The sequence below is a fragment of the Shewanella waksmanii ATCC BAA-643 genome (assembly GCF_000518805.1).
Taxonomy (GTDB): Bacteria; Pseudomonadota; Gammaproteobacteria; order Enterobacterales; family Shewanellaceae; genus Shewanella; species Shewanella waksmanii.
Genome location: NZ_JAEH01000023.1, coordinates 1 through 57671, shown reverse-complemented (window position 1 = coordinate 57671; position 57671 = coordinate 1). Strand labels below are relative to the sequence as shown.

The following is a 57671-nucleotide window of genomic DNA, read 5'->3' as shown; positions in this document are numbered from 1 at the left end:
TTTTAGATACACTAAGCCATCGACTTCAAGCTGAGTATTATCCTTCGAAATACAGCTTTGTGGCGGGACATCTAACACCTCTTCACGGGTGTCATGCCGGTAAGCAACCCGGTCAATAAACGGTACAAGAAAATGAAATCCGGGCTGCAACACCACCCGAAACTTGCCTAAACGCTCAATGACGTTCACTTCGCGCATCGGCACAATTAACAGTAATTTGTACAGGATAAACAATACAAACAGTACAACTAAGGTAAACACAAACATAGATATCCTCCCTTTCTATGATTCAGCCTCAGGCTCTAAAATCGGTTCAACCACCAAGGCAATATTTTCGCGGCAGATCACTTTAACGGGTGTCCCCGCGACAATCTCACTACCATCACCCAGCGCGGTCCACTCTGTTCCTTGAAACTCGACTCGCCCTTGCTGTTGCCCTGGGCCAATAGTCACTTTAACGACCGCCTGCTGGTTATACAGGTCAAGCTCTTCATCGGTATTGTCTACGTGTGCATCGCCGCCAATCATCCGTTGGGTGACTTGGCGAAACACCAGCATTAACACCATTGATGCGATAAACCACAAGGTCATCGATTGTACAAAGCCATCAACAATGCCAAACGTCAGGGCTGCAGCGACAATTAAACACGCAGCCCCCACTAAAATCACAATACCCCCGGGTACAATGATCTCTGCAAGCATCAAGACCACACCAATCACGGCCCAAATCAAAATGGGATTTGCTAGCTCCATGTTCCCCCCTTATGAAGTGATAAGTACGCTTCACTGTATCAGTTCAACCATCACTTTGCGACATAATATGTCAAAAAACCTGACTATTGATTATCCACCAGCCAACAAAAAAGGTGCACTAGGCACCTTTTATAACACAATAAAATTTACTTATTATGCGTCAATTCAAAATCTTACAAATTATACCAATCAGCATAAGAAAGTGATCTATACAGAGCTATTTGGGGTGAACGAGTTCGAGCCAGGTAACGGACGCAATCATGGTTCTCATAGCAAGTTATCCAGCGAAGAAATAGCCAGTCCCCAAAGCTCCCAAAGGGCGATTGCTAGCGCTTCTGATACTGGACGAACTTGAGCATAGCGCCACTATGCCCTTCATTCGTTGCCTTGTTTCAAAAGCGCTAAAGCCTCATAGAGCGATCAAATCTTTATACTGATTGATATTAATCCAGCATCTTCTTAGCCGCGGCAACAACAATTGACACTGCACTGGTTTCAGTCTTTTTCATAGTGGCTTCATCTGGGATCTCTTGCTGGGTACGATTAACGATCACCCCTGCTACGCAGCCAGCGCGCCACCCTTGTGAAGCACACATAGTGAATAGGGTTGCCGACTCCATTTCATAGTTGAGCACCCCCATATCTTGCCATTCTTGCATTGAACCTTTAAACCGGCTGGTTACCCGTCCAGAGACGGTGTCATACCGCTCCTGTCCCGGATAAAAGGTATCTGATGAGGCTGTGATACCAATATGGGGTTCAAGGCCTGCTTCGCGACTCGCAGTCACCATTGCTGTGGTGCAATCAAAGTCTGCTACTGCAGGAAATTCCATTGGCGCAAAATGTTGACTCGCGCCATCTAAGCGCACTGATGCCTGCGTGACAATGACATCGCCCACATTCACTTGTGGCTGAATGGCACCGGTTGTACCCACACGCAAGAAAGTCCGCACACCGAGTTGTGCTAACTCCTCAACTGCAATCGATGTTGATGGGCCGCCAATGCCCGTTGAACACACTACTACCGGTTTACCATCGATATAGGCAAGGTAACTGGTGTATTCACGATGACTTGCCAAAAATGTTGGCTTGTCCATGAGTTCGGCAATGCGCTTCACACGCTCTGGATCGCCAGGAACAATTGCTACTGTTGCGCCATCGAGCATTTGCTTGGTCAAACCTAAGTGAAATACATCGGACATTATGAAAACCCCTTTCAATTTTGAATTTAAAATTCTTCTAATTTCGACTTTAACGTACTATCGAGGCCGATAAGGTTAACCTGATCACAATTTTACTGCCAGTAGTGCAATATTTGGTTGTAATAGAGTTACCAAACCGTTTCCACTGCAGTCACCTTGTTGTGCAATCAACTATAGCAAAGGCTGGCCAATTTAGGCTGAATTTACAATGGACGTGATCTACATCAATAAAACGGTGATTAATCAAACAGCCAAAAACAAAAAAACAATTAAAAACAGCCGCTTGAGAGCAGTCAAAATAGGCGGACTTACCGATATCAAATTGAGTGACCTCTGTCACAAATTTTGTCAGCAAAGCGCGCTAGTTTGAAGTCATCAGCAATGAAAATAGCCACTGTAAACAGCAATAAGAGAGGGACTATCACTATGTTTCCAGAGTACCGAGATTTGATTCGCCGCCTTAAAACTGAGGATGCGCATTTCCTAAAGACATTTAATAAGCACAACGAACTGGATGACGAAATTAAAGAGTTAGAACTGCACCCATCAAGCGAGTTCACCAACGAAGTTCATGAATTAAAGAAACGTAAGTTGCTCCTCAAAGAAGAAATTTACACTATGTTGAAAAAAGCGCCTCAGCGGCCAAACTAGCCATTGCTTCAAGCGATCAAAAAAGGCACCAGAAGGTGCCTTTTTAGTCTTGCCAGTGCGACAAATTAACGCAGAGCTTGAGCTAACTCATCAGCATCTTCAAAGATTTTAATATCGACAATCTTTAAGTTATCTAAAGTGATAAGGCTGGCTTTATCTTTTTCACCCGGTAAAAATTGCGTCACTTCGCCTTCACGATCCAGTGCCATTTTAAAAGGCAGATCTTTCATTCTTGGTACCGCAACAAACTTCGCAATAAGCGATGGCATGCCGCTAATATCAGCAACATAAACTGTGGTTGCCGGCGTATTGTCGCCATTGGCTTCTAATGCCGCCTGAATGATCTCGCCGCCTTTCATATTACGGCTAAAAAGTAGCTGTTGAGTTTGGCCATCAACACCAATTTGTTGGTCAAATTGATCCTGGAACTCCATCGATTCTATGGTCGCACCTTGCTCTAAAATAGCGGCATTAGCCATGCTAAACCATAAGCTACACACAACAACAATAAGCGCTCTCATCCAAACTCCTAACATTCAGTAAATAGTGGTTCAGATTAACGGATAAGTCGATGAAGCTCACGGTAAACATGGTTTAACCATGATCTATCTCACGGCAATTTTCAGCGCATGGCTTAAATAGGCGAAATAGCTAAAAACTATTATCAAGCGCATTAATTTTAAGTAAGCTTAACGTTAATAGATTGCTAAATTGGAATCATTTAAAATGGATGAATTAGGACTGGATAACGAACTGCAACAACTTAAAGGCACCTACCAATTTGTGGCCGACCTATTAGTGCAGTACAGCTTTAAAATTGCTGGTGCCTTGGTCATTTTACTGATTGGCTTATGGCTAGCAAACAAAGTCTCGCAATTAGTCGCCCGCCAGTTTGAAAAACACCAAATTGATATCACCTTAAGTAATTTTGTCAGCAATTTTGTGCGTATCTTAGTGATTGTGATGGTCGCTATTGTGGCGCTTGGCCAACTGGGTATTAGTGTTACACCTATGGTGGCCGCAATTGGTGCTGCATCGCTTGGTGCCGGTTTGGCTATCCAGGGCATGCTGTCAAACTACGCCGCGGGGATCACCATTATAGTAACGCGACCGTTTGTAGTGGGTAACACGATAACAGTTAAGCATGTTACTGGCGTGGTACAAGATATTTTTCTCGGACAAACGCTACTGACTAATGAAGAGGGTGAGCAGATCAGCATCCCTAATAAACACATTGTTGGCGAGATCTTACATAACTCATTTGCCAATAAATTAGTCGAAACCCAATTCACTATTAGCTACGACACCGACCCGCAGCAAGTGATACAAAGTATCCAAGCCATTTTGCAAGCAAGCTCTCAGGTTTATCAGGAAAAGGCCTGCCATGTAGGAATCAATGATTTTGCCAGCATGGGCTTTGAGTTAGGTATTCGTTACTGGGTGCCAACCCAAAGCTATTACCAAGATAAGTATCAAACCAACTTAGCTATCTATACTGCACTTAAACAGCAAGGCATTAGCATTTCTTGTCCAGTGAAAGAGATTCATTTAAGTCACTGAACCAGTAAACCCTATGCCGTGAAAGCCCTAAGCCTTTGCGCCAAAGTGTCGCTACAGACCGCGCTGCCACTCTTGGCGCAGCGACACCGTATTAGGCTGCAATAACGCTTGTTCAATTTCAGCAAGCAGCCTTGATTTATCGCGTCCCAGGGTTCCTTTTAACACCAAATAGTTTGACGCATGGTCGGAGCGAAAAATGGTGCGCTCTAACTCAAGGTTAGCCATCAATAAACGCATTTCGCTAAATAAGCCATGCTGATCAGGCAATTGGAATTGGCCATCAAAGCCTTGGTCCATTCGCTGCTGGCCTAATGGTAACGACACAACTAAGGTCAACAGGTATTCCGGCTGTGCCTGATTCATGAGCTTGGCCGAGTTTATCGCATGTTGCTCAGACAGTTGCCTCCCGCCTAAGCCGTTAAGTATCATCACCGATGCTTTGATGCCCGCAGCCTTAATCTTCTGTAATGCCAACAAAGAGGAAGCAAAGGTTTCCCCCTTTTCAATGCGCGTCAGCACTTCATCATCGCCACTCTCGCAGCCCACGTAAAGCAGGCTTAGCCCTAACTCACGCAGCCTTGCTAATTGCTCAGGAGTTTTATTTGTGAGGTTACGAGGTAAACAATAACTGCTAATACGGGTCACGCTTGGCAACTTTTGCTTAATCATTATGCACAGTTGCTCTAAGCGATTGAACGGTAAACTCATGGCATCGCCATCGGCCAAAAACACCCGTTTGACTGGTAAACCCACCGCAATAGCTTTATCAATTTCTGCTGCAACTATCTCTAGCTTTTGTGCACGAAAACGTTTTTGTGGCTGAGTATACATGTCGCAAAAGCGGCATTTGTTCCAACTACAACCATTGGTTACTTGCAGGATCAGCGATTTCCACTCAGATGGCGGTCTAAAAACCGGTTCAATGTAACTCAGCACTTGCGCTCCCTTGATTTAAGTCGCAGTTGGTCTGTGAACAAGATCATACAATACAAATACAATCACCATAAACAAGTCAATTAATAGTTTATTCATCTCCAGTTCAGGCTTCAAACCGTAAAATAAACGGGTCAATGACGTCTACTGTCACTGACATACGCTATGATTGATAGCAACGACATTCAAGCTGCATCAGCTTGCATACGCAAAATAATAACCAGCTTCTTTTCTGTCACCGCAAGATAGATATGCCTTGGTATTAGCAATTGAGTAGACCAAAGCTAGACCAACTAGTGCTGACATCTACATCGATTACATCGACTGTGACCGATATTGTTGCTGGCAGGAGATGTTTGCTCACTGGCAACCAAATCCAATTCGGGTCTAACCTGCGTAAGTAGGCTATCGACCCAAATACAGGAGCACAAATCTGTGCTCCTTTATTTTACGTTGCGCTGCAACAACATATCAATATGAGGAATGCCGTCCTCTAAATATCCATCCGAGCACGCTTGAAAGCCTTGTTGCTGATAAAATGCTTGTAGATGTTGCTGAGCACCAATTTGGATATTGTGGGTGGGCCAGTGCTCGGTGGCAATGGCAATCGCTTTTTGCATCAACTCATGGGCCACCCCCTGCCCTCTTACTGACTGTGCAACGATCACCCTGCCAATGCTGGCATCGGCGTAACTGACTCCCGGTTCTAATACCCGAGCGTAAGCAACCATCTCTCCTTGGGCACTGTAGGCAAACAGGTGCCGAGTAGAAGGGATGCGATCTTTGTCATCGAGCTCCGGATAGGGGCAGTTCTGCTCAACAACAAACACGTCCACCCTTAGTTTCATCATGTCGTACAACTGATCTAAGTTAAGCGCGTGAAAACTATGCTGGTGCCAAATCATCTTTAAACCTACGGCTGGGTGATCTCTGCAGCCACTATAAATGGCATCAGTTAAGGGGCGCAATACAAGCGGCTAAAATTCCCATCAAGCCGCGAATTCACTATTCTATCGGCCAGATTTAAACATAAACCTGCGCTAGCCCTGCAAAAGTGCAACTAAAGCTGCTAACATTGCTGGCAATTTTTTAAAAAGCCAAAGAGATTTAGCAAAGATGGGAAGAGCATACCAAAACCGCAAAGAATCCATGGCGAAAACCGCTGGCCAAAAAACACGTCTCTATTCTCGCTACGGGAAAGAGCTTTATGTTTGTGCCAAAAATGGTGGCTTCGATCCAGATGGTAACCTTGCACTGCGTCAAATGATCAGTAAAGCCAAGAAAGACCAAGTCCCGGCCCACGTTATCGAACGTGCGATAGAAAAAGCCAGAGGCGGCGGTGGTGAGGATTATGAAACTGCACGTTATGAAGGTTTTGGCCCAGGCGGCTGCATGGTGATTGTTGACTGCTTAACCGATAATGGTAAACGTACTTTCACTGAAGTGCGTCAAGCATTCGTAAAGAACGATGCCAAGCTAGGTGGCCCAGGTACTGTCGGTCATATGTTTGACCACCAAGCCGTATTTGCCTTTAAAGGTGATGATGAGGAAGCGGTACTTGAAACACTCATGATGGCAGATGTAGATGTGACCGACTTGGAAGTTGAAAATGGTATGGTGAGCGTATTTGCACCCCATACTGAGTTCTTCAAAGTCAAAACAGCACTGACAGAAGAAGATGCTGAGCTTGAGTTTGAAGTAGAAGAGATCTCTTTTGTACCACAAACCATGACCGACATTACTGACCCTGAAGTGATTGAGCAGCTAGAGAAGTTTTTAGCAGCGCTAGAAGATTGTGATGATGTGCAAAACGTCTACCATAACGCTGAGTTACCCGCATCGTAACCCTATGACTTTTGTTGCATCTAAAAAGGGCCTTTTGGCCCTTTTTTTGTAACTATAGTTTTTGCCACTATCAGAACATTGGCATAAAAAAAGGCCCCGAAGGGCCTTTTATATTAACGTGGGTAGGTAATCTATTTGCCAGCTAAACTAGAGTGACAGCCTGCAGGGTAGCCAAACTCTATCGCTGTAAATCGATCATTTCACCTCGTTAATTAACGCTCGAATACGTGGAACTTCTCGATGCCGTAAGACTTACCTTCGGCGTGACAAGTTGCACAAGACTCTGAAGTTGGTTGGGTATACCAATCTGCAACCACTTCTTCGTCAATCGAACCACCTTGCTGAACCATGTGGTTTAGCGCTGAGTCATCATTGTGACATGCAAAACAGTTAGCGGTGATTGGGCTAGCCATCTTAGTGCTGTCGCCACCGTGGAAAGCTTTTGCACGCATAAACTGGTTTGGAATCGCGTATAAGTCGATACCATCAGCGTGACAAGCTACGCAGTTCTCTGCATTTAGCTTAGTTGCTGAGTTTGGCTCACCAGTCACTGCAGATGCACCTACACCCCAATGCATGCTGTGTACCATTGGACCAAAGCCAGGTGCAGAACCCGCTGAGTTGCGATCCTGACCATTGTTGTGACACGCTACGCAGTCTAAGCCACCTTCGGTGTAGCTACCGTTTTTGTGGTAGTTAGTCTCGTTGTTGTGACAAGTCGTACAGCTATCAGTTGTCACTGCATGACGACGATCGTACTCAGTCTCATTAGCTAAGTTATCAAGCTCAGTCACTGGCGAGTAGCTAGTGAATGAAACGCCTTCATAAGATGGGTCTGCTCCCCATGCAAAAGTAATGCGTGAGCTGGCCATGATTTGCGGCGTGTGTAGATCTAACTTAGCAAAACATAGTGAAGCGCTACCGTCACCTTTGTATGAAGTCTCATAAGTGCGAGATTCACGACCTACAATCGAGGCGTTGTTATAACCATGCAGGTATGCACTTGCATAGCTCAAAGTGCCATCAGCGTATAGTGCTTCAATATCTAGCATCTCTTCGCCTTTGAACAGTTTAAGGTCGGTACAATACTCACCGATTTCATTCATGTAGATAGCAGAAGTTGTAGTGCTGTGCTCTGCACGAATGGTTTGACGCTCTTCTAGACCAATCAGTGCAGATTTTGCGTGGAATTCACGCGCATCAAAATCACTGTTTGCGGCAATTGCTTGAATTGCAGCGCTGTCAGAAGTATGACAATCGTTACAACCATTACCCGCAATACTTGTGTTAATCACAGGCTCTGCGTGACAGGTATAACAGTTAGTTGGGGTGAAATCTGTTTCAAACTTCTGGTGGTTGATGTGACCAATTTTTTGCATGGTGTTACGAGCGTAACCACCATCATCACGGGCAACGTTACCATGACAAGTCATACAACCTGCAACTAGGTCAACTTCACCATCAGTGTTGATTGCGGTATAGCTTGGGTGCTTAAGGTGAGACGCAGCGTAATCAACGTGACAGCTTTGGCAAGTTTCAGTTGTTGAGGTGTGCACATTCTCAGGCTTGCTCACAACAATGTAACGAGATTTGGCAATCAAATCACCGCCGCCCACTGCTAGACGAACAATACCGTCAGTACCAGCAGTTACATTAGGCATTGGAGCAATAAACTCATAGTTGCCGTTTTCTAGTACCGTTAAGCTAGCACCTTCAGTAGCTTCGCTCGCGCTGCCACCAACTTTTACGCCTTCAAAATCATCACGACTGCGGGCAATACCATTTTCGGTCATTGCAGCTAGTTCAGCATTAACCTTTTCCAAGCCCACAATTAACGCGTCATCTTCGTTAGTGATTTGGAATTCAAAAGTCACTTGACCTTCTTCAATCACATGGTGAATAACTTCAACGTTAGTAATTTCTGAAGATTCTACTACCGGTGGATTTGGACCAGGACCTGGTTCGCCTGGTGCACCATCTTCACCGTCTTTGCCATCACTTCCACAGCCCGCTAGGCCCATAGCCCCTGCAACTATCAAAGCTAGATATCGCTTATTAAAGCCTTTCATCGCCACTCCTAAATTCATCATTTTTATATATCGATCCCTTGCTCCCCCACTAATTACCTTAAAATAAATAAGGGTTATCTGGGTTAACAATTGATGAATAGTTGAACTAAGTCATAGGAATTACGACGTAAATTACAAACAAGAAACATAGTCAGAGTACAGTGCAAAATTAAAGCAACCGCAGGCAACCATAATTACCACCAACTAGGTACAAACACACCAAACAGATAACACTCGCTACCATTAATGTACGCTTAAAACAAACTTAACGAGACCAAGACGGGATAAGGTAAGATATTGTTTTAAATATTAATAAGGGTTAACTAAAGTCAAATTAAATGACGAGATTCACGAAATTAGAAAAGTTCCCAATTTTTGATAAAAAAGTCAGCGTTCGTTAAACATGTAAATAAAAACCACAATTAGGGACGGTTATCGACAGCGCTTACAGCATCGAAAATATCCCTAATGAGGTATAAAACGACAAGTTAAGAGCAACAATCGCGGCGCCACCAGCCCTTAGGTAGTTTTTCGAACAATACTTTTAACATCAATATTGCCAGCACGATACCAGAGCTATAAACCAACATATCGGGCAATAAACTGTGCTCTTCGCCAACCTGCGGCATCACCACAAAGCCAAAGGTATCCACTAGATAATTGACCAAAATACCCGATACCAGTGCCACCCCAAGTACCCCACCTAAATAGCCGTACAATGCGCGCTTGCCGAGCTCTTTAGTGACCACGCCCAAGGTGGCAATGTTGGTCGCAGGACCCGCCAACATAAATACCAATACCGCCCCCGGAGACACCCCAGCTAATAGCAAGCTTGCAGCAATAGGCGTTGAGGCGGTTGCGCAAATATACATAGGTACAGAGATGAGTACCATGACCAGCATTGCCAAGATGCCATCGCCCCACTTTGCCATAAAGTCACCTGGTACATAGGTCTGTACCAGAGCGGCAAAAAACAAGCCGATTAATAGCCAAATAGTCGTGTCACGCACTAAATCTGTGGCTGCATAATGCAACCCTTTGCCAATCCGGCTCAATATTGAGGTGCCCTTCAGCTCACTGGCGATATCTTTAGTCGATTCACAGCAGCTTTCGGCAGTATTTGACGACTCTTTGCTGCAACAGCTACCGCTAGGTGCAGCCGATTGCAAATTAGCGTTTTGCGCAGTCGTTGTAGCACTTAGGTTTATCGGCGAAGTTGCTGGCGTGCTTGTACCCCCCACAGGCATCGACATCAGCGATGCCTCTGGCGCCGGTTTAAAACCTGTAGTGGTCTCTTTGCTCGAACAACAGCTTTTTTTCACCTCAGGCTGAGGAGCTGTTTTTTTACTGCAGCAAGATGCGCTAGGCTCTTTAGTTTTGTCCGTTGTTACGGTTTGCGCTTCATAGTCATCTTTACCTACCAATAGGCCGGCAACAATCGCACTGGTCACCGCAGCAATGGGACGAATAATGGCCATAAAAGGCCCCAACAACACATAAGAGACACTGACTGAATCTATACCGGTTTCTGGCGTAGAAACTAAGAATGAAGTCGTTGCCGCTTTTGAAGCACCAGAGCGGCGTAGTCCAACCGCAGCCGGAATCACGCCGCAACTGCACAGTGGCAGTGGAGCGCCCAAAACAGCCGCCTTTACCGTGGTTTTAATGCCGTGCCCACCTAATTGCTTTTGCATCCAGGCCATGGGCACAAACATTTTTAACAGTCCGGCCAGCACTAAACCTAATAACAACCAAGGAGCTGACTCTAAAAATAGATCAATAAAATTATGTAACAACATTACCATACCTTCGCTTTACTACTGCTTATGCGTTTGTTTTGCATCATGGCGGTGATTTTCACACCTAATCTGGTCACAGTTTGTTTCTAATGCTTCTAAAATTGAACAATGCTCGGCACTTTCCGGTCCGCCACAACAGGCTTGCGACAAGCTACTCAGTGAACGGCGAAAACGCTCAAGTTCAGCAATTTTCTGCTCAACATGAGACAACTTGTCATCCACTAACCCTTTCACATCGGCGCACGCCCAATTGGCTTTATCGAGCTCGATAGATAATAGCTCTGAGATTTCGGCTAGCGTAAACCCCACCGCCTTCGCTCGCAGAATAAAACGCAATCTATCGGCATCGGTTTGGGTATAGATTCGATAGCCTGACTCGGTTCGTGATGACGGCGCAAGCAAGCCGTGTTTCTCATAAAACCTGAGTGTGTCAGTTTTAACCTCACACACTTTAGCCAGCTCTCCAATACGATACATAAACCACCTCATTAACTCGTGCGACTCGACACTATTGGTCAAGTTAGTCGTCAGTATAAACCTTAGAGTTAAATCTAAGGTCAAGGGTTATTATTAATAAAAAATGTCGAATTTGCCTGTTCGCATATACGTATTGTGAAATCACGCAGAAAAAAAAAGCGTCAAAGCGCTTTTTACGGTAAAATACGCGCGCCTCGATGGACGGGAATAAAAATTGAGGGACTTTTGGAAAGCAGAATGCACAGATAGGCATCAGTAACTGTTCTGTTTTCCGAAAGATCCTTAAATATAACTACTGGACCCTGTACCCAAAATGAATAATGCCAGACCCATTCGTCGCGCGCTATTAAGCGTTTCAGATAAAACCGGAATTCTTGAGTTTGCTAAAGCTTTGCATGCCCAAGGAGTAGAACTACTCTCTACTGGTGGCACCGCCCGTTTGTTGGCAGATAATGGTGTGCCGGTCATTGAAGTGTCAGATTATACTGGTCACCCAGAAATCATGGACGGCCGTGTAAAAACTTTGCACCCTAAAGTGCATGGTGGCATTCTCGCGCGTCGCGGTGTTGATGAAGCGGTAATGGAACAGAACAACATCAACCCTATCGATCTGGTTGCCGTTAACCTTTACCCATTTGCAGATACCGTAGCCAAAGAAGGCTGCACCTTAGCTGATGCGGTAGAAAATATCGATATTGGCGGCCCCACAATGGTGCGTTCTACCGCTAAAAATCACAAAGATACCACGATTGTTGTCAATGCAAGCGACTACGACCGCGTGATAGCTGAGATGCAGGCTAATAATGGCAGCACTACGCTAGAAACTCGTTTCGATCTCGCCATTGCCGCATTTGAGCATACTGCTGCCTATGACGGCATGATTGCTAACTATTTTGGTACTAAAGTGCCTGCGCACAGTAAAGATGAGTGCCATGCGGACTCACCATTCCCACGCACTTACAACACCCAGTTAGTGAAAAAGCAGGATCTACGCTATGGCGAAAACAGCCACCAAGCGGCCGCTTTCTATGTTGACACAAACCTAGATGAAGCCTCTGTCGCTACTGCGGTGCAACTACAAGGTAAAGCGCTGTCTTATAACAACATCGCCGATACTGACGCTGCGCTTGAGTGTGTCAAAGAGTTTGATGAGCCAGCATGTGTGATTGTTAAACACGCTAACCCATGTGGTGTCGCTATTGGTAAAGACTTACTTGAAGCCTACAACTGCGCATTCCAAACCGATCCAACCTCAGCCTTTGGCGGTATTATCGCTTTCAACGGCGAGCTAGATGCAGCAACTGCAACAGCCATTGTTGAACGTCAATTTGTTGAAGTGATTATTGCGCCAACGGTAAGCCAAGCTGCCCGTGATGTTGTCGCGGCAAAAGCCAACGTACGCTTACTTGAGTGTGGCCAGTGGACAAGCAAAACCACAAGCTTAGATTACAAGCGCGTTAATGGCGGTTTGCTACTACAAGACCGTGACCAAGGTATGGTCGGCTTAGACGACGTCAAAGTGGTTTCTAAACGCCAGCCTACAGCAGCTGAAATGAAAGATCTGATGTTCTGCTGGAAAGTCGCTAAGTTTGTTAAATCAAACGCGATTGTTTATGCCAAAAACAGCATGACTATCGGTGTCGGCGCAGGGCAAATGAGCCGTGTTTATAGCGCTAAAGTTGCTGGTATTAAAGCCGCTGACGAAGGCTTAGAAGTACAAAACTCGGTAATGGCATCTGATGCCTTCTTCCCATTCCGTGACGGTATTGATGCTGCAGCCGAAGCAGGCATTAGCTGCATTATTCAGCCTGGCGGTTCAATCCGTGATGAAGAGATCATTGCTGCCGCGGATGAGCACGGTATGGCCATGGTATTTACCGGTATGCGTCACTTCCGTCATTAATTTGGTTGGCGCGAATGAAGCTATAAACGCTTCATTCGCGTACTAGCAAGGTTAATTTTTAACGTTTACAGCAAGCCATTTTTTCTAGCTCTAACGCATGCACAAACGCTTACTGGTAAAAATACCAATACATGAGCAAGCGAGATACAGAAAAAGGCACAGCTATAAAAGGTAAAGATATGAAAGTATTAGTTATTGGCGGCGGCGGTCGCGAACATGCACTCGCATGGAAAGCGGCACAATCTGCACAAGTTGAAACGGTATTTGTTGCGCCGGGTAATGCAGGTACATCTCTTGAGCCAAAGCTTGAAAATGTCGCTATCCAAGTAGAAGACATCAAGGGTTTAGTGGCTTTTGCTAAAACTCAAGATGTCGCACTGACTATTGTCGGCCCCGAAGTCCCCCTCGCACTGGGTGTCGTTGATGCTTTCAACGATGCAAAACTAGCCATCTTTGGCCCAACCCAAGGGGCTGCGCAGCTTGAATCTTCTAAAGCATTTACCAAGGATTTCTTAGCTCGTCATGATATCCCGACAGCTGCTTATTCAAACTTTACTGACATTGAGCCAGCAAAAGCTTATGTTGCTCAAGTTACTGCTACCACCGGTTTTCCTATCGTGATCAAAGCTGACGGTCTCGCGGCGGGTAAAGGTGTCATTATCGCCCAAGATCAAGCCCAGGCCGATGCTGCAATTGAAGATATGTTAGCCGGTAACAAGTTCGGTGAAGCGGGCTCTCGTGTGGTCATTGAAGAGTTCCTTAAGGGTGAAGAAGCGAGCTTTATCGTGATGGTCGACGGCAAAAATATTTTAGCCATGGCCACCAGCCAAGACCACAAAGCGCGCGATAACGGCGACCACGGCCCTAACACAGGTGGAATGGGTGCGTATTCTCCTGCTCCTGTTGTGACGCAAGCAGTACACGATTGGACCATCGAAAATGTCATCCGCCCAACCGTTGATGGTATGGCTGCTGAAGGCAATGTATACACAGGCTTTTTATATGCTGGTCTAATGATTGCGCCGGATGGCAGCGCTAAAGTACTTGAGTACAACTGCCGCTTTGGTGACCCAGAGACCCAGCCAATTATGATGCGTTTGCAATCAGATTTGGTTGAGCTTTGCTTAGCTTCAACCCGCGGTGAACTCGATAAAGTGACTGCCGAGTTTGATTCTCGTGCAGCCGTTGGTGTAGTCATGGCCGCAGGCGGTTATCCAGATGCGTACCGTAAGAGCGATGTGATTGAAGGCTTAAGCCTTGGCAACAACGATGCTAAAGTGTTCCATGCAGGCACAGCAATGCAAGATGGCCACGTAGTAACCAGTGGCGGCCGCGTATTATGCGCAACCGCATTAGGGAATACGGTCACTCAAGCGCAGCAATCTGCCTACTCGCTTGTTGATGCTATCCATTGGGATGATGTGTACTTCCGCACCGATATCGCCTACCGCGCGATTGCCCGCGAAAGCTAATTCCACTTTAACTAAGTGCAGCATTGAATTAAAGCCCAGCTAATCGCTGGGTTTTTTATTGCCTACAGGGACATGGTTTCGGTACATTAAGGGCTATATCGACGATACGCTTGGTAAAGATTAGTAGCACAAGGACAACTGATGAACAGTCAAAAAGTGGTGTTAATCACCGGCGCAGGTAGAGGCATTGGTGCGGCGACAGCAAGGCTTTTTGCAGCTAAAAACTATGCCGTTTGTATTAATTATAAAACCAATGTCGATGCTGCCAGCGCACTTGCCAAAGAAATTACCGCCAAGGGTGGTAGATGCATTACAGTGCAAGCTGACGTCGCCTGCGAATCTGATGTAATACGCTTATTCGAAACCACAGATAAGCAGTTAGGTCCGTTATCAGTATTAGTCAATAATGCCGGAATTTTACGCCCCCAATCACGCTTAGAAGATATGACCGCTGAGAGAGTGAACTCGATGCTCGTCAACAATGTCACCAGCTACTTTATTTGCAGCCGAGAAGCAGTTAAACGCATGTCGACACGTCATGGTGGTCGTGGTGGCGCAATTGTCAATGTCTCATCGGGCGCAGCCCGCTCCGGTTCGCCTAATGAATATATTGACTACGCAGCATCGAAAGGCGCAATAGACACGCTTACCAAAGGTCTAGCGCTAAAGGTTGCAGCAGAGGGAATCAGAGTCAACTGTGCGCGCCCAGGGTTTATTTATACTGACATGCATGCCGATGGTGGCGACGCTAAGCGGGTTGAAAGGCTTGAACCCATTATACCGCTGCAACGCGGGGGCACCGCCAATGAGGTGGCCGAAGCCATCTATTGGCTAGCGTCTGACAAGTCCTCTTTTTCTACCGGAAACTATCTAGATGTGACCGGCGGAATTTGAGTTGGCTGTTTATAGCGTTAGCATCAATGCCCTGATGCAATTGCCTTACGGGCGATATTATCAATAAATTTTGGTGCAATTAACCTTACCCAACGCCCCATGCGTCCGCGCAAAGAGGTGATCATCGTGCGTTGTCGCTTGGCAATGCTAGGTAGCATCATCTGGGCGCACTGTTCAGCGGTGATGATTTTCGCTTCTTGCATCGGGGTGCGACCCAGTGGCTGTCCTTTACCATCAAGCGCACGTTTGTGGATCTCTGAAACCACAAAGTCAGGGCAGATTGTGGTCACAGCCACATTATCCGCGTCAAGCTCAATCCGCAGTGAGTCGAAGAAACCCATCACAGCATGTTTTGATGCTGCATATCCCGACCGAGTTGGCACACCGGTTAATCCAGCAACGGATGCCACGACGACCACCTGCCCCTCTGTGGCTTTTAAACTAGGTAGTGCACAGTGAGTCAGCCTTGCCGGCGCAAGGTAATTGACCTGCATGAGTCTATCTAAAATGGACAAGTCATCCAATTCATCAAACCGAGACCACATCGTCATGCCAGCGTTATTAATCAGAATATCGAGGCGGCCATAATCTGCGATGCACGCATCGACTAACTGTTGGCATTTGGCATTGTCAGTCACATCAGCGGCAAACACCTTAGGCTGTTGGTAGCCCGCTTGGGCTATTTCTTGCGCGAGAGAATCTAAACGCTGCTGATTACGAGCGCTGAGCATTAATTGACAGCCAAGCGGCGCCATCGCTTTAGCTAAGGCTCGGCCAATGCCTTCAGATGCGCCGGTGATGATGACAACCTTGTTGTGCAACTCTTGCATGCTAGCAACCTACTTTGATGATGAATTAGACTATTAACTTTAACTCGCTAACTTCACATAGAGGTTGGCAAACTGCAAGTGTTTGCTAAGTGCTAAATCACACCTATCACAGAGAATTAAGCAATGGCTTTGGTGTTAGGGGCAATATCTTTCTGGTATAAATCTAAACTTTGCGGCCTGCCAATCGCATAACCTTGGGCATAGTTGATGCCTATATCACTCAGCTTATCGATAATTTCTTGGTTCTCGACAAACTCAGCGACAGTTTCTATCCCCATCACACAACAAACATCATGAATAGACTTTACGATCGCGTAATCTTTGGCATTGCTGGCAATCGTTTTGACAAAACATCCATCAATTTTGACATAGTCGACCGGCAATTCACGTAAGTAGCCATACGATGCGAAGCCACTACCAAAGTCGTCGAGTGCGAATGAGAACCCTAATTTGCGCAGGCGGTTGAGCATATCCATGGCGCGATTACGATTTTGGATTGCACTGGTTTCGGTAATTTCAAAGCAGATGCAACTACTGGGGATATCAAACCGGTTAAGCTGCTCGGCAATGTACTCCACCATACCCTCAGCACCTAAACTGTTACCCGACAAGTTGATCGACAAGCAATGGTCTGCCCACAAATGTTCATTGAGTGATAACCATAAAAACGTTTTGCGAATCACTTCTTTATCGACATCTGTCATTAGCTTGAATCGCTCTGCAGCCGCAATAAACTGTGCTGGCGACAAAATGCGGCCACAGGGTTCTTGAATACGTAGCAGAATTTCCATCCGCTGCCGAGAAGGGAGTCTTGCCATACTCTTTATTGGCTGGTAATACAGTAGGAGTTCATTGTGCTCAATGGCTTGGGCAATGCGCACCGCCCACTTTGGCGCATTGCGCTGATAATTGAGTTCTTTATCTTTATCATCATAAAAGTGGATCTGATTGCAGCCTTTTTGCTTAGCTGCAATACAGGCAATGTCAGCATCTTTTAATAGTTCTTTGGCGTTGATAAAGGGTGCGCGGGCAAGTGCAACGCCGGTACTGACCCCAATACGATAGTGACAACCTTGGTGCTCTAGTACTTGTAAGGTAATGGCATGGATAATCTGCTTCGCCAACTGGGCAATCGCTAACGCACTGTGATCGCGTAAAGCCAAGCCAAATTCATCGCCGCCTAAACGCGCCACAAGCGCATCCTCATCGACACTGGATTGAATCGCCTTGGCGACCATTTTCAAGATTCGATCACCGGCATTGTGGCCGCATGAATCATTGATTAACTTAAATTGCTCTAAGTCAAAATAGCACAAGGCAACTGTCTGAGCGCCAACACTAAAGCCTTCTAGTTTTTCTTCAAAAGCACAGCGGTTTAACAGCGAAGTTACCGGATCATAGCTCACCCGGCGTCGTAGCTGCCGCGTAAGCAACTCTTCTTGGGTAATATCTCTGAGCACCACCACAGTACCAATAATAGCTTGTTGATGATCCCTTAAATGACTGATGCTGCGCTCCATCACTTTAGGACCATTAGCGCGCACCTTAATCTTCTTTACCATGGGTTTAGAAGGCTGCTGGCTCATGACATTGAATACCGCTTGCTCAACATCTTTATCATCACTGATGAGCTGCGCTAAAGGCATGCCACAGGCTGTATTGTTACTGGTTGCTAATAGCTGCTCCGCTTGGCGATTTAAATATACCACCTTGGCTTGGGTGTTAGTTAATATCACCGCTTCGGCAATGGACTCTAAGGTCGTCTTAGCACGTTCTTTTTGCAGAAAAATTTTCTCTAGAAGGCGATTGACACTGGTGGCCATAACCACCAACTCAGCACAACCTTGGCCACGCAACTGGCTATAATGTGTGGCATTAGGATCAATCTGGTCCAACTGCAACATCAGATGTTTAAAGGGCCTGATAATGCTAACTCGCAGCCACATATAGCCCAGTACCAGCAGTAACAGGCCAAATGCAATAATCAGGTAGGTCACTAAATCGTATTTAAGCTCAACTTGTTCAAAGGCGCGCTCAGTAAAGTTAACTTGTAAGTGCAACACGTTTGACGGCAACAGCAACGGTACTGCAAGGTCGGCACTGTAGTTATGCTGTTTAGCTGTAATATCATCAGCCGCAGGCCCTGGCTGCAAAGTAATATCGGTCACTAATCCTGCTAGGCCGTAATTCATCAACTGCTGCGACTCTAGCTTACGAACCATCATCACCGCGCCAATATCTGCCACAGGCACCACACTGACAATAAAATATGCGTCGTTAGTCAGATACAAACCAGATTTGGGAGAAGACAGCTCAAGTAGCGCACGGGGAATAGGATCAAGCTGGAAAAAATTCAAGTCGCTGTGGGTATCTGACAGAGGCACCAATTTGCCTTGCTCTACGATATATAAACTCAAATACTGACCCAACTGACTCTGGGTCCACGCCCCTTCGAGCAAGTAACGTTGCTCTGGTGGCAACGATGCAACCGGTGCTGCATAGATCTGGGTAAATAATTCTAGCTGTTCAATATCACGACGTAACTGCTCGTCAATATTCACCAACTCGACATTAAAGGCATTGTAACGCAGCTCTTTAACACGATGCTCAAACCATAAGCTCAACGCGGATGAGACAATCATCACTGCTGTCAGACAAAAGCAAACTACAAAAATACCTAATTTCTTGCCAATGTGCATGTTCAGTTGTGAAATCCCGAAAGTGAAAGTGATGCAGCACTCTAAAATTGAGGTACCGCAAGCAAAATACAGCAAATAGGTAAGGGTTAAAACAGTTACCGTACTACTCGTTGCATAAATAGGCAGTAGGGTATGTTATTTGCCACTTTCTGCTTTGATATAGCGCATTACTTGTCACGATAGTCTGGTTAACTTGGCGATTTCTGGCGCTATTTCGCATAAATATCAACCACAAGGCAAATGTGAGACTTTTGTTATAAATCGGACACAAATCGGTGAGATTGCTAGCGCACACTTAATCCTGTTACCGAATAAAACTTCAAACAGGAGCTCTACAATGAACCTTAAGCCTTTATATAGCGCAGTCGCCCTAAGCACGTTATTCGCCGCTTCCGCGAGTGCCGCAGAATTAGAAATTAGCTTAGTGAACTTAACCCATGGTAATCACTTCACTCCGGTACTAGTGGCTGCACATGACACTGACACTCAACTGTTTAATGCTGGCGACATGGCAAGCCCTGCGCTGCAGAAAATGGCCGAAGGTGGTGATATTGCAGACTTAGATATGGCAGTTGCCGATGCTGGCGGCGTGTCGATTGCCAACCTTGCAGGCGGGCTCATGGCACCCGGGCAGAAAACCACCATGATGGAATTTGATACTCAAACTATGACTCATCTTTCTGTCGTCGCTATGGTGCTACCAACCAATGACGCCTTCATTGGTCTCAATAGCTGGATGATCCCAACCACGCCTGGCACATATACCGTCAATATTAATGCGTATGATGCAGGTACAGAAGCCAATGATGAAATCATTAATGGTGGCGGTATGCCTGGCGTTCCGGGGATTCCTGCAGCTCCTGGTGGCGACGGTGGTAGCAATGCAACCGGTGTAATGGATGCCAGCGGCAATGACAAAGTACACGTTCACCCAGGCGTACTCGGTGATACTGACGCGGCAGGTGGCATGAGCGATCTAGACAGTCGTATTCACCGCTGGTTAAACCCTGTTGCACGTCTAACAGTGACCGTGAAGTAGGAGAATCACTATGATGATTTCAAACCTCAATAGAGGCCCGTTAAAATTACTCTTATGTGCCGGCATACTGGCTGCAGTCTCTGGATGTTCAGACAACGATAATCCTGCGCCTACTCCAGATCCAGCACCTGCGCCGACGCCAGCCCCTGTAGTTGAACATACTTATGCGGTTACCGTTACTAACCTAACCGCCAACCAGCCATTGTCACCAGTAGCCGTGCTAGCAACTGGCAGTGACTACTTCGCGTGGCAAACCGGTGAGATGGCCAGCCTTGCCTTGGAGACCCTAGCGGAATCGGGTGACAGCTCAGCCTATGCTGATATGGAAGCAGTCACTATGTTAGCCACAGGCACTGGCGTTATCATGCCCGGCATGAGTGAAACCATTAACATTACGCTAGCTGAAGCTGATGTCGACTCACTATCGGTATTAAGTATGTTGGTTAACACTAATGATGCGTTTACCGGACTGAATCGATACTCAATCGCTGGGTTAGCGCTGGATGAATCGGTGAGCATGACGGCGAATGCTTACGATGCAGGTACCGAAGCGAACAGTGAATTTAAAGGAACTATTCCAGGGCCAGCTGACAGCGGTGAAGGCTTTAATGCCGAGCGTGATGATGTCGATTATGTCTATATTCACCCAGGGGTGATCAGTGCTGATGATGGCTTAGCCGACTCGGTATTGGATGCTTCCCATCGCTTTGATAACCCAGTTGTCAGTATCAGTATTAGTCGCACTGAATAGAAAAATGCCGCTAATGCGAAATAAAAACGTCCTAAGGTTGGTCTACTTCAACGTGATCAACTTTAGGAGTTCGATATGCAAACAGGAAATGTGGCATCGGCTACGCAATCTACTCAGAAAATCTTGCTGGTAGAAGATGAGTTGGATCTGGCTAACCTCATACAATTGAACCTGACCTCACTCAATTACCAGGTTAGCCATGCAACCACGTTGAGCCAAGCCAATCAGATGCTGGCTGAGCAGCAATTTGATTTACTGCTGCTAGACAGAATGTTACCCGATGGCGATGGCTTGACCCTGTGTCAGCAACTCTACCAACAGCATGTATTACCGCCTTGTATGGTCATTACAGCAAGAGACACAGAGGCAGACATCGTGCTTGGACTTGAGTCTGGTGCCGATGACTACTTGGTCAAACCCTTTAGTGTGCTTGAGCTTCGAGCCCGGGTTAAAGCCAGGTTACGACGCCAAGTGGAACCGCAAGCCGACCGACACCAAGAGCAACTGACTTTTGAAAAGCTCACCATTGACTGTATCACCCGTGAAGTACTGGCTGACGATACTGCATTAGAGCTAACGGCGAGAGAATTTGATCTACTGTTGTTCTTAGCACGCCATCCCAAACAAGTTTTCAGCCGTATGCAACTACTTGAAGCCGTTTGGGGCTATTCCTACTCAGGCTACGAGCACACGGTCAACAGTCATATCAATCGATTGCGCTCAAAGCTGTCGCAAGATCCCTGGACTAAAGAGTTGGTAAAAACGGTTTGGGGCGTAGGCTACAAATTCTCTCCACCCACACATTGAGAGTGAACAATGAATAGTTTATTTGGACGGATACTTATCTCGGCAACTTTAGCGGTGTTCGTGTTGTGTATGGCACTGTGGCAATGGTTTAGCCATAGCCAAACCCATAACGCCCAACTTGTTCAGCAATCCTTACATAATGAGCTTGCTGCACACATGGCCGATATCAACCCCTTGCTTAGCCAAGGAGTCACATCAAGTGCTGCACTAAAAGAAGCATTTCACGACTTTATGCTACTAGGGCCAAGCTTTGAGATTTACACCTTAGATTTAGCTGGCAATGTGATTGCCTACGATGCCAAACAAGAAAAAATCAAACGACCACAAGTCGATACCTTACCGCTAAACCAGTTCCTTAGCGGAGCCAGTTTACCGATTTTAGGCCAAGATCCACGCTCAAATAACAAAGATAAGATCTTTTCAGCCACTGAATTGCAAACACCCAGTGGCGAGAAAACCGGCTACCTGTACGTCATCATTGGTGGCGAGCTATTCGATAATTGGCAAAGCCTGACAAACGAGCAGCAACAATTAACCCACTGGGCCTCCGGGGCGCTAGTGAGCTTTATCTTTGCCATCTTACTTTTTGTGCTATTGGTACGCCACTTCACCAAGCCAATAGCTAAGCTAGAACATAGTTTGCGCAGTTTGAATAAAGATGGTGAGCAAGCACTGGCATTACCATTAAATAAACGCGCACCACGGGAAATTACCCAGCTAACAGAAGATATCAATCACCTGCTTAGTCGCATTCATCGCCAGCACCACGATCTTGTTAACCAGCAACAGGCCCGCCAAGAGTTTATGCTGCACTTGTCCCATGACTTGAAAACCCCCCTAACCTCGCTACAGGGCTATATTGATACTTGGTTGTTGTTGCCTGCGGATAAACAAAACCGCGAACTGATAGAGGTCGCTGCTCGCGCTGGTGAACAACTGCAACAGTTATTAAGCCAGATCCTGCAATTGACAGCACTAGAAAATGGCCAGATTAATGTGCATAAGCAAGCGGTCAATCTGCAGCAATTACTCCACGATTTACAGCAGCAATTTGCTCCCCGAGCCCAATCGCAAAAAGTCGAACTCAACTTCCACGCCGAGCCTGATCTGGTGATCCATAGCGACCCGCAATTATTAACCCGGGTGCTAAATAATTTGGTCGATAACGCGATTCGTTATACCCCAAAGGGCGGTTACATCAATATCAACTTACAACAGCATGATAACCAACTGTGGTTGGAGGTCACCGATAATGGCTCTGGCATGCATAAACACGAACTTAGCGCCCTAAAACAGCTATCTAGCAACCAAGCCCGACTAGAAAGTCAGCACAGCTTGCCACAGCTTGGGGTTGGGTTGGCGATAGTTCGGCAACTTGTCGCACTGTTAGAATATGATATCGAGATTGAGAGTACCCCAGGAGTGGGCAGCACCTTCAAGCTGGCAGTAGAGCCTCTGAGCTGAAAAATGGCCACAAAAAAAGCCCGCAATAGCGGGCTTTTTTAGCTAAGTAAAGTATTACTTATGATACTTAGGCGATAACTCGTGCACAGAGTTAATGAATGCACCGGCATGCTCTGGATTAACATGCTGATGGATACCATGACCTAAGTTAAATACATGGCCTGTACCTTCACCGTAAGATGATAGGATTTGATCCACTTCTTGATGAATACGCTCAGGCGTACCATAAAGGACTGAAGGATCCATATTACCTTGAAGGGCAACTTTCTCACCCACACGGCGACGTGCATCACCAATGTCTACTGTCCAGTCTAGACCCAATGCATCACAACCTGTTTCAGCCATCGCTTCTAGCCATAAACCGCCACCTTTGGTGAACAAGGTAACAGGCACTTGGCGACCGTCAGCATGACGAGTTAAGCCATCAACAATTTTTTGCATGTAACGCAATGAGAATTCACGGTATGCGTGGTGAGATAATGCCCCCCCCCATGAATCAAAGATCATGAGAGACTGCGCACCGTTAGCAACTTGTGCATTAAGGTATGATGTCACTGAATCAGCAAGCTTATCTAGCAGCATGTGCAATGTTGCTGGCTCTTCGTAAGCCATCTTTTTGATCTTTTCAAAAGTCTTGCTTGAACCACCTTCAACCATATAGGTTGCTAGTGTCCATGGCGAACCAGAGAAACCAATCAGTGGCACGTCACCTTTAAGCTCACGGCGAATGGTGCTTACAGCATCCATGACATATTTTAGTTCGATTTCTGGATCGGGTACGCATAGCTTTTTGATCGAATCGATAGTGTCAGTTGGACGCTCAAAACGTGGACCTTCACCGGTTTCGAAGTAAAGACCTAGGCCCATCGCATCAGGAATAGTCAGAATATCTGAGAATAGGATAGCCGCATCAAGATCATAGCGACGTAGAGGCTGCAAGGTCACTTCACAAGCTAGCTCTTTGTTTTTACACAGAGACATAAAGTCGCCAGCTTCAGCACGCGTCGCTTTATATTCTGGAAGATAACGGCCGGCTTGGCGCATCATCCAAATAGGAGTTCTATCGACAGGCTGTTTTAATAACGCACGTAAATAACGATCATTCTTTAATTCTGCCATTTGGCTTTATTCCTAACTTGTTGTGATATCCGCATGGGTCGGTAGTTTAGCATTTGCGAGAATAAAGTAACCAGTGTCTATACATTTATGTGACAAAAGCCGCTGCATATTTGTTTGAAGTCGATATAAGACACGTTTTTTACAAAATAGTGAGATTTATTGGCAAATAGCACTAATTATTTTGTGGGTATTTGTGCGCAGATTGAAAGAAAAAAGTTGCACGGCTATGCAGCCTTTGGTATAAAAAGTCTGCGCTAGCAAGAACAATCAAGAAGCTCGTCGCATCGAGCCCGTAAAAACTTTCCTCGCCCAGCGATAGATTTCTATCGCTGGGCATTTTATTTTTAAGCCTTTAAAACAGTCAATTACTTAACAAAACTCATCCAAATCAACCACCACAATAGCCCTTGTGTTAGCAGATATAGATGGCGTATCTCGCAGTTGAACATCAGCTTTTATTGCTGGTGTATCTTAAATTGAGCCATCAACTAATACCAATCAGTATAAACATTTAGTCACTCAGCGAGAGGTTAGCGGTTCTGAGGTAAGGCAACGAGTGAAGAGCATAGTTATTCTACGGTTAAGCTCGTTAACACAGTATCAGAATCGCTAATACTCGCCATTCTGGCGCGTTTTTGGCTGCCTACTTCTGCGTTGAATAATTTCACAAGGGAACAACCATTGTTTCAATCATTCGCCTTGAATTAGTTTGCCCAAAGCGCGCTGAGTAGATCAAATTCTTATACTGATTGGTATAACTGGCAGAAATATCTTTGTATACTGCAAACTGCAGATAACACGCCGCTGCCGCTTATGATAACGGCAGCACTACGACTAAAATATCAGCGAATATTGGTCGAAAGTGGTTGATCAAACCAGTCATTCTCACCTACATTAGATCTTAAGGACGAATACTTAATGGGGAAAGTCATGCTCAGACAGTTAGAAAAAGTCGAACAGAAATGGGGCGGCGCTAACACGCTGATCGATCAGTGGCTCAACCATCGTCGTAAACTGCTGATTAAATACTGTCAAATCGCAGGCATTCCACCCTATGAGTCTACCGAAAACTCCTTACCAGCAGTCACCACAGTAAAAGCGTTTTGTGACGTGTTAATGGATTACGTTTCCGAAGGTCACTTTGAAGTCTATGATCGCGTCGTTACCGCTTGTGAAAAAAATGGTGAGTCGAGTCAATCTTTGGCACAAAATTTAGTACCAAAAATCAGCGAAACCACAGATATGGCACTGGATTTCAACGATAAATATACTGCAGCTGAAGACGATAAAATTCTCTATCAACTGGATAAAGACCTATCTTCATTAGGCCATGCAATGGAAACCCGTTTTGAGTTAGAAGACAAACTGCTAGAAGTACTGCACGCTAACCATTCATAGCGCATTATTTGCTGTTCATTGCCGTTCAACAGCGAAGTTATTCCACCGATTAATATCAATAAAAAAGGCCAGCTAGTTAGCTGGCCTTTTTCGATATGATATTAACTTAAACCGCTGATTGGAAAATCACATTATCCGCTTTATCGGTATAAGACTTAATCTCATCAAAGTTCAAGTAACGGTAAGTGTCAGCTGCCGTAGCATCTAACTCTTTAGCGTATGTTTGATACTCATCAGGTGAAGGCAAACGGCCCAGTAGTGCAGCAACGGCGGCAAGCTCAGCAGATGCCAAGTAGACATTGGCGCCAGTACCCAGACGGTTCGGGAAGTTACGTGTTGATGTCGACACCACGGTTGAGTTTTCTGCAACACGGGCTTGGTTACCCATACACAGTGAACAACCAGGGATTTCAATACGCGCACCAACTCGTCCAAAGATAGCGTAGTAGCCTTCTTCAGTAAGCTGGTCTTTATCCATCTTAGTGGGTGGTGCGATCCATAGACGAGTTGGCAATGTCTTAGCAAACTTGTCTAGCATCTTACCTGTGGCACGGAAGTGACCGATGTTAGTCATACAAGAACCAACGAACACTTCGTCAATCTTAGTATCAACCACTGAAGATAGCAGTACCGCATCATCTGGATCGTTTGGTGCACAAAGAATGGGTTCTTTGATATCGTTCAAATCGATCTCGATAACTTCTGCGTACTCTGCATCGCTATCAGCTTCCATTAGCTCTGGATTAGCAATCCACTCTTGCATCGATTGAATACGACGCTCGATTGTACGACGGTCACCATAGCCTTCGCTGATCATCCACTTCAACATCACAATGTTAGAGTTCAAGTATTCGATGATAGGTGCTTTATCTAGCTTAATAGTACAACCTGCGGCGCTACGCTCTGCTGATGCATCAGATAGCTCAAATGCTTGTTCTACTTTCAGGTGCTCTAGACCTTCAATTTCTAGAACACGACCAGAGAAGGCGTTGATTTTGCCTTTCTTCTCAACGGTCAGTAGACCCATTTCAATCGCTTTATGTGGAATAGCATGTACAAGGTCACGTAACGTGATACCTGGCTGCATTTCACCTTTAAAGCGAACCAAAATTGATTCAGGCATATCTAATGGCATAACACCGGTCGCAGCAGCAAATGCGACTAGACCAGAGCCTGCAGGGAAAGAGATACCAATTGGGAAACGCGTATGAGAATCACCACCAGTACCCACAGTATCAGGCAGTAGCATACGGTTTAACCAAGAGTGAATAACACCATCACCTGGGCGTAGCGAAACACCACCACGGTTCATGATGAAATCAGGCAGTGTTTGATGCGTATTAACATCAACAGGCTTTGGATAAGCTGCAGTGTGACAGAATGACTGCATGGTCAAATCAGCACTGAAACCAAGACAAGCGAGATCTTTTAGCTCATCACGGGTCATCGGGCCTGTGGTATCTTGCGAACCAACCGAAGTCATCTTAGGCTCACAGTATTGGCCAGGACGGATACCCGTAACGCCACATGCTTTACCTACCATTTTCTGTGCAAGGGTATAACCTTTACCTGTGTCTGCAACGTCACCTGGACGCACAAATACATCAGAAATATCTAGGCCTAAAGTTTCACGAGCACGGTCAGTTAGACCACGACCGATGATAAGTGGAATACGGCCACCAGCACGGACTTCATCTAGCAGGACTTCCGTTTTCAGTGAAAACTCAGAAATCACTTCGCCAGTGCTGTTTGACTTAACCACACCTTCGTATGGGTAGATATCAATCACATCACCCATGTTCATTTTGCTTACATCTAGCTCAATCGGCAGTGCGCCCGCATCTTCCATCGTATTGAAGAAGATAGGTGCAATCTTACCACCTAGGCAGAAACCACCAGCACGCTTGTTAGGCACATTAGGGATATCATCACCCATGAACCACAGCACAGAGTTAGTCGCTGATTTACGTGAAGAACCCGTACCGACAACATCACCAACATAAACCAGTGGGTGACCTTTGCCCTTTAATGCTTCGATTTCTTTGATTGGACCAACTACGCCCGCTTCGTCAGGCACAATACCGTCACGAGCATTCTTTAGCATGGCTAATGCGTGCAGTGGGATATCTGGGCGTGACCATGCATCAGGTGCAGGAGAGAGATCATCGGTATTAGTTTCACCGGTGACTTTGAACACAGTCAAAGTGATTTTTTCAGCCAGTTTTGGACGGTTTAGGAACCAGTCTGCATTGGCCCATGACTCAACAACCTGCTTAGCAGCGGCATTGCCAGCCTGCATCTTCTCTACCACGTCATGGTAAGCGTCAAACATCAATAGCGTGTTTGATAGCGCCTTAACAGCTAATGGGGCTTTAGCGTTGTCATCTAACTGGGCAATAAGTGGCTCAATGTTATAACCACCTTGCATAGTACCAAGCAGCTCAACAGCGCGCTCAGCAGAAAGAATTGGAGAAGTGACATCACCTTTAGCTACCGCGTCGAGAAAACCTGCTTTTACGTAAGCGGCTTCATCAACACCTGGTGGAATGCGGTTTTCAAGCAGATCGATAATGACCGCTTCTTCACCCGCTGGTGGGTTTTTAACTAATTCAACTAGCTCGGCCACTTGATGGGCATCGAGTGGTTTAGGGACTACGCCCTCTGCAGCACGTTCTTCGACGTGTTTACGATATGCTTCTAGCACGGCAACATTCCTCTTTGTTTGGCGTTCTAACAGCGAAACTGCACGTCTTCACATTTGAAGCTGACAGTCCGGCAGGCTCTACCCTTTTTACTGGCTGGCATTATACACCAGCTTTGAAAAAGTATGAATCAGATCACACTCTTGCTGAGTAAAATATCCTCATGGCTCACAGGGATACCGCCCTAGCCTACTCCCCTAATGAAAAAAAGCTATTAGACATTCAGCGAAAACAGCATAAATTATTGATTAAATTTAATTTATCATAATAGCCACTTTGATTTTTTATCATTAAAATCGCTGAAATACTCTATAATTAGCTAGTAAAATAAACAATAAATGATACAAATAGCGACTACTATTCACCGTAGTTATAACGAAGATAGGAAATGACTATGACTTCAAACAAGATCAAAGCCGTTATTTTTGACATGGATGGGGTATTGATCGATTCTGAATCCAGCTGGCAGCAAGCCGAGTTTGAAACAATGCAAGCATTGGGTTTGCCGATTACTTACCAAGATACTTTGCAAACCACAGGCTTAAGAATCGATCAGGTCGTTCACTATTGGTATCAGCGATATCCATGGGCTAATTATGACAATGCAGCCACAGCTAAAGCGATTGTTGATAGTGTTGTCGCAGACATTAATCTTCGCGGCCAAGCAATGAAAGGCGTTGTTGACGCCCTCAATTATTGTCGTGAACAGGGCTATAAGATCGGTCTGGCCACCTCATCTTCCTCTGCAATTATCAGTGCTGTTTTAAACAAACTATCGATTGCTAAGTATTTTGACGCAATGCAATCTGCTGAAAGCTTAGCATTCGGCAAACCCCACCCAGAAGTTTATATCCTCTGCGCCCAACAGCTAGATACTCCCTTTCATCAATGCATCGCGATTGAGGACTCATTCAATGGCCTGATAGCTGCGAAAGCCGCCAATATGCAGACCTGTATCATTCCAGCCGCAGAGCAAGGCAGCCTAAGCCGTTGGCAAATTGCTGACAGTCAGCTAAACAACTTAGACCAGCTTATCCCCTTATTGCAGCAAAATACCAAACCGTCTTAGGCAGTAACCGCTAGGCGGCACTGCATTTACTGCGACCAATATTTGTGTGGTGAATATAAAAAGCCCACTCATATGAGTGGGCTTGTCACTGTTATTGACCATAACCTATTGTACTTACCAAATCTTAACCCGCTGCTCTGGTGCTAAGTACATTTTATCGCCCTGCTGTACACCAAATGCCTCGTAAAATGCGGGGATATTTCTCGGTGTTCCCATCGCTCGGAAATGACTGGGAGAGTGCGAGTCAGTAAGCAATCGGCGACCCAGCTCTTCATCTCGATAATTGCGGCGCCACACCTGTGACCATCCAATAAATACTCGCTGTTCACCGGTAAAGCCATCAATAACTGGCGCAGGTTGACCATTTAAGCTCAATTTATAGGAGCGAGCAGCTACAGTCAGCCCACCTAAATCACCAATGTTTTCGCCAAGGGTTAAATCACCATTGACGAACTTACCAGGCAAGGCTTCATACTTGGCATATTGCGCCGACAGTTGTGCACCACGTTTTTGGAACTCTTGACGATCTTTATCTGACCACCAGTTACGTAAGTTGCCATCGCCATCATACTTAGCACCTTGATCATCAAAACCATGACTGATCTCATGCCCAATCACGGCACCAATACCACCGTAGTTAATGGCATCATCGGCGTCCATATTAAAAAATGGCGGTTGTAAAATTGCAGCAGGGAATACAATTTCATTCATGACCGGGTTGTAGTACGCATTCACGGTTTGCGGTGTCATATACCATTCAGTGCGATCAATGGGTTTGCCTAATTTATCAAGCATCGATTGATACTCAAATAACGCATAACGCTGGTAGTTACCCACTAGATCATCAGCTTTGATCTGCAGATTAGTGTAATCTTTCCATTTATCTGGGTAGCCAATCTTATAGGTAAACTTAGATAGCTTTTCCTGGGCGGCAATTTTGGTCTCAGGCGTCATCCATTCCAGTTCATTGATGCTGACTTCAAAACCTTTAATCAAATTCTGAATCAGCTGCTCCATGCGTGCTTTGGCTTCTGGTTTGAAATGTTGCTTCACATACTCTTTACCCACCAGTTCGCCAATAACCTGATCGGCTGCATCGACCGCTTTTTTCCAACGCGGTTTTTGCTCTTCAATCCCCATTAGGGTTTTACTGTGAAAGGCAAAATGTAAATCAACCATCTCTTTGTTCAACAGCTCGGCATAGCTATCAACAAGATGAAACGCTAAATAATCCTGCCACTGTGCCACTGAATAGTCGGTAAACTTCTCACCAAACTTGGCTAAGTATGAGGGCTGACGCACAATCACATCTTCAACTTTTTCAACATCGGCACCGACAGCAAATTGCACAAAGTCAAAATTAACCACCATCTCTTGCAACGCTTGCTTGGTCATTTTGTTATAACTTTTGTTGGCATCACGTGACTCGACACGGCTCCACTGGCTTTGGGCAATAAAAGTCTCTATTTGCTCGACACTATTTGCTGCTCGCTGTGGATCGGCATAATCGGTTTTAGCCAGTAGCTGGGTGACATAGTTTTTTAGTGCCGCCCGATTAGCAACGAACTTTTCATCATCTTTAAGGTAATAATCGCGGTCGGGTAAAGTGAGGCCTGACTGATATATATACACTGCGTATTCACTGGAGTTTTTAGCATCATTATTAACATAAAACCCAAATGGCATACTGGTCCCGCTAATCAGCATACTGCCCATTAGCGTAGCAATATCGTTATGATCTTTCGCCAATGCAATTTCACTCAATGCGTCATTAAGCGGGGTAACACCGAGCTTTTCAACTAGTGCTTCATCCATATAACTGGCATAGAAGTCACCCACTTTCTGCTCGCTTGACCCTGGCGCTTTGTTCGGTGTGGCTGCCGCTGCTTCGATAATAGTCTTTAGCACATTTTGGCTTCGCTCATACAGAACAGAAAAAGCACCGTAATTTGATTTGTCTGCCGGTATGGGGGTATTTGCTAGCCAATGGCCATTAACACTGTAGTAAAAGTCATCTTGATGACGTACCTCGGTATCGAAATTTTGTTGTTCAACACCTGAGACTTTTACCGATGTGGATGCAACGGTCTCATTCGGCTCGTTACTGCTACAGGCCAGTAGCCCTAAACTTAATGCTACCCCAATCGCTAACTTACTTGCTCGATTCATTGTCACTCCCCAATCTCCTTGTGATGAACTAGTCCCATTTAGCAAGCTTGCAAACCACATTCAGCATTACGATAAATAGGCCAATTTGTACAATAAGTTATTACCAGTTTTTACCTACAAACAAAAAGATAGTGTACTCGCCATCATCCGTCCAACCGTAGCCTAAAGCAACCGGCCCCGCGCTGGTGTCTGTGCCTAAATAAAGACTCCCACCAAATATCAAATCATCAATATCGACACTGTCGCGATAATCCCAAATATTACCCGCCTCTAAGCTGGTACCGAGATACAGCGGATAATCTGTCATCCCTAACGCATCACGGCCTAAATCATATTGATATACCACAGCGCCAAATACCTTGTGCGGGCCCACTAGTGCATCTTTTCGGTACCCAGATAGATTTAAGAAACCACCTAGTTCAGATACATGTACTGAGGCGCCGCTGTCCTTATCTACCGTGGCAAATGATGCTTTACCAACAATGGCATGGTTGCCTAGATTCAATGCGCCCCGCCAATCGGCTTCTATTTGCAATGAATCTGTTGACGGCTCAATCAAACCAAGTTGTGGCGAGTTTTCATGGCGATAATAGATGTTAAGGCTAAAGCGGTTACCGCTAGTTGGAAAACTAATGCTGTCTAAATTATCGAAACCAAATTTGAGGTAGCCACCGACAGAGTCATAATCAGGAGACTCAACAAACAGCTCATTTTCAAGCTTGCCTTGCTCGCCAGTGATCCCCAGCTCAATGATGCCCTCTTTAATAAAGTTATAGCCTAGGCCTATATCGCCACGGAAATTAGTTTGCTCGAGGAATAACACCCGGCTGTTATCATCGTAAATATTCCAATCTTTTTTCTCATAGCTCAGTTGAATTCGAGAATAAAAGCGCTGTTCAATATCTAAAGGTTGATAAAATTCCGACGACAAAAACTTTTCATAACCTAAGCGCAATTCATTACGCCACTCACCACCAAGCTGAGTGAGGTTGGTCATGGTGTAGGCTACATCTAATGACACGTAGGAGTCTAAGCTAAAGTCATCTTCCCAACTAAAGCCCAATTGGAAATAGTTAGGTCCCCACGATTTTGCTTTGGTTTCCACAGTGAGGACTCGCCCTTCGGCCGTGTCGATAAATTCCGCATTCACTCGTTCAAACTTGTCGAGTGAATACAGTTCAGCAAGCGCAGCCTCTAACTGGGCACTATTAACGACATCGCCCTCGACAATACCCAGAGTTTCCCGCAATAGCGTTTCGCTAACATTGGCATCGTTATTAAACTTAATAGCCACAATAGGACTATTGATCTCATCGACCCATTGTTCACTGGCTTTGTTACGGTGGGCAATATAGCTATCATAAGAAGGCTGACTTGCAGAGAGTGTCTTGAGCTTATCGATTTGTGCTAATGCGGCTGCTTTACCTTCGGCGTAGGCTGCCGGCATGACGGAAAAGTCGGTGGTGCTCATTGCGCCCACATCAGGGCGAATAAGTATATCGGCATCAGTTAGTAGCGCTTTTTGTCTCACCGTGCTGGCGTTAGTCAACATGGTAGATAACTGATTGAGTACCGCTATCGTACTGCCTAACTCATCGCGCTTAACCAATGAAGAGCCTATGTCCACCGCAATAACAATATCGGCGCCCATATTCTTCACCACATCAACAGGCATGTTGTTGGCGATACCACCATCCACCACAATTTTGCCTTCGTATTCCGCAGCCTGCAATGCACCAGGCACCGAGGCTGATGCCTGCATCGCTTTAACAATGCTGCCTTTATTCATCACCACAGGTAAGCTTGTTTCTAAATCCGTTGCCACGGCACGATAGGGAATAGCTAGCTCATCAAAATGGCCAAACTGTTTGACTAAGTCGGTGGATCTTTGCAGCAAGGTCGACATCGTTTGCCCACGTAATAAACCATTGGGCATCTTCACTTCGCCATCACCGTAGCCCATATTTATAGGAATATTAAAACGGTCGCGGTGCTGCTTTTCTCGGTAGCTTAGTGCCTGTCTTGGAATGGTATCTGAGTAACCATCATTCCAATTCTCACCCAGCATAATCTCTTCGATCTCTTTGGCGCTATAGCCTAACGCGTACATGCCGCCGACATAGGCACCGATACTCGTACCAGCAATGTAATCAACCGGAATTCGATGCTCTTCCAACACTTTCAGTACAGCGACATGGGCCGAGCCTTTCGCCCCCCCACCGCTGAGCGCTAGGCCAATTTTTGGCCTCACTTCTTCAGCCATAACGGGTGTTAGACACAGAAAACTAGTGAGAAAAGCACAAATGATACGCTGCATAAGGAATCTTTTAATCATTGTTATACAAAACTCCAACATTCTAGCAAATATCTATTGCTACCGTTAGTTTTGCAGAATAAATACAGTTACTTGCTTTGCTGGTTGATGTAGTCTTCGAAAGCTTTGGCCGGCAAGGGTTTAGAGAAATAATACCCTTGAATGATGTAACAGCCACGGCTAAATACTTGCTCTAGTTGCTCCTGAGTTTCCACGCCCTCAGCAACAACAGTCAACTTTAGGTTTCGCGCAAGCTCAATAATACTGCTGGCAATGGCCTGATCAGCCTCATTGGTGGCAATATCAATCAAGAATGAACGGTCGATTTTCAACGTATTAACGTCAAAGTGACGCAAATAGGCTAAAGAAGAATAGCCAGTACCAAAATCATCAATAGCGACTTCAATGCCAATTTCACGGAGATCTTTTAGGTGTGATTGAGCAATTTACAGCTCTTTCATCAACACTCCCTCGGTGATCTCAAAACTCAGTAGCTTAGGCGACAGACCCGTATCAGCAAGGACTCGCTTCACCCCTTGGATAAAATCAGGTTGTCTAAACTGCACTGCAGAAATATTGATAGAGATACAAAAATCCGTCATCAACCCCGACTGCCATTTAGCCGCTTGCTGACATGCTTCTTGTAACACCCAGCGATCAATATCGATAATCAGCCCACAAGACTCGGCGACTTTAATAAAGATATCTGGTCGAATATACCCTTCTTGTGGATGCCTCCAGCGCAGCAATGCTTCCATGCCGATGACTTTGTCATCTTTGATGATGTCTATTTGTGGCTGGTAATGCAGTTCAAATTCATTGCGCTCAATGGCTTTGCGTAAATCCGCTTCCAGCTTGAGATGGTATAGTGCTTCGCTGTTTCGCTCTGATGAGAAATACTGAAAATTACCGCGACCTTCTTCTTTAGCGTGGTACATCGCCTGATCGGCATTTTTAATCAGGGTCTCAGGCTGACGTGCATCATCCGGCCATAAACTCACGCCAATACTGGTAGAGATATAGAATTCTCGACCGTACAGCTCGAAGGGCTTTTCAATCTGCTGCAGCAGTTGCTCACATAAATGGTTTATCTCATCAACACTGTCGACATCATGCAGTAAGATGACGAACTCATCACCACCAAAACGGCATAACGTATGACCATCATCAACACAGGACTGCAATCGATTCGCCGCTTCCACCAGCAGGGCATCGCCCATACTATGGCCATATGAATCATTGACGTTTTTGAATCTGTCTAAATCTAAAAATAGCAGAGCGAGCTTTTCGCCATTACGCTCGGCGCGATGAATAGCTTGTGTCAGCCGACTGGAAAACAAAGACCGATTCGTTAAGCCAGTAAGCACGTCATAATTGGCCAATCTGCGTAAATCGGCCTCGGTACGTTTACGTTCGGTGATATCAGAGAAAACCGCAACGTAATGAGTAATATTGCCTTTCTGATCCAGCATAGTAGAGAGGTTTAACCACACTGGGCAAGCGTGTTTATCGGCACAAATAAACTCGCGCTCACCGGTCCACGAGACCCCTTGATTAAGCAAAGTCGCCACTTCATCACTCTGACCTTCTCCATCATTAACTAACTGAGAAAAGCTCAGCTCAAGTAACGCACTTTCTGTAAAGCCTAAAATCAGCTGCGCGGCCTGATTGGACACTTTAACTTGTTCATTGGCGTCTAAAATCAATACCCCTTCAGACGTGTTACCAAATGCTTGCGCCAGTAACTTTGCATCGTCCTCAAGCTTTCTCTTTGCGGTGATATCCGCGTAGATACCCGCAACTTTGAGTACCTCACCGCTAGATGAGTCGACCACAATCGGTCGCCCTCTAACACGTGTCCAGCCCCAGGTTTTGTCCGGTTTTCGGTAGCGATATTCGACATCAAATTTGGCATCAACTTTAGTTAGCAATCGCTGCCAAGCGGCATAGACATGTGCCTTATCTTCAGGGTGGATGGGCAGGTTTTCTACATCCAACTTGATATTGCCCGGCGTCGAGGTGAAATGTTCAGTTTGATTTTCTAAAGTAAAGAGTTGACTGTCACTGCGCCACTCCCACAGCTCAGAATCACTGCCTTTAAGTGACTGCCTAAGTCGCACTTCACTTTCTACTAAGGCGCGATTGACCTTAATAAACGCACTTAGCTGACGTTGACGCGCGATAATGATACCGATACAGATCAGCAAAGAACCGAAAACCAACAACGCCTTAAACCAGGTAGTCTTCCACCATATTTGCTCTACCTTAAAAGGGAAGACATAGGGTTCTTGTGCCCAAATACCATTTTGCTGACTAAGCGCTTCTAAGACATAACCACCGGCATTCAGCTCGGAAATGTTTATCTGCGATTGACCCGAGAGCATCACATACTCTTTATCAAACTCACCATTTTGTTCTCGCAGGCGGTATTTGATGACTAAAGGCTGATCATCGAGGTAGTCCATACTGGTTAGCTGAAAACTGATCATGCTAGCATTGGGTTTAACCACTAAATTGGGCTGTGGCACCAAGTGCATTTCATTATTGTCGGGATACAATACCGACACAGCCTCTAAAAACACCCCATCGTGCGAAAGTCGATTATTCAATTTATCAGGCGCAATTAACATCACGCCGTCCGGCGTACCTACATATAACCCTTGGCTTGGCTCATAAAAGTAAGCACCGTCATTGAGCTCATCGCCAAATAGACCATCTTCTTCCTCTAGCACTAAAATATCATCAGTGGCGATCTGTTGACGAATAATCGAGTTAAGACAACCTATCAATCTATAATCCGTTGTCGGTTGAATAAAGTACACGCTGCCGCAATCCACCTGCCAACTATCGGTCAGCCACAGAGATTCACCACTGGCGATGTCATACTCCATTAATCCGGTGGATGCCCCAACCCAGAGCTTATTCTCGCCAATAGATTCAATATAATTTACATCGACCAAACGATCGGGTTCAGAGAAAATTTCAAATCGTGACTGGAGTTTACCGTCATCACCTATAAAACCAAATATTGCCGCCCCAGCAAGCCACAGCTTTCCATCTGCACTACGATGGACGTTGCGTATATCGGGGCGCTCAAACTGCTGTTGTTCACTCGCTAGCGGAAATGCTTGCACGTTCTTCGTGCCCCTATCCCAATAGAATAGTCCACCAGCCGTAGCAAACCACCAACGCTCAGGCATGGTGGGATCACGATAACTGGTATAAACCACTTTATGCTCAAGCGAGGTATTGCCATCTGTCCAGCTTGCAAAGCGCTGTGACTCAAATGTGTTGATATTAACCGTGAACAAACCATTGGTGGTTGAGAGTAATAAATGTGCTTCATCAAGTTGAGCAATTCTATAAATGCTATCGTTGAGCGCTATCCCCTCGGGAATAATCGTCAAGCTACCCGGCACACCTTGTTCAACCCGTATTAGGCCATTGTCGGTACCGAACCAAAGGTGGTTATCAGTGGCGAAGATTGACCAAATCATTTCGTCACTAAGCTGATAAGGTTTTGAATTAGAAAAACGCTCCAGCAAAAATTCTGGCCGATCGGTGATGACTGCAAGGGATTCGCCTGAGCCACCAACCCAAATCACATTATTGCCATCAATAGCAATGTCATAGATGTAATCAATGTCAGCAATATTTTTAAGCTCATCACTAAAAATTGTCACGGCATTGGTGCTCGGTTGCCATTTAATCAACCCTTTACGACTTGCCAACCAGTAGTTACCCTGACTATCTTCGGTCATACGTGAAATGTAATAAGGTAACGACTTTACCGGTGAAAAACCTAATTCAGTGAGGCTTAATTGATACAGCCCATCACTAGAGGTAAACCATATTTTTCCTTGCTTATCTTGATAAATAGAGCGAATTACCCCCATGGAATCTTGCCACGGTAATACCGCTTCTAGTTCACCTTTTGCACCACGCAATTGCACTTGATGTCCATTGGAGACCAAGATTTTTCCTTGAGGCAAACTTTGTAACTGGTTCCACGGTTGATCTGGTAAGACGGGTAAATAATTGATGCTGGTCAGGCTAAGTTTGGCGTAGGAAAACTCAGCCAGCTCGCCATCTTCAAACAGCAATAGCCAGTTATCACCTTGCCGATGCGAGATGCCAGCTAGACTACGGGGTTTATGTTCAGGAAGCAGTGATTGACTGCCAAATTGCAGGAATTGATCGTTAACGATGTCATACAGATAAACATGGGCAAAATTAGCTAACAACAAATGCTCAGCACTTAAGCGCCGGATGGTATATACATGGCCATCACTGATGCGACTGTCCATACCAATCATATCAATACGCCGCACTCGGCTGTTACTAACGCGGTACAAACCTTCTTCTGTAGCTACCCAAGTGTAACCATAGTCATCAAATTCAATATCATTGACGGTGGCATTTACCAGCCCATCGCGCTCGCCAAAAACTCGCTGCACGAGATCAGAGGCTTGCAATGCAGAAAGTGGCATAACCAGCAGTAATAGCAGAATTAATAATTTATGAACTATTGTTATTATCATTTGGCTCTTAACTCATAAACTTATGATTAATGTAGCAGCTCGATACGTTTAATTCACCTGCAATGTTGCGCTATTTTTATACATTGTTAATTGCTACGGGTTTGAACCTAGTTGTCTCAACTTCACCCAAACGTTGAAAAATGGGGAAACAGGATATTATAGGTATAAAAAAAGCGCTCTATGAGCGCTTTTTCAACAACGAATAAGAGAAATTATTTTTTCTTCTTTTTCGCTTTTGGATTGGGTAAATCTGTAATTGAGCCTTCATAAATCTCGGCCGCTAAACCAACAGATTCGTGTAGCGTAGGATGTGCGTGAACTGTTAATGCTAAATCTTCAGCATCACAACCCATCTCAATAGCTAGGCCGATTTCGCCCAGTAGCTCACCACCATTAACGCCAACAATCGCTCCACCAATAACACGGTGAGTCTCTTTATCGAAGATTAACTTAGTCATACCATCTGAGCAATCAGAGGCAATTGCACGGCCACTTGCTGCCCATGGGAAAGTCGCTGTTTCGTAGGCAACACCTTGCTCTTTCGCTTCTTTCTCAGTTAGACCAACCCACGCCACCTCTGGGTCAGTGTAGGCAATTGATGGAATCACTTTAGGATCGAAGAAGTGCTTCATGCCTGAGATAACTTCAGCAGCAACGTGACCTTCATGCACACCTTTGTGCGCCAACATTGGCTGGCCAACAATATCACCAATCGCATAGATGTTAGGAACATTGGTACGCATCTGCTTATCAACGTTGATGAAACCACGCTCATCAATATTCACACCGGCTTTGTCTGCATCAATTAGCTTACCGTTAGGCGTACGACCAATAGCCACTAAAACAGCATCATAGCGTACAGGTTCAGCTGGTGCCTTCTTGCCTTCCATTGAAACGTAGATACCGTCATCTTTTGCTTCAACAGCAGTGACTTTAGTTTCTAAGATTAGGTTGAATTTCTTCTTAATCTTCTTGGTATAAACGCGAACGATATCTTTGTCGGCTGCAGGAATAACCTGATCAAACATCTCAACAACATCAATCTCGCTACCTAGCGATGAGTATACTGTACCCATTTCTAGACCAATGATACCGCCACCCATAACAAGCAGCTTACCTGGCACTTCTTTAAGCTCAAGCGCATCAGTTGAATCCCAAATACGTGGGTCTTCATGAGGAATAAATGGCAATTGGATTGGACGAGAACCCGCAGCAATAATCGCGTGTTCAAAGTGAATCACTTTAACCCCATCTTCGCCGGCAACTTCAAGCGTATTAGGGCCAGTGAACTTACCTAAGCCGTTAACCACGTCAACTTTACGCATTTTAGACATACCGCCTAAACCGCCAGTTAGCTGACCAATAACGCTAGTTTTAAATTCACGCAGTTTGTCTAAATCAATTTGTGGCTCGCCAAATACCACGCCGTGACTTGCAACAGCTTTGGCTTCTTCAATGACTTTAGACACATGCAACAATGCTTTTGATGGGATGCAGCCTACGTTTAGACATACACCGCCAAGCGTGCTAAAACGCTCAACAATAACGGTATCTAGACCTAAGTCAGCAGCACGAAAAGCGGCTGAATAGCCCGCAGGACCTGCACCTAAAACTACTACCTGAGTTTTAATTTCGTTACTCATGTTTTCCTCTATTCTTTCTCATTCCGTCGGGAATAGTGTCTGCCCAACGTGTTATGACGCCAGCTTTTTGTAAGGTGGCCGCATTTTAACCTGTCAGTCTTGTAAACAAAAGGCCACTCAACATGAGTAGCCTTCATCATTACAAAATAAGTGTACGTATGTCGGACAGCATACTTGACAGTGTCACGCTAAAGCGTGCTGCCATCGCACCGTCAATCACACGATGATCATAAGATAATGATAGTGGCAACATTAGCTTAGGTTCAAAGTCTTTACCATTCCACTTAGGTTTAATCTCGGATTTAGATACACCAAGAATCGCCACATCTGGATAATTAACAATTGGCGTAAACGCTGTACCACCAATGCCACCTAGGCTCGAAATAGTAAAGCAGCTGCCTTGCATATCGGCCGCTTTCAACTTGCCATCACGGGCCTTAACCGAAATTTCCATCAGTTCAGCAGAAAGCTCATGAATGCCTTTCTTGTCGACATCGCGAACAACTGGCACCACTAGGCCGTTAGGCGTATCAACCGCGACACCAATGTGATAGTACTTTTTCTTAATCAGTGATTCACCGTCAGCACTTAAACTCGCGTTAAACACTGGGAACTGCTGCAGTGCTTTCGCTACCGCCTTCATCATAAACACCAACGGCGTGATCTTAATACCCAGCTTTTGCTTGGCAGCCACTTCGTTTTGCTGTTTACGGAATGCTTCCATTTCGGTGATATCAGCTTCATCAAACTGAGTTACATGTGGAATCGTCACCCAGTTGCGATGCAAGTTAGGACCAGAAATTTTCTGGATACGCGTCAAAGGTACTTCTTCAACTTCACCAAACTTAGCAAAATCGACTTTCGGTGCTGCAATCACTTGCAAACCACCTTCACCACCACTCACACTCGTTGCTGCTGAGGCTTTAGGACGCGATAACTCATACTTGATGAACGCTTGTACGTCTTCTTTCAAAATACGCCCTTTACGGCCTGTACCTTGAACACGACTCAAATCAGCACCAAATTCACGCGCTAAACGACGTACAGCTGGTGAAGCATGTACTGCACCCGTCTTAGGGGCACTGCCAGCATGTGGATGATGCGGCACTGGTGGTTTTGACGCTGGGGCAGGCGCTGCCGGTGTGCTCGCTTGGGGCGCTGGAGCCGGAGCAGCTGGCGCCGCCGCAACAGGCGCTGAAGATTGCGTTTCAATCGTCGCAATAATGCTGCCTTGCGATACTTTATCGCCTACATTAACTGTTACCGAGACCAGCTTACCCGCGAAAGGTGCAGGTACTTCCATGGTCGCTTTATCGGTTTCAAGAGTGATGAGGCCGGTATCGACATCGATGTCGTCACCCGCAGCCACCAGCACTTCAATAACATCGACATTCTCTGCATCACCAATGTCAGGTACTGCAATCTCTTTCACTTCTGCTACAGCAGCAGTTGGTGCGGGTGATGCTGTCGCGGCGACTTCAGTTGGGGCTGGCGCGGCAGCGGCTGCACCAGTTTCTAACATGAGTACCAATGAACCCTGTGATACTTTGTCACCAACAACCACTTTAAGCTCTTTAACCACACCTGCTGCAGGCGCCGGTACTTCCATGGTTGCTTTGTCAGTTTCTAAAGTAATCAAGCCGGTATCAACATCAATGCTGTCACCAACAGCAACAAGCACTTCAATGATATCGACATTTTCAGCGTCACCAATATCGGGCACCGTCACTTCAACAACTTGGGTGCCACTCGCAGCTGGTGCTGCCGGTGCAGGTGCTGCAGCGACAGGAGCTTGAGCGGGTGTTTCGACCGGTGCTGGCGCTTCGGCCGGTGCCGGAGCAGCGGCTTCCGTACTCATCATGGCAATCAAGCAGCCTTCAGACACCGTATCACCAACAGCGACTTTTAGCTCAGCGAGTTTACCGGCAAACGGCGCAGGAATATCCATTGTCGCCTTGTCACTCTCAACCGTAATAATTGATTCTTCGGCATCAAGGTTATCGCCTACAGCAGCACAAATTTCAATAACTTGTACTTCATCCCCACCAATATCGGGGACTAAAATTTCTTTTAATTCAGCCATTTTAATTTCCCTTATGCGTATTGTGGGTTGATTTTGTCAACATCAATACCATACTCAGCGATGGCTTTGCTAAGCACATCAACAGGTAGCTCACCACGGTCTACAAGCGACTTAAGCGAAGCGATAACAATGAACTTGGCGTCAACTTCAAAGTGGTGACGTAAGTTCTCACGGCTATCACTGCGGCCGAAACCATCGGTGCCCAGCACTTTGTAATCTGTTGGCACGTAAGCACGTAATTGCTCGCCATATATCTTCATGTAATCGGTGGCAACAATCGCTGGTGCATCTTTTGACAGCACCTCTGCAATATATGGCACTTTAGGCGTCGCAGTCGGGTGCAGCATATTGTAACGCTCGGTTGCTTGACCATCGCGTGTTAGCTCGTTAAAGCTGGTAACACTGAACACGTCTGTTGTGATGCCAAAGTCTTTCGATAGTGCTACAGCCGCTTTACGCACTTGCTCTAAAATGGTACCGCTACCCATTAACTGCACAGCACCTTTGCCGCTACCTTTAAGGGTTTCTAGCTTGTAGATACCTTTCACAATGCCTTCTTCACTACCTTCTGGCATGGCAAGCTGTTCGTAGTTCTCGTTCATGGTGGTGAGATAGTAGAAAACATCTTCCTGCTCGCCGTACATGCGACGGATACCATCTTGAACAATCACTGCAATCTCATAACCATAAGTCGGGTCATAAGAAATACAATTCGGAATGGTGTTCGCTAGCACATGGCTGTGACCATCTTGGTGCTGCAGACCTTCTCCGTTCAAGGTTGTACGACCTGATGTTCCACCGACCATGAAACCACGTGCTCGCATATCACCCGCAGCCCAAGCCATGTCACCGATACGTTGGAAACCAAACATTGAGTAATAGATGTAGAATGGAATCATTGGGGTATCGTTAACAGAATAACTGGTTGCTGCAGCAACCCACGATGACATTGCACCGAGTTCGTTAATCCCTTCTTGTAATACCTGGCCAGACTTATCTTCGCGATAGTAAGCCACCTGATCTGAATCTTGCGGTTCGTACTTTTGGCCTTCATGGGCGTAAATACCCACCTGACGGAAAAGACCTTCCATACCGAAAGTACGCGCTTCATCAGGAATGATAGGCACGATATTCTTACCGATCTTCTTATCTTTAAGTAGCGCAGTCAGAATACGAACAAATGACATGGTGCTAGAGATTTGACGACCATTAGAGCCTTTAAGCACTGAGTCAAAAATCTTCAATGAAGGAACTTCTAGCTCTTCGCTAAACTTCTCAAGACGCTTAGGCATTGCCCCGTGCAGCGACTCACGGCGCGCTTTTAGGTATTTAACCTCTTCAGAATCCGCACCTGGGTGGTAATACGGAATATCTTCTAGCTGATCATCACTGATTGGGATGTTAAAACGGTCGCGGAAGTACTTAAGCGAATCAACGCCCATTTTCTTCACGTTATGTGCAATGTTCTTACCTTCACCAGCATCACCCATACCGTAACCTTTTACGGTTTTAGCTAAGATAACCGTTGGGCGACCTTTGGTGTTTTTAGCATGCTGTAGCGCTGCGTAAATTTTCACTGGGTCGTGACCACCACGGTTTAAACGCCAAATGTCATCATCAGACATATTAGCAACCATTTCAGCAGTTTCTGGGTACTTACCAAAGAAGTGTTCACGGGTATACGCACCACCTTTGGCTTTACAGTTTTGGTATTCACCGTCAACCGTTTCTTCCATTAGCTGCAGTAGTTTACCGCTAGTGTCGCGCGCTAATAGTGGGTCCCAATAACGACCCCAAATCACTTTCACAGCTTCCCAGCCGGCACCACGGAATTCACCTTCAAGCTCTTGGATAATCTTACCGTTACCACGAACAGGACCATCAAGGCGCTGCAGGTTACAGTTAACAATAAAGACTAAGTTATCCAACTCTTCACGTGCCGCTAGACCAATTGCACCTAAGGTTTCTGGCTCGTCACACTCACCATCACCTAAGAAGCAATATACGGTTTGCTCAGAACAATCTTTTAAGCCACGGTCAGTTAAGTATTTCAGGAATCGGGCCTGATAGATGGCTTGAATAGGGCCAAGGCCCATAGATACCGTTGGGAACTGCCAGTAATCAGGCATAAGTTTAGGATGTGGGTACGAAGATAAACCTTTTCCATCAACTTCTTGACGGAAACCATTCATTTGATCTTCGCTGATACGTCCTTCTAGGAAAGAGCGTGAATAAATACCCGGTGCGATGTGACCTTGATAGTAAACTAAATCACCACCATCTTTCTCATTTGGTGCACGGAAGAAGTGGTTAAAACACACATCGTAGATAGTGGCACTAGAAGCAAAACTAGAAATGTGGCCGCCAAGCTCAAGATCTTTTTTCGAGCCGCGTAATACCATCGCCAAAGCATTCCAACGCACGATAGCACGAATGCGACGCTCCATTTCTTGGTCGCCAGGCATATGCGGCTCTTGGCCCGCAGGAATGGTATTAAGATAAGCTGTGGTCGCTTTATATGGAAGATGAGTTCCGTTTCGGCGCGCTTTATCAATTAGCTTCTCAAGTAAGTAATGAGCCCGTTCTGGCCCTTCTTGCTCAAGTACAGCTTGTAAAGAATCAACCCACTCTTGGGTTTCCAACGGATCTAAATCTTGTAGCATATGTTCAGACATTTCGCAGTCCTTCCCTATATACAATAGTAATGTTATGAATTAATTATTAAAAACACTGTTCAGCTTAATGGCTTAAACACCGCTTTTTAATCGGCGCAGACTACGCTGCAACCTACTGTCTTCTTCCCGAACCGCCAGCATCACTTCTTCAATGTAACTTAAGTGTTCATTGGAGGCTTCGCGTGCAGCGTCTGGATCACGGCGTACAATCGCTGCCAATAAAGCTCGGCGATGGTCATTGGCCATGGTGGAGGCATCATCTCGACGACTTAGCAACTCCAAGTTCTGCGCCACGTTTTTATGCAGCACAGGTGATAAACTCAATACAAGGTGAAGCATGGCAACATTGTGTGAGGCCTCGGCAACTGCACGATAAAAACGTACAATCGCGGCAGCCTGTTCTTCAATCTCGGTTGCAGCTTCAACTTCTAAGATTTTTTGTTTGATATTTTGCATATCTGCGTCAGTACCGCGCAGCGCAGCAAAATAAGCCATCATTCCCTCAGTGGCATGACGGAATTCCAATAAGTCATATTGGCTTTCAGAATCGCTATGCATTAACTCAACAATGGGATCGGCTAAGCTTTGCCATAGCTGCTCTTTAACATAGGTACCACCGCCTTGACGACGCAGGAGTAAACCTTTTGCTTCGAGCTTTTGGATCGCTTCACGTAATGAAGGACGAGAGACTTCAAACTGGAGTGCCAGTTCACGCTCTGGAGGTAACTTCTGACCAGGCTGCAAACTACCTTCTAATATCATCTGCTCCAGTTGGTTCATAATGACATCAGAAATCTTTGGCTGGTTAATTTTGCTATAAGCCATATGGCCCTCAGCTCCTATTGTAAATTGGTCTTACCAATTTAATTGACTGAGCGCACTTTATCAAATCACATTTCGCTTGTCTAGTTTGTGATCTGCTTCATGTAAACTCACAATCTGTGAGGATAGCTGAATTTATTTCCAAAGGGGTCTGACCATTGCACCTAAAAATGGTTTTAAGCCAATTTAAGTGCAATATCCTGCTGGCAAGCTTAAAGCAAGCATGTTGATATGATTCGGACCGGCATTTATTGTTATGCCACTACACCGAATATTGTCAATAACGACAATACCGTCACTAACAGAATAAAGTTGCGTTTACTGAGCAGTAATAAGCTAAGCGTCGACTGCACACAAACCGGTGCATTTGAAGTTTCTGAAGTCGGTTCAGCCGCTGATGCTACTTGGGTAATAATCGTTTTAGCACTCGTACGCCAATTGAGTGCATGTCGGCGCCACACACCATTAGCACTTGAGAATTGCCCACTTAACACATAACCAAATGCAAATAATCGACTTGGCAACCAATCTAATATGGTTAATAGTTTGGCTACCATAGGTAGAGGCTCATCTTTTAGCTTGGCAGTATCAGCAAAGTAGCGCACAGTACAATAAAATACGGCACCCGCTGGACCTAAGAAGATTAGAAACAATGCCACCACACCGTAAAATCGATAATTAATCCACGCCACAGTTTGACCGACTTTTGCCCCTAAATCTTTTTCGGAAACCGCTTCAAGAGATTCGTAAGGATCAAGAGAGTCAGCAAAATGATAACAGGCTTGGCGATCACCACGACAAGCAGCCTGCATATACTGCTTAAACACTTTGCGTTGACTTAAGTGGCTAAAGCACAATATCGCGACTACAACCCAAATAAGCAGGCTGACAAAGCCAAACATCATTCCCATAACAGCCCAACTAAGTACTTGCACCGCTAACGCAGGAAAAATCAGTGCCAGTGCCATCATCACATCTGACTTAAGCTGTTTATGGCCAAAAAGCTGTTTAGTATAAAGCGCGAGAATCGACTCAAACTGCCACGCAGCTGGCAGCAGTTTTAATCGCTCAACCATAATGGCAATCAATAACGAAAATAACGCCATACCGCCTAATCCTTATTTTAGGTCAATCAACATTGACAGTTTACGGCTAATCTAGCAGATCAACAAAACTATTTTATGACAACCACTTGCCTTAACTGGCATCAAGTGCCGCAATCGGTGCACTTACACCAAAAACACCTCGAAATCGATGCTATGTCACTTTTCATTGCCATAAGCATAGTTAACAACACGGCGATATCATAGGCAGAGGGATCGCTAAACTAACAATTAGTCAATCACACTTGCCTGATATCATAAACAGCTAAGTCCTGGGTGTTTATAAGCTGCTAATGTCAGCCAGGTAACGCGGCCAATCAAAACTTTCACCAGGGTCTGTCTTTCGCCCCGGGGCAATATCACAGTGTCCAACCACCTTAGAAGCATCAAGCTCAGGATAATATTCGAATAAGGCGAAGCTTAACTTCGCTAGCTGCTGGTATTGCACCTCTTCATAAGCTTGTGTGTCAGTCCCCTCAAGCTCAATACCAATGGCAAAATCATTACAACCTGTACGACCTTTATACTCTGAAACACCGGCGTGCCAAGCACGATCATCACAACTGACATACTGCACAATTTCGCCATCACGACGAATAAGAAAATGAGCGGACACTTGCAGCCCAGCTAGGTCGGTAAAACTGGTGTCAGCTTCGACATCCAAACAGCCTTGAAATAGCTGATCAATGTGCGGTAACCCAAAACATCCTGCCGGCAAACTAATATTATGGATAACCAACAAGCTAACTTCTTTATTGGGGCGGTGATTAAAATGAGGCGAGATACAACGCCGACTTGATTGCATCCAACCTTGATTAATTAACATCTTTGCCGACATAACTTCCGTTCCATACTCTAATTAATAGGTTGCGAAGTAATCACTAACCCGCTTATACGTTCATCTCAAAAGAGCGCTGTAGCTGTAACCCAAGGCCTATTTGTTCAGCGCTTTAAATCAACCATTTTCGCTTAAGTCACGATCAACCATCTAAGCAAACACTGATGCAACTATTCTGCGTGATATATAGCAAAGAAGCACCTGCTTTTTTGCCATCGAATTTGCTACCATAAATAAAAGAACTAGCACTCCTGGTCAGCCATTTTCACCAAATAGACCACCATGGAGTATATGCATTTTGCAGAGGATAACTGAGATGCTAGAAAATGATATTCGACTCGCTGTTAAAACCGCTTTAGAAGAAGACTTAGGTTACAGTGCTGATGCCAACTTAAGTAGTAGCGACAAATTAAAGGCCGATATAACCGCACAGCTTATTCCTGCTGATAAATATGCAAGTGCAAGCTTGATCACCCGTGAAGATGGGGTTTTTTGTGGCAAAGCATGGGCTGAGCAAGTCTTTAATCAATTAGGTGGCGATGTGGCTTTGCACTGGCATGTCGATGACGGCGACTTATTAGTCGCTAATCAAGTGCTCTGTGAGCTATCAGGTCCCGCACAAGCCATCTTAACGGGCGAGCGCACAGCAATGAACTTTATTCAAACGCTGTCGGGAGTCGCTACGCTAACTAAGCACTATGTTGACCATATCGCTGATACCCACACTAAGCTACTCGATACCCGCAAAACTATTCCGGGATTACGCACTGCACAAAAGTACGCTGTCACCTGCGGCGGCGGTAAAAACCATCGTATTGGTTTGTTTGATGCCTTTTTAATTAAAGAAAATCACATTATGGCTGCAGGCTCTATTGCCAATGCCGTTAATGCTGCACGGCAATTAGATAACACTAAACCCGTTGAAGTAGAAGTGGAGAGCATCGCCGAGCTTAAGCAAGCCATTGAAGCAGGCAGTGATATCGTCATGCTCGACAACTTTGATGTCACTATGATGCTCGACGCTGTTGAACTCAACCAAAGCTTCGAGGCCGCACAACAGGTCAAACTAGAAGTGTCTGGTAATGTCACTATAGATACCATTAATGACTTTGCCAAAACTGGGGTCGACTATATCTCTGTAGGCGCGTTAACTAAACACGTAAAAGCCCTCGACTTGTCGCTACGTTTAAAGTCTGAGTAATCACGGCGATGCCGATACAACTTAGTTGACACGTTTTGTTGTAAATTAATAAGGCTGCGATTCAGCATGAAATGCAGCCTTGATATTTTTGGCCGTTTAAAAGAACAAACCATTAACCGCAAGTAAGCGTTACATCAAGCGCTCTCAAACTGTAGCAATCCTCCCACCCAATCATACGTCACAAACCGTTAACACATTATTTAGCATAGTCATCTACAGGCGATATTTTAAACAGCAAATTATCGCCTGAATATTGACACATAGAGCATATTTGCCAGTAAAACGATCACTGCCATTAAAATGTTAGAACTTTTTTAACATTTTAAAGCAAGTTTTAGACAAATTTACTAATAAATTAATACTTTGTTGCTTTTCGGTGTTCCATTTACATTAACTTTGTACTAACTTTGAACCTAGGCGAGATGGCCATTTCGGCCAACTCACCATGAAGGTAGACAGTTGTACTTTCATCAATAAGGAATGCTGATAGGGCTGATTACATTACTTTAACAATAATAATCGTAATGACATCATCAGTTCTGTTACAGGTAAAAGCAATTAAGCCGCTTTTAGCAAAAGGCAGTCCAATGTGCCCTGGCAGATAAGGAAGCTTCAATAGCCCTATAACAGCCAACACTAGATGAATTAACCCATTGGTGCAGTTTGCCGAAAAGAACAAGGTCATCGATGTAGCAAGCCAATATAAATGGGGCGCTACAAACTGTATTGCAGGCTCGAGCAACTTTGTTGAACCATGGCTTTAAGAAGCAAAAGTTTTTAAAGCCACAAATTATTTACTATAGTTATTTGATAGCGATAGCGACACAGCCCAAGGACAATCAGGCAGGAGCCACCTAGTCATACCATACAACAATGGTAGCTAGACTAGCGAAAACTTGGATTTACAAGTGATACAGCATCTATCATTTGCATAACCAGGTGAAAAGTTGAGTCAACATACTGTCATACGGAGAGAGATAGCATGAAAGGTATTCAATTAAACAAGCAAATGAACAACGCTAAGGGTTTCACCCTTATTGAATTGATGATCGTAGTAGCGATTATCGGTATTTTGGCAGCGGTAGCTTTGCCTGCTTACCGTGATTATGTAACCTCAGCAAGTGGTGGCTCGGCTATGAAAGCCGTGAGTGCAGTTACCGCTACTGCATCAGCCTGTGTCTCATCTGGGATTGCATGTGATACTGTGAATTCCAATGTGGCTATTGTTACTGGAACAGCCGGAGCATTTGCTATCGGTACAGGTGGTGACATTGCAGTGACTAATGATCAATGTACAGTAACCGGAACAGTGGCGGATGATGGCGAGGTCAGCTATGCTGCTGTTGGTGTAGACTCTACTGATGATGCTCTTTGTGCTGAAGGCGCTGGCACCTAATTGAGCAAAAAAGAATAATGAAATTTGTCAACCTTGCCGAGGTAATAGTTATGGCTTGGTTGGCAAATGAAGTTTAATCTCGCGAAGAGAACTGTCGATGCCCACTAGCGGTTTACATTTAGGTTTATCAACATTATTCATTCGTAAGAAATTACTTAGCGAAGAACAGATTGCAACTGCTATCGCTAAATCTCGCCACTCTAAACTCTCTTTAGTGTCTACCATTGTCAATGAAAAACTGATATCTGCTCGTGCTATTGCTGAACTGTGTTATGAAGAATACGGCACCCCGCTGCTCGATCTCGATGAGTTTGATGTGCACAGTATTCCGGAAGATTTCCTCAATAAGAAGCTCATAGAGAAACATAAGTGTTTACCGCTGTTCAAACGCGGCAATCGTTTATACATCGGTACCTCCGATCCCACCAATATTGCAGCGCTAGAGGATTTTCAGTTTAGTGCAGGTCTACATGCTGAAGCCATATTAGTTGAAGATGACAAGCTAAGTTCCGCGCTGGAAAAAGTACTTGAAGAAGATATCAGTGCGCTGGATTTAGACGGCATTGATGATGCTTCTCTTGCCGATATTGAAGTCACCGATACCGATAAACGAGAGGACGATCAAAAAGCCGATAGTGACGATGCTCCCATCGTTATTTATATCAATAAAATCCTTACCGATGCCATTCGTAAGGGTGCATCTGATCTGCATTTTGAGCCCTACGAAAAACGTTATCGTATCCGTTTCCGCATTGATGGTATTTTACATGAGGTTTCAGAACCCCCTGTTAATTTAAGTGGCCGAATTTCAGCCCGCTTAAAGGTAATGTCAAAACTCGATATTGCTGAACGCCGGGTGCCGCAAGATGGCCGCATTAAAATGAAACTATCGCGCACTAAGTCTATCGATTTTCGTGTCAGCACCTTGCCCACAATCTGGGGCGAGAAAATTGTAATGCGTATTTTGGACTCCTCTTCTGCGCAGCTTGGTATTGAAAAACTAGGCTATGAGGACGACCAACGCACATTGTATGAAGAGATGCTAGCCAAGCCACAAGGGATGATATTAGTTACTGGGCCAACAGGTTCAGGTAAAACAGTTTCACTCTATACTGGACTAAATATCCTCAATACCGAAGCACGTAATATCTCTACCGCCGAAGATCCGGTCGAAATTAACTTAGAAGGTGTCAATCAGGTCCATATTAATTTGAAAGCGGGTCTTACCTTCGCATCTGCGTTGCGCTCTTTTTTACGTCAAGATCCAGATGTAGTGATGGTCGGTGAAATCCGTGATTTAGAAACTGCTGAAATAGCCATTAAGGCCGCACAAACTGGTCATTTAGTGCTCTCCACGCTGCACACTAATTCAGCTTCAGAAACGTTAACTCGTTTGGTTAATATGGGCGTGCCGGGATATAACATTGCCAGCTCAGTTAACTTAATTATTGCTCAGCGTCTGGCTCGTAGACTTTGCCCTGAATGTAAACAAGCCGAAGATGTGCCAGAGCATGAGCTTAAAGCGCTAGGGTTTAATGATGCGCAAATCAGTGAAGGCTTTACTATATTTAAGCCTAAAGGTTGCGATCATTGCTCGGGTGGCTACAAAGGGCGAGTCGGTATATACGAAGTAATGAGAATGTCAGATGAAATTGCCCGTACCATTATGGAGGGCGGTAACTCTCTGCAAATAGCCAATCAAGCGAAAGATCAAGGTATGCGTGACCTACGTGATTCTGGCCTGCTAAAAGTCATTCACGGCGTCACCAGTATTGCAGAAATCAACCGAGTCACCAGCTTCTAATAAACAATTGTATTAAAAGACTTAGCATATTTAGCACTAGATAAATAATTTCAAGGACTTATCATGGCGACTGCAACCGCAATAAAAAAATCAAAAAAAGCCGCCAAAAACCAACCTAAAGTAGTCACCTATGAGTGGAAAGGTACCAACCGCGACGGCAAGAAAACCTCGGGTGAGCTACGTGGAACAACTGTTGCAGAAATAAAAAGTCAGCTCAAATCCCAAGGGGTCAACCCTAAACTAGTTCGCAAGAAAGCCAGTCCGCTATTTAAACTAGGCGATCCTAAGATCTCTGCAATGGATATCGCAATGATTACCCGTCAAATTGCGACTATGCTAGCTGCGGGTGTACCACTGGTGACCACTATTGAGATGCTCGGTCGTGGCCATGAAAAAGTTAAAATGCGTGAACTATTAGCAACTATTCTTAACGAAGTGCAAGCGGGTATTCCATTATCGGATGCACTTCGCCCTCACAGGCAATATTTTGATGACCTTTATGTTGATTTGGTGGCAGCGGGCGAACACTCTGGTTCGCTCGATGCAGTATTTGATCGTATTGCTACTTATCGAGAAAAAGCTGAAGCACTAAAATCAAAAATTAAAAAGGCGATGTTTTACCCAGCTGCCGTGGTGATGGTAGCAGTTGGTGTAACTACATTATTGCTGCTGTTCGTAGTACCACAGTTTGAGGAAATTTTTGCAGGATTTGGCGCTGAGCTACCAGCCTTCACTCAATTAGTTATTAAAATTTCCGAATGGCTTCAAGCCTCTTGGTATATCTTTTTAGCCGCTATTATTGTTGGGGTGTTTTTGTTTGTCCGCACACACCGCAACTCGCAGAAATTTCGCGACCAAATTGATACCTTGGTATTAAAAATACCCGCTGTAGGTCCCATACTACATAAAGCTGCCATGGCCCGATTTGCTCGCACATTGGCTACAACTTTTGCAGCAGGTGTACCTTTAATTGAGGGGTTAGAGTCTGCAGCGGGTGCATCAGGCAACTATATTTATCGCAGTGCTTTACTCAAAGTTCGTGAAGAGGTAATGGCTGGAATGCAGATGAATGTCGCCATGCGAACCACTGGGATATTTCCGGACATGCTAATTCAAATGGTAATGATTGGTGAAGAGTCAGGCGGTCTCGATGAAATGCTCAACAAAGTCGCTAATATTTACGAAATGCAAGTCGATGATGCCGTAGATGGCCTCTCTAGCCTGATTGAGCCGATAATGATGGTTGTTATTGGTACGCTGGTTGGCGGCTTGATTGTTGCTATGTATTTACCTATCTTCCAAATGGGTAAGATTGTGTAGCAAGGCAAATATCGAACTATCGGCTTAAAGTGGATATTTGTCGGATTAACATCCGCTGAATAATGATATATTAGCTTTGCTCGCTTCGTTTATAGACAAATAGAATAACTAAATATGACTGCGCTACTTTCCGAATTCCAATCAACCATGCTTGAACTGCCATGGCTGTTCGTCTCACTTGTCTTCATCTTTGCCGCCACTATCGGCAGCTTTCTTAATGTAGTCATACATCGCTTACCAGTGATGATGAAACGTGAATGGCAGCAAGAGTGTAATCAGTACCTTAATGAGTATCACCAAGAGCTCATTGCCCCGATTGCCAAGAAACTCGGTAAGCCGCTTGATAATTACCCTGAAAAATATAATTTGGTTGTCCCTGTTTCTGCCTGCCCAAAATGTAAAACCAATATTAAACCTTGGCACAATTTACCTATATTGGGTTGGCTACTGCTACAAGGAAAGTGCGCCAGTTGCGAGGCCTCTATTTCAGCCCGTTATCCAGTATTCGAATTGTTTACAGGAGCTATGGTGGCAACATTGGCTTGGCAATTTGGGCCAACCTTACAATTTGCAATGGCCGCACTACTTACTTTTGCTCTAGTCGCGCTAACAGGTATCGATCTAGATGAGATGCTATTGCCTGATCAAATCACTATGCCGCTGTTATGGCTTGGTTTAATCATCAACATTAATGGCTTGTTCACTCCATTGACCGACGCTTTAATAGGCGCTGTAGCTGGCTACTTAAGCCTCTGGAGTGTCTACTGGCTTTTTAAAATAGCGACCGGTAAAGAAGGTATGGGGTATGGTGACTTTAAACTCATGGCAGTGTTTGGCGCTTGGTTAGGTTGGCAAATGTTACCGCTGATCATCCTACTTTCTTCTCTAGTGGGCGCTATCGTCGGCATTATGCTAATCATTAACAATAAGTTGAATAGTGGCAATCCTATCCCTTTCGGTCCCTATATTGCGGCTGCAGGTTGGATAGCACTCCTATGGGGCGAACCTATCGTCAATGCATACCTTGCTAGTTTATAGGTGCGAGTTATGGATAAGTTAGTTATCGGCTTAACTGGCGGCATTGGCAGCGGCAAAACTACTGTAGCTAACCTTTTTGCGGCTAAAGGTATTGAGCTAGTTGATGCTGATGTTGTGGCTCGTGAAGTCGTCGCTCCAAATACTCAAGGCCTTAAGCAGATCGCCGCTCATTTTGGAAAAAAAGTGCTATTAAGCAACGGAGAATTAGACAGAAAAGCATTAAGAGAATTGGTTTTCAACCATCCTGATGAGCGACTGTGGTTAAATGAGCTGCTACACCCAATTATACGCAGTGAAATGCTACAGCAACTAAAAAAAACACACTCTGACTATGCTATTTTAGTCGTGCCCTTGCTATTTGAAAACGGTTTAGATAGGTTAGTCCATTACACTTTACTGGTTGATATTTCACCAGAAGAACAAACTAAGCGCGTGATTGACAGGGATATGGTTAGCGCTGAGCAAGTTAAAAATATAATAGGCAGTCAAGCTTCTCGGGCTGAAAAACTGTCAAAAGCTGATGATGTCATCGACAATCATGGAACCCAATCGGCATTAATAAAACAAGTAGATAGACTACATCAAAAATACTTAAAACTAGCCGAAAACCATAAATGACATGACCCAATTAACCTACGAACAGCCGCTAAATGAAAAAACTCGTAGTTATTTGCGATTAGAATACCTAGCCCAGCAGCTAGAGGCTAATCTTGCCCATGATCATCAGCACCGCTGTTTTTATCCCCTTTTTTCATTATGCGAACTTACTGAACGTTGCGACTATCGCAGTGAAATAATTAAAGACATCGATAAGCAGTTAATCAGTTTGTCCAAATGGCTTTCGTTACCGCATATTGATGCAGACAAAGCAGATGACTATATCCTTAGGCTTAAGTTAGCAAGAGAGCGATTGCTTAGTTGCAACCGACCAGGTCAAACACTTAAACAAAATCGATTTTTGTCCGCACTGAGACAGCGCTTTAATATGCCCGGAGCTTGCTGTAATTTTGATTTACCACAGCTACACTATTGGCTAGCAAAGCCGTGGGAAATACGCCAACAAGAATATGCCGCCTGGTCTACGACTTTCGACTGTTTGCTCACTCCAATAAAACTCCTATTAGAATTAACTCGGCAAACCACGCAATATCATCAGGCAACTGCTGAAGCAGGGTTCTATCAGGGTGATAGCCCGCAGGCACTATCTCTTATTAGAGTAAAGATAGATGCTCAGCAAGGTTGTTACCCCACTATTAGCGGGCACAAAAACCGTTATGCAATCCATTTTGTTCAATTTGAACAACAAAAACATTCTGATCAAGCAATCGAGTTTCAATTGGCAACCTGCGGTTAAAGTCAGTACCATACTCACCTCAATTTAAATAACCGTTTGGGATTGCTGCTATGCCAACACAAGTTAACTGTCCTACTTGTGACAAGCTCGTTTTATGGACTGCCGAGTCAAAATTTAAGCCATTTTGTAGTGACCGCTGTAAATTGATTGATTTAGGTGATTGGGCTGCAGAGAAACATACCATTCCAGTAAAGCCAGAATTCGATCCTGAAGCCTTAGATACCCTAGGATATGATGAAGCGGACTTCTTTAAGGATGAAAAAGAATGAAGCGCATCCACGTTGCTGTTGCCGTTATTCTCAATGAACACAAACAGATACTTATCGCCAAAAGACATGCTCACCTGCATCAAGGTGGGAAGTGGGAATTCCCTGGTGGAAAAGTAGAGCAGGAAGAAAGCACCGAGCAAGCACTTAGCAGGGAAATCAATGAAGAGATTAATATCTACATCAACGGCTCAACGCCCCTAATGACGATTTCCCATGATTATAGCGATAAACAAGTACTGCTAGATATTCACACCGTTACTGACTTTACTGGCACTCCTGAGGGCCGTGAAGGACAATTGATACAATGGGTCAGCGTCGATGCACTAGCAAGCATTGACTTCCCTGATGCCAATCAACCAATCGTCGCCAAGCTGGAACAACTTCTCGGCTAGCACAGCCCCGATGGCAGAAATAACTTAGATAATAAGAAGCAGCGTTTACGTACTCACACTTCGTTGCTAGCTCCCACTAATACCACCTATGAACACTCAACGTTAACTAGGTGGTAGCCGGTGATGACCGCTTCAGACTCTGGGTGATGCATCGCATCCACTTGCTTAAGTGAATAAGCCACCTTATATAATACTGGCTCATTCGAGCCATTCGCTAGCCTATTTCACTATGCGCCAAACGCAACTCCTCTCAATCCTACCCATAGCATTCGAGAATAAGTAATTGCTCAGTTAATTTAACGCCTGGAAATGACCTACTCTCATAGTTCGCGCAGCGAACACATAGGGGTGAAGAAGCCCTGCTTTGGATGCATCGCATTCAAGGGCTTTGAAGCGCGAGTAACTTGTTACGAAGCTGGAGGCGAGGCACACGGCCTTTCCTTGGCATCCATGCCATCAAGGCATTTGTTAGTCCTAAACATCAGATTTTCCGAATGCCAGAAGCGCATGGACGCAGTTTCTGGCCAAGCTCAGCGACGGGGTGACGTAGTGAGTCGTTCTTTTAGCGCAGTGCATATACGAAAAAAGCCCTAGCGTATTCTGCTAAGGCTTTTTCGTGTATTAGGCGTCTGGAAATGGCCAGCTGCGCTAAAGCTCCGCGCTCATAAGCACATCGCTACCGCGATACTCGCCCTACTCCACATGGGTATTGAGCCTCACTACGTTCGGACTTTTTACTTCCCCATGTTCGAGTGTCATTTCAAAACCCGTTAAACGAAAAAATCCCCAACACAAAGTGCTGGGGATTTATCGTTACTGTTTTGTGTTCACTTTTCTAAAAAGTGAAAACCAAGGTGGCGTCTGGAAATGACCTACTCTCGTAGTTCGCGCAGCGAACACATGGGGGCGAAGAAGCCCTGCTTTGGATGCAGCGCATTCAAGGGCTTAGTAGCGCGAGTAACTTGTTACGAAGCTGGAGAGCCCGCTCAGCGGTGGGGTGACGTAGGGAGTAGACATTGCACACACGTGCTTAAGTGGATAAGCCACCTGATAGAAATACTGGCTCATTCGAGCCATTAACTCGCCTATTTCACTATGCTCCAAACGCAAAAAAGCCACCTTAATAAGGTGGCTTCTTCACTTAAATAGGCGTCTGGAAATGACCTACTCTCACATGGGGAGACCCCACACTACCATCGGCGCAATTGCGTTTCACTTCTGAGTTCGGGATGGGATCAGGTGGGACCACAATGCTATGGTTTCCAGACAAATT

At 45.2% G+C, this 57671-nt stretch carries 42 protein-coding genes, 1 rRNA gene and 1 pseudogene (1 of these 44 running past the window's edge); 21 read left to right on the top strand and 23 right to left on the bottom strand.

Annotated elements, in window-relative coordinates; genetic code table 11:
• The 3 genes from L865_RS0111385 to udp all read right to left on the bottom strand — a co-directional run.
• Positions 1–267 carry the 5' portion of an SPFH domain-containing protein gene (locus tag L865_RS0111385; RefSeq protein ID WP_028773356.1) on the bottom strand. It extends 651 nt beyond the left edge of the window, so the window shows 267 of its 918 coding nt (coding positions 1–267); the start codon lies at positions 265–267; the stop codon falls past the left edge of the window.
• Positions 268–282: 15 nt separating this feature from the next.
• Positions 283–753, bottom strand: a complete 471-nt coding sequence (locus L865_RS0111380) for an NfeD family protein (RefSeq protein ID WP_028773355.1) — start codon at positions 751–753, stop codon at positions 283–285.
• Positions 754–1196: 443 nt separating this feature from the next.
• Positions 1197–1955, bottom strand: a complete 759-nt coding sequence (udp, locus tag L865_RS0111370) for a uridine phosphorylase (protein ID WP_028773353.1) — start codon at positions 1953–1955, stop codon at positions 1197–1199.
• Between the two features lie 426 nt (positions 1956–2381).
• Here udp and L865_RS0111360 point away from each other — a divergent pair, with 426 nt between their 5' ends.
• Positions 2382–2606 (top strand): HP1242/YdcH family protein, encoded by a 225-nt coding sequence (locus L865_RS0111360; RefSeq protein WP_028773352.1) that lies wholly within the window; start codon positions 2382–2384, stop codon positions 2604–2606.
• Between the two features lie 65 nt (positions 2607–2671).
• Here L865_RS0111360 and L865_RS0111355 read toward each other — a convergent pair whose 3' ends face one another.
• On the bottom strand, positions 2672–3127 hold the full coding sequence (locus L865_RS0111355; RefSeq protein ID WP_028773351.1) for a hypothetical protein: 456 nt from the start codon (positions 3125–3127) through the stop codon (positions 2672–2674).
• A gap of 205 nt (positions 3128–3332) precedes the next feature.
• On the opposite strand from L865_RS0111355, the gene L865_RS0111350 reads away from it, so the two are divergent.
• Entirely contained in the window at positions 3333–4166 is an 834-nt protein-coding gene (locus L865_RS0111350) for a mechanosensitive ion channel family protein (protein ID WP_028773350.1), read from the top strand.
• Positions 4167–4217: 51 nt separating this feature from the next.
• On the opposite strand, the gene L865_RS0111345 is transcribed toward L865_RS0111350, so the two are convergent.
• The gene (locus L865_RS0111345) at positions 4218–5102 is read right to left on the bottom strand and encodes a radical SAM protein (RefSeq protein WP_028773349.1); all 885 of its coding nucleotides are present in this window, start codon (positions 5100–5102) and stop codon (positions 4218–4220) included.
• A gap of 440 nt (positions 5103–5542) precedes the next feature.
• Complete coding sequence (locus tag L865_RS0111340; RefSeq protein ID WP_028773348.1) at positions 5543–6004, bottom strand: GNAT family N-acetyltransferase; 462 nt, start codon at positions 6002–6004, stop codon at positions 5543–5545.
• A gap of 211 nt (positions 6005–6215) precedes the next feature.
• On the opposite strand from L865_RS0111340, the gene L865_RS0111335 reads away from it, so the two are divergent.
• Complete coding sequence (locus L865_RS0111335) at positions 6216–6944, top strand: YebC/PmpR family DNA-binding transcriptional regulator (protein WP_028773347.1); 729 nt, start codon at positions 6216–6218, stop codon at positions 6942–6944.
• A gap of 212 nt (positions 6945–7156) precedes the next feature.
• Here the strand turns inward: L865_RS0111335 and L865_RS0111330 are convergent, their stop codons facing one another.
• From L865_RS0111330 to zntR, 3 genes are all read right to left on the bottom strand, one after another.
• Positions 7157–9013: a multiheme c-type cytochrome gene (locus L865_RS0111330; protein ID WP_028773346.1), complete on the bottom strand. Its 1857-nt coding sequence runs from the start codon at positions 9011–9013 to the stop codon at positions 7157–7159.
• A gap of 488 nt (positions 9014–9501) precedes the next feature.
• Positions 9502–10812, bottom strand: a complete 1311-nt coding sequence (locus tag L865_RS0111325) for an SO_0444 family Cu/Zn efflux transporter (RefSeq protein WP_028773345.1) — start codon at positions 10810–10812, stop codon at positions 9502–9504.
• An 18-nt stretch (positions 10813–10830) separates the two neighbouring features.
• The gene (gene zntR / locus L865_RS0111320) at positions 10831–11289 is read right to left on the bottom strand and encodes a Zn(2+)-responsive transcriptional regulator (RefSeq protein ID WP_028773344.1); all 459 of its coding nucleotides are present in this window, start codon (positions 11287–11289) and stop codon (positions 10831–10833) included.
• A gap of 313 nt (positions 11290–11602) precedes the next feature.
• Between zntR and purH the strand changes: the two genes are divergently transcribed.
• The 3 genes from purH (at position 11603) to L865_RS0111305 (ending at position 15558) form a co-directional block, all read left to right on the top strand.
• Positions 11603–13192 carry a bifunctional phosphoribosylaminoimidazolecarboxamide formyltransferase/IMP cyclohydrolase gene (purH, locus tag L865_RS0111315; RefSeq protein WP_028773343.1) on the top strand — a complete coding sequence of 530 codons (1590 nt, stop codon included), beginning with the start codon at positions 11603–11605 and terminating at the stop codon, positions 13190–13192.
• Between the two features lie 179 nt (positions 13193–13371).
• Positions 13372–14664, top strand: coding sequence for a phosphoribosylamine--glycine ligase (gene purD, locus L865_RS0111310; protein WP_028773342.1), 1293 nt, complete (start codon positions 13372–13374; stop codon positions 14662–14664).
• Positions 14665–14805: 141 nt separating this feature from the next.
• A complete protein-coding gene (locus L865_RS0111305) occupies positions 14806–15558 on the top strand; it encodes an SDR family oxidoreductase (protein ID WP_028773341.1) in 753 nt (250 codons plus the stop codon).
• Between the two features lie 23 nt (positions 15559–15581).
• Here L865_RS0111305 and L865_RS0111300 read toward each other — a convergent pair whose 3' ends face one another.
• Complete coding sequence (locus L865_RS0111300; protein ID WP_028773340.1) at positions 15582–16388, bottom strand: SDR family oxidoreductase; 807 nt, start codon at positions 16386–16388, stop codon at positions 15582–15584.
• Between the two features lie 116 nt (positions 16389–16504).
• Positions 16505–19087, bottom strand: a complete 2583-nt coding sequence (locus L865_RS0111295; RefSeq protein ID WP_028773339.1) for a bifunctional diguanylate cyclase/phosphodiesterase — start codon at positions 19085–19087, stop codon at positions 16505–16507.
• A 337-nt stretch (positions 19088–19424) separates the two neighbouring features.
• Here L865_RS0111295 and L865_RS0111290 point away from each other — a divergent pair, with 337 nt between their 5' ends.
• The 4 genes from L865_RS0111290 (at position 19425) to L865_RS0111275 (ending at position 23148) form a co-directional block, all read left to right on the top strand.
• Positions 19425–20126 (top strand): spondin domain-containing protein, encoded by a 702-nt coding sequence (locus L865_RS0111290; protein ID WP_028773338.1) that lies wholly within the window; start codon positions 19425–19427, stop codon positions 20124–20126.
• Positions 20127–20136: 10 nt separating this feature from the next.
• Positions 20137–20877, top strand: a complete 741-nt coding sequence (locus tag L865_RS0111285; RefSeq protein ID WP_037471024.1) for a spondin domain-containing protein — start codon at positions 20137–20139, stop codon at positions 20875–20877.
• A 75-nt stretch (positions 20878–20952) separates the two neighbouring features.
• A complete protein-coding gene (locus L865_RS0111280) occupies positions 20953–21684 on the top strand; it encodes a response regulator transcription factor (RefSeq protein ID WP_051484567.1) in 732 nt (243 codons plus the stop codon).
• Between the two features lie 9 nt (positions 21685–21693).
• A complete protein-coding gene (locus L865_RS0111275) occupies positions 21694–23148 on the top strand; it encodes a sensor histidine kinase (RefSeq protein WP_028773335.1) in 1455 nt (484 codons plus the stop codon).
• Between the two features lie 54 nt (positions 23149–23202).
• On the opposite strand, the gene hemE is transcribed toward L865_RS0111275, so the two are convergent.
• Entirely contained in the window at positions 23203–24267 is a 1065-nt protein-coding gene (gene hemE / locus L865_RS0111270) for a uroporphyrinogen decarboxylase (RefSeq protein WP_028773334.1), read from the bottom strand.
• A gap of 930 nt (positions 24268–25197) precedes the next feature.
• Between hemE and L865_RS0111265 the strand changes: the two genes are divergently transcribed.
• Entirely contained in the window at positions 25198–25665 is a 468-nt protein-coding gene (locus L865_RS0111265) for an Rsd/AlgQ family anti-sigma factor (RefSeq protein WP_028773333.1), read from the top strand.
• 106 nt (positions 25666–25771) lie between these two features.
• On the opposite strand, the gene acnB is transcribed toward L865_RS0111265, so the two are convergent.
• Complete coding sequence (acnB, locus tag L865_RS0111260) at positions 25772–28369, bottom strand: bifunctional aconitate hydratase 2/2-methylisocitrate dehydratase (RefSeq protein ID WP_028773332.1); 2598 nt, start codon at positions 28367–28369, stop codon at positions 25772–25774.
• A 392-nt stretch (positions 28370–28761) separates the two neighbouring features.
• Here acnB and hxpB point away from each other — a divergent pair, with 392 nt between their 5' ends.
• Positions 28762–29436, top strand: a complete 675-nt coding sequence (gene hxpB / locus L865_RS0111255; protein ID WP_028773331.1) for a hexitol phosphatase HxpB — start codon at positions 28762–28764, stop codon at positions 29434–29436.
• A 114-nt stretch (positions 29437–29550) separates the two neighbouring features.
• On the opposite strand, the gene L865_RS0111250 is transcribed toward hxpB, so the two are convergent.
• The 9 genes and pseudogenes from L865_RS0111250 to ampD all read right to left on the bottom strand — a co-directional run bounded on the left by L865_RS0111250 (position 29551) and on the right by ampD (position 47624).
• On the bottom strand, positions 29551–31605 hold the full coding sequence (locus tag L865_RS0111250) for a M13 family metallopeptidase (RefSeq protein ID WP_028773330.1): 2055 nt from the start codon (positions 31603–31605) through the stop codon (positions 29551–29553).
• Between the two features lie 100 nt (positions 31606–31705).
• On the bottom strand, positions 31706–33922 hold the full coding sequence (locus L865_RS0111245) for a patatin-like phospholipase family protein (protein WP_425423630.1): 2217 nt from the start codon (positions 33920–33922) through the stop codon (positions 31706–31708).
• A gap of 86 nt (positions 33923–34008) precedes the next feature.
• Positions 34009–38460: pseudogene (locus L865_RS26070) on the bottom strand (EAL domain-containing protein).
• A gap of 212 nt (positions 38461–38672) precedes the next feature.
• Positions 38673–40103 (bottom strand): dihydrolipoyl dehydrogenase, encoded by a 1431-nt coding sequence (lpdA, locus tag L865_RS0111235; protein WP_028773328.1) that lies wholly within the window; start codon positions 40101–40103, stop codon positions 38673–38675.
• Between the two features lie 139 nt (positions 40104–40242).
• A complete protein-coding gene (gene aceF / locus L865_RS0111230) occupies positions 40243–42186 on the bottom strand; it encodes a dihydrolipoyllysine-residue acetyltransferase (protein WP_028773327.1) in 1944 nt (647 codons plus the stop codon).
• Positions 42187–42197: 11 nt separating this feature from the next.
• Complete coding sequence (aceE, locus tag L865_RS0111225; protein WP_028773326.1) at positions 42198–44861, bottom strand: pyruvate dehydrogenase (acetyl-transferring), homodimeric type; 2664 nt, start codon at positions 44859–44861, stop codon at positions 42198–42200.
• Between the two features lie 72 nt (positions 44862–44933).
• Positions 44934–45686 carry a pyruvate dehydrogenase complex transcriptional repressor PdhR gene (pdhR, locus tag L865_RS0111220; RefSeq protein WP_028773325.1) on the bottom strand — a complete coding sequence of 251 codons (753 nt, stop codon included), beginning with the start codon at positions 45684–45686 and terminating at the stop codon, positions 44934–44936.
• A 251-nt stretch (positions 45687–45937) separates the two neighbouring features.
• The gene (gene ampE / locus L865_RS0111215; RefSeq protein ID WP_028773324.1) at positions 45938–46789 is read right to left on the bottom strand and encodes a beta-lactamase regulator AmpE; all 852 of its coding nucleotides are present in this window, start codon (positions 46787–46789) and stop codon (positions 45938–45940) included.
• A 277-nt stretch (positions 46790–47066) separates the two neighbouring features.
• Positions 47067–47624 (bottom strand): 1,6-anhydro-N-acetylmuramyl-L-alanine amidase AmpD, encoded by a 558-nt coding sequence (gene ampD / locus L865_RS0111210; RefSeq protein ID WP_425423629.1) that lies wholly within the window; start codon positions 47622–47624, stop codon positions 47067–47069.
• A 316-nt stretch (positions 47625–47940) separates the two neighbouring features.
• Between ampD and nadC the strand changes: the two genes are divergently transcribed.
• From nadC to mutT, 9 genes are all read left to right on the top strand, one after another.
• The gene (gene nadC / locus L865_RS0111205) at positions 47941–48825 is read left to right on the top strand and encodes a carboxylating nicotinate-nucleotide diphosphorylase (protein ID WP_028773322.1); all 885 of its coding nucleotides are present in this window, start codon (positions 47941–47943) and stop codon (positions 48823–48825) included.
• Positions 48826–49807: 982 nt separating this feature from the next.
• Positions 49808–50221 carry a type IV pilin protein gene (locus L865_RS26065; protein WP_028773320.1) on the top strand — a complete coding sequence of 138 codons (414 nt, stop codon included), beginning with the start codon at positions 49808–49810 and terminating at the stop codon, positions 50219–50221.
• Between the two features lie 97 nt (positions 50222–50318).
• Positions 50319–52025 (top strand): type IV-A pilus assembly ATPase PilB, encoded by a 1707-nt coding sequence (gene pilB, locus L865_RS0111190; RefSeq protein ID WP_028773319.1) that lies wholly within the window; start codon positions 50319–50321, stop codon positions 52023–52025.
• Between the two features lie 63 nt (positions 52026–52088).
• The gene (locus L865_RS0111185; protein ID WP_028773318.1) at positions 52089–53345 is read left to right on the top strand and encodes a type II secretion system F family protein; all 1257 of its coding nucleotides are present in this window, start codon (positions 52089–52091) and stop codon (positions 53343–53345) included.
• 114 nt (positions 53346–53459) lie between these two features.
• Entirely contained in the window at positions 53460–54383 is a 924-nt protein-coding gene (locus tag L865_RS0111180) for a prepilin peptidase (protein WP_028773317.1), read from the top strand.
• 9 nt (positions 54384–54392) lie between these two features.
• On the top strand, positions 54393–55001 hold the full coding sequence (gene coaE, locus L865_RS0111175; protein ID WP_028773316.1) for a dephospho-CoA kinase: 609 nt from the start codon (positions 54393–54395) through the stop codon (positions 54999–55001).
• Between the two features lies 1 nt (position 55002).
• The gene (zapD, locus tag L865_RS0111170) at positions 55003–55737 is read left to right on the top strand and encodes a cell division protein ZapD (protein WP_028773315.1); all 735 of its coding nucleotides are present in this window, start codon (positions 55003–55005) and stop codon (positions 55735–55737) included.
• Between the two features lie 50 nt (positions 55738–55787).
• Complete coding sequence (gene yacG, locus L865_RS0111165) at positions 55788–56006, top strand: DNA gyrase inhibitor YacG (protein ID WP_028773314.1); 219 nt, start codon at positions 55788–55790, stop codon at positions 56004–56006.
• The gene (gene mutT, locus L865_RS0111160; protein ID WP_028773313.1) at positions 56003–56398 is read left to right on the top strand and encodes an 8-oxo-dGTP diphosphatase MutT; all 396 of its coding nucleotides are present in this window, start codon (positions 56003–56005) and stop codon (positions 56396–56398) included. Before yacG ends, mutT begins: the two co-directional genes overlap by 4 nt.
• A gap of 1151 nt (positions 56399–57549) precedes the next feature.
• On the opposite strand, the gene rrf is transcribed toward mutT, so the two are convergent.
• Positions 57550–57665 (bottom strand): 5S ribosomal RNA (gene rrf, locus L865_RS0111155).
• Positions 57666–57671 lie beyond the last annotated feature (6 nt).

What these genes read in the sequence shown, in the direction of transcription:
- L865_RS0111380 (WP_028773355.1), bottom strand. Translation starts at nt 753, where the DNA reads ATGGAGCTAGCAAATCCCATTTTGATTTGGGCCGTGATTGGTGTGGTC.
- udp (WP_028773353.1), bottom strand. Translation starts at nt 1,955, where the DNA reads ATGTCCGATGTATTTCACTTAGGTTTGACCAAGCAAATGCTCGATGGC.
- L865_RS0111360 (WP_028773352.1), top strand. Translation starts at nt 2,382, where the DNA reads ATGTTTCCAGAGTACCGAGATTTGATTCGCCGCCTTAAAACTGAGGAT.
- L865_RS0111355 (WP_028773351.1), bottom strand. Translation starts at nt 3,127, where the DNA reads ATGAGAGCGCTTATTGTTGTTGTGTGTAGCTTATGGTTTAGCATGGCT.
- L865_RS0111350 (WP_028773350.1), top strand. Translation starts at nt 3,333, where the DNA reads ATGGATGAATTAGGACTGGATAACGAACTGCAACAACTTAAAGGCACC.
- L865_RS0111340 (WP_028773348.1), bottom strand. Translation starts at nt 6,004, where the DNA reads ATGATTTGGCACCAGCATAGTTTTCACGCGCTTAACTTAGATCAGTTG.
- L865_RS0111335 (WP_028773347.1), top strand. Translation starts at nt 6,216, where the DNA reads ATGGGAAGAGCATACCAAAACCGCAAAGAATCCATGGCGAAAACCGCT.
- L865_RS0111330 (WP_028773346.1), bottom strand. Translation starts at nt 9,013, where the DNA reads ATGAAAGGCTTTAATAAGCGATATCTAGCTTTGATAGTTGCAGGGGCT.
- L865_RS0111325 (WP_028773345.1), bottom strand. Translation starts at nt 10,812, where the DNA reads ATGTTGTTACATAATTTTATTGATCTATTTTTAGAGTCAGCTCCTTGG.
- zntR (WP_028773344.1), bottom strand. Translation starts at nt 11,289, where the DNA reads ATGTATCGTATTGGAGAGCTGGCTAAAGTGTGTGAGGTTAAAACTGAC.
- purH (WP_028773343.1), top strand. Translation starts at nt 11,603, where the DNA reads ATGAATAATGCCAGACCCATTCGTCGCGCGCTATTAAGCGTTTCAGAT.
- purD (WP_028773342.1), top strand. Translation starts at nt 13,372, where the DNA reads ATGAAAGTATTAGTTATTGGCGGCGGCGGTCGCGAACATGCACTCGCA.
- L865_RS0111305 (WP_028773341.1), top strand. Translation starts at nt 14,806, where the DNA reads ATGAACAGTCAAAAAGTGGTGTTAATCACCGGCGCAGGTAGAGGCATT.
- L865_RS0111300 (WP_028773340.1), bottom strand. Translation starts at nt 16,388, where the DNA reads ATGCAAGAGTTGCACAACAAGGTTGTCATCATCACCGGCGCATCTGAA.
- L865_RS0111295 (WP_028773339.1), bottom strand. Translation starts at nt 19,087, where the DNA reads ATGCACATTGGCAAGAAATTAGGTATTTTTGTAGTTTGCTTTTGTCTG.
- L865_RS0111290 (WP_028773338.1), top strand. Translation starts at nt 19,425, where the DNA reads ATGAACCTTAAGCCTTTATATAGCGCAGTCGCCCTAAGCACGTTATTC.
- L865_RS0111285 (WP_037471024.1), top strand. Translation starts at nt 20,137, where the DNA reads ATGATGATTTCAAACCTCAATAGAGGCCCGTTAAAATTACTCTTATGT.
- L865_RS0111280 (WP_051484567.1), top strand. Translation starts at nt 20,953, where the DNA reads ATGCAAACAGGAAATGTGGCATCGGCTACGCAATCTACTCAGAAAATC.
- L865_RS0111275 (WP_028773335.1), top strand. Translation starts at nt 21,694, where the DNA reads ATGAATAGTTTATTTGGACGGATACTTATCTCGGCAACTTTAGCGGTG.
- hemE (WP_028773334.1), bottom strand. Translation starts at nt 24,267, where the DNA reads ATGGCAGAATTAAAGAATGATCGTTATTTACGTGCGTTATTAAAACAG.
- L865_RS0111265 (WP_028773333.1), top strand. Translation starts at nt 25,198, where the DNA reads ATGCTCAGACAGTTAGAAAAAGTCGAACAGAAATGGGGCGGCGCTAAC.
- hxpB (WP_028773331.1), top strand. Translation starts at nt 28,762, where the DNA reads ATGACTTCAAACAAGATCAAAGCCGTTATTTTTGACATGGATGGGGTA.
- L865_RS0111250 (WP_028773330.1), bottom strand. Translation starts at nt 31,605, where the DNA reads ATGAATCGAGCAAGTAAGTTAGCGATTGGGGTAGCATTAAGTTTAGGG.
- L865_RS0111245 (WP_425423630.1), bottom strand. Translation starts at nt 33,922, where the DNA reads ATGCAGCGTATCATTTGTGCTTTTCTCACTAGTTTTCTGTGTCTAACA.
- lpdA (WP_028773328.1), bottom strand. Translation starts at nt 40,103, where the DNA reads ATGAGTAACGAAATTAAAACTCAGGTAGTAGTTTTAGGTGCAGGTCCT.
- aceF (WP_028773327.1), bottom strand. Translation starts at nt 42,186, where the DNA reads ATGGCTGAATTAAAAGAAATTTTAGTCCCCGATATTGGTGGGGATGAA.
- aceE (WP_028773326.1), bottom strand. Translation starts at nt 44,861, where the DNA reads ATGTCTGAACATATGCTACAAGATTTAGATCCGTTGGAAACCCAAGAG.
- pdhR (WP_028773325.1), bottom strand. Translation starts at nt 45,686, where the DNA reads ATGGCTTATAGCAAAATTAACCAGCCAAAGATTTCTGATGTCATTATG.
- ampE (WP_028773324.1), bottom strand. Translation starts at nt 46,789, where the DNA reads ATGGCGTTATTTTCGTTATTGATTGCCATTATGGTTGAGCGATTAAAA.
- ampD (WP_425423629.1), bottom strand. Translation starts at nt 47,624, where the DNA reads ATGTCGGCAAAGATGTTAATTAATCAAGGTTGGATGCAATCAAGTCGG.
- nadC (WP_028773322.1), top strand. Translation starts at nt 47,941, where the DNA reads ATGCTAGAAAATGATATTCGACTCGCTGTTAAAACCGCTTTAGAAGAA.
- L865_RS26065 (WP_028773320.1), top strand. Translation starts at nt 49,808, where the DNA reads ATGAAAGGTATTCAATTAAACAAGCAAATGAACAACGCTAAGGGTTTC.
- pilB (WP_028773319.1), top strand. Translation starts at nt 50,319, where the DNA reads ATGCCCACTAGCGGTTTACATTTAGGTTTATCAACATTATTCATTCGT.
- L865_RS0111185 (WP_028773318.1), top strand. Translation starts at nt 52,089, where the DNA reads ATGGCGACTGCAACCGCAATAAAAAAATCAAAAAAAGCCGCCAAAAAC.
- L865_RS0111180 (WP_028773317.1), top strand. Translation starts at nt 53,460, where the DNA reads ATGACTGCGCTACTTTCCGAATTCCAATCAACCATGCTTGAACTGCCA.
- coaE (WP_028773316.1), top strand. Translation starts at nt 54,393, where the DNA reads ATGGATAAGTTAGTTATCGGCTTAACTGGCGGCATTGGCAGCGGCAAA.
- zapD (WP_028773315.1), top strand. Translation starts at nt 55,003, where the DNA reads ATGACCCAATTAACCTACGAACAGCCGCTAAATGAAAAAACTCGTAGT.
- yacG (WP_028773314.1), top strand. Translation starts at nt 55,788, where the DNA reads ATGCCAACACAAGTTAACTGTCCTACTTGTGACAAGCTCGTTTTATGG.
- mutT (WP_028773313.1), top strand. Translation starts at nt 56,003, where the DNA reads ATGAAGCGCATCCACGTTGCTGTTGCCGTTATTCTCAATGAACACAAA.